45 protein-coding genes, 1 tRNA gene and 1 pseudogene (1 of these 47 running past the window's edge) are annotated in these 54,605 nt (G+C 68.7%); 14 read left to right on the forward strand and 33 right to left on the reverse strand.

All coding sequences use genetic code 11. The annotated features are described in order from the left end of the window. The 5 genes from DX912_RS18645 to pilG all read right to left on the reverse strand — a co-directional run. Nucleotides 1-6,339, reverse strand: partial view of an Hpt domain-containing protein gene (locus tag DX912_RS18645; protein ID WP_233433606.1) — the 5' portion only. 126 nt of this gene lie to the left of the window's left edge; the window shows 6,339 of its 6,465 coding nt (coding positions 1-6,339); its start codon is at nucleotides 6,337-6,339; its stop codon lies off the left edge, out of view. A gap of 99 nt (nucleotides 6,340-6,438) precedes the next feature. Beyond that, a complete protein-coding gene (locus tag DX912_RS14940) occupies nucleotides 6,439-8,460 on the reverse strand; it encodes a methyl-accepting chemotaxis protein (protein ID WP_115843692.1) in 2,022 nt (673 codons plus the stop codon). Beyond that, entirely contained in the window at nucleotides 8,457-9,056 is a 600-nt protein-coding gene (locus DX912_RS14945) for a chemotaxis protein CheW (protein ID WP_181902855.1), read from the reverse strand. The genes DX912_RS14940 and DX912_RS14945 overlap by 4 nt, the downstream gene beginning before the upstream one ends. A 15-nt stretch (nucleotides 9,057-9,071) precedes the next feature. Continuing rightward, on the reverse strand, nucleotides 9,072-9,437 hold the full coding sequence (locus DX912_RS14950; RefSeq protein ID WP_115843696.1) for a response regulator: 366 nt from the start codon (nucleotides 9,435-9,437) through the stop codon (nucleotides 9,072-9,074). A gap of 18 nt (nucleotides 9,438-9,455) precedes the next feature. Then, the gene (gene pilG, locus DX912_RS14955; RefSeq protein ID WP_115843698.1) at nucleotides 9,456-9,854 is read right to left on the reverse strand and encodes a twitching motility response regulator PilG; all 399 of its coding nucleotides are present in this window, start codon (nucleotides 9,852-9,854) and stop codon (nucleotides 9,456-9,458) included. 380 nt (nucleotides 9,855-10,234) lie between these two features. Here pilG and gshB point away from each other — a divergent pair, with 380 nt between their 5' ends. Together gshB and DX912_RS14965 are read left to right on the forward strand one after the other, a co-directional pair. Further along, nucleotides 10,235-11,185, forward strand: coding sequence for a glutathione synthase (gene gshB / locus DX912_RS14960; protein WP_115843700.1), 951 nt, complete (start codon nucleotides 10,235-10,237; stop codon nucleotides 11,183-11,185). A 55-nt stretch (nucleotides 11,186-11,240) separates the two neighbouring features. Next, a complete protein-coding gene (locus DX912_RS14965; protein ID WP_115843702.1) occupies nucleotides 11,241-12,116 on the forward strand; it encodes an energy transducer TonB in 876 nt (291 codons plus the stop codon). A gap of 207 nt (nucleotides 12,117-12,323) precedes the next feature. Here the strand turns inward: DX912_RS14965 and tsaB are convergent, their stop codons facing one another. The 4 genes from tsaB to mrcB form a co-directional block, all read right to left on the reverse strand. Next, the gene (tsaB, locus tag DX912_RS14970) at nucleotides 12,324-13,037 is read right to left on the reverse strand and encodes a tRNA (adenosine(37)-N6)-threonylcarbamoyltransferase complex dimerization subunit type 1 TsaB (RefSeq protein ID WP_115843704.1); all 714 of its coding nucleotides are present in this window, start codon (nucleotides 13,035-13,037) and stop codon (nucleotides 12,324-12,326) included. An 83-nt stretch (nucleotides 13,038-13,120) separates the two neighbouring features. Next, on the reverse strand, nucleotides 13,121-15,166 hold the full coding sequence (yoaA, locus tag DX912_RS14975) for a DNA repair helicase YoaA (protein WP_233433611.1): 2,046 nt from the start codon (nucleotides 15,164-15,166) through the stop codon (nucleotides 13,121-13,123). 256 nt (nucleotides 15,167-15,422) lie between these two features. Beyond that, nucleotides 15,423-15,959 carry a tetratricopeptide repeat protein gene (locus DX912_RS14980; protein ID WP_115843706.1) on the reverse strand — a complete coding sequence of 179 codons (537 nt, stop codon included), beginning with the start codon at nucleotides 15,957-15,959 and terminating at the stop codon, nucleotides 15,423-15,425. Then, nucleotides 15,959-18,340, reverse strand: coding sequence for a penicillin-binding protein 1B (gene mrcB, locus DX912_RS14985; protein WP_115843708.1), 2,382 nt, complete (start codon nucleotides 18,338-18,340; stop codon nucleotides 15,959-15,961). The genes DX912_RS14980 and mrcB overlap by 1 nt, the downstream gene beginning before the upstream one ends. Nucleotides 18,341-18,469: 129 nt before the next feature. Here mrcB and DX912_RS14990 point away from each other — a divergent pair, with 129 nt between their 5' ends. Further along, on the forward strand, nucleotides 18,470-20,572 hold the full coding sequence (locus tag DX912_RS14990) for a glycosyltransferase (protein WP_115843710.1): 2,103 nt from the start codon (nucleotides 18,470-18,472) through the stop codon (nucleotides 20,570-20,572). 6 nt (nucleotides 20,573-20,578) lie between these two features. Here the strand turns inward: DX912_RS14990 and DX912_RS14995 are convergent, their stop codons facing one another. After that, on the reverse strand, nucleotides 20,579-22,237 hold the full coding sequence (locus tag DX912_RS14995) for a tetratricopeptide repeat protein (RefSeq protein WP_233433607.1): 1,659 nt from the start codon (nucleotides 22,235-22,237) through the stop codon (nucleotides 20,579-20,581). Between the two features lie 54 nt (nucleotides 22,238-22,291). After that, entirely contained in the window at nucleotides 22,292-24,463 is a 2,172-nt protein-coding gene (locus tag DX912_RS15000; protein WP_115843712.1) for a RelA/SpoT family protein, read from the reverse strand. An 81-nt stretch (nucleotides 24,464-24,544) separates the two neighbouring features. Between DX912_RS15000 and DX912_RS15005 the strand changes: the two genes are divergently transcribed. Continuing rightward, complete coding sequence (locus DX912_RS15005; RefSeq protein ID WP_115843714.1) at nucleotides 24,545-25,033, forward strand: hypothetical protein; 489 nt, start codon at nucleotides 24,545-24,547, stop codon at nucleotides 25,031-25,033. Between the two features lie 62 nt (nucleotides 25,034-25,095). After that, the gene (locus tag DX912_RS15010) at nucleotides 25,096-25,572 is read left to right on the forward strand and encodes a hypothetical protein (RefSeq protein ID WP_115843716.1); all 477 of its coding nucleotides are present in this window, start codon (nucleotides 25,096-25,098) and stop codon (nucleotides 25,570-25,572) included. A 6-nt stretch (nucleotides 25,573-25,578) separates the two neighbouring features. On the opposite strand, the gene hrpA is transcribed toward DX912_RS15010, so the two are convergent. Continuing rightward, nucleotides 25,579-29,517, reverse strand: coding sequence for an ATP-dependent RNA helicase HrpA (gene hrpA, locus DX912_RS15015; protein ID WP_220340815.1), 3,939 nt, complete (start codon nucleotides 29,515-29,517; stop codon nucleotides 25,579-25,581). 95 nt (nucleotides 29,518-29,612) lie between these two features. Here hrpA and DX912_RS15020 point away from each other — a divergent pair, with 95 nt between their 5' ends. The 8 genes and pseudogenes from DX912_RS15020 (at nucleotide 29,613) to DX912_RS15055 (ending at nucleotide 35,290) form a co-directional block, all read left to right on the forward strand. After that, on the forward strand, nucleotides 29,613-30,173 hold the full coding sequence (locus DX912_RS15020) for a Dps family protein (protein ID WP_115843721.1): 561 nt from the start codon (nucleotides 29,613-29,615) through the stop codon (nucleotides 30,171-30,173). Nucleotides 30,174-30,328: 155 nt separating this feature from the next. Next, the gene (recQ, locus tag DX912_RS15025; protein ID WP_115843723.1) at nucleotides 30,329-32,143 is read left to right on the forward strand and encodes a DNA helicase RecQ; all 1,815 of its coding nucleotides are present in this window, start codon (nucleotides 30,329-30,331) and stop codon (nucleotides 32,141-32,143) included. 105 nt (nucleotides 32,144-32,248) lie between these two features. Next, on the forward strand, nucleotides 32,249-32,653 hold the full coding sequence (locus DX912_RS15030; RefSeq protein ID WP_147298656.1) for a GFA family protein: 405 nt from the start codon (nucleotides 32,249-32,251) through the stop codon (nucleotides 32,651-32,653). A 41-nt stretch (nucleotides 32,654-32,694) separates the two neighbouring features. After that, nucleotides 32,695-33,131 (forward strand): annotated as a pseudogene (locus DX912_RS18830) (GFA family protein). A 450-nt stretch (nucleotides 33,132-33,581) separates the two neighbouring features. After that, a complete protein-coding gene (locus DX912_RS18215; RefSeq protein ID WP_157029456.1) occupies nucleotides 33,582-33,980 on the forward strand; it encodes a hypothetical protein in 399 nt (132 codons plus the stop codon). A gap of 168 nt (nucleotides 33,981-34,148) precedes the next feature. Continuing rightward, nucleotides 34,149-34,544, forward strand: a complete 396-nt coding sequence (locus tag DX912_RS15045) for a hypothetical protein (protein ID WP_115843731.1) — start codon at nucleotides 34,149-34,151, stop codon at nucleotides 34,542-34,544. Nucleotides 34,545-34,586: 42 nt separating this feature from the next. Further along, a complete protein-coding gene (locus DX912_RS15050) occupies nucleotides 34,587-34,895 on the forward strand; it encodes an HU family DNA-binding protein (RefSeq protein ID WP_267896525.1) in 309 nt (102 codons plus the stop codon). 188 nt (nucleotides 34,896-35,083) lie between these two features. After that, nucleotides 35,084-35,290 carry a hypothetical protein gene (locus tag DX912_RS15055; protein WP_115843735.1) on the forward strand — a complete coding sequence of 69 codons (207 nt, stop codon included), beginning with the start codon at nucleotides 35,084-35,086 and terminating at the stop codon, nucleotides 35,288-35,290. A gap of 297 nt (nucleotides 35,291-35,587) precedes the next feature. On the opposite strand, the gene DX912_RS15060 is transcribed toward DX912_RS15055, so the two are convergent. The 20 genes from DX912_RS15060 to DX912_RS15155 form a co-directional block, all read right to left on the reverse strand. Further along, nucleotides 35,588-35,663 (reverse strand) — tRNA-Lys (locus DX912_RS15060). A 120-nt stretch (nucleotides 35,664-35,783) separates the two neighbouring features. Further along, entirely contained in the window at nucleotides 35,784-36,482 is a 699-nt protein-coding gene (gene queC / locus DX912_RS15065; protein ID WP_115843737.1) for a 7-cyano-7-deazaguanine synthase QueC, read from the reverse strand. Between the two features lie 25 nt (nucleotides 36,483-36,507). Continuing rightward, entirely contained in the window at nucleotides 36,508-37,185 is a 678-nt protein-coding gene (gene queE, locus DX912_RS15070) for a 7-carboxy-7-deazaguanine synthase QueE (RefSeq protein WP_115843739.1), read from the reverse strand. A gap of 17 nt (nucleotides 37,186-37,202) precedes the next feature. Further along, nucleotides 37,203-38,006 carry a tol-pal system protein YbgF gene (gene ybgF, locus DX912_RS15075; RefSeq protein WP_181902856.1) on the reverse strand — a complete coding sequence of 268 codons (804 nt, stop codon included), beginning with the start codon at nucleotides 38,004-38,006 and terminating at the stop codon, nucleotides 37,203-37,205. A gap of 9 nt (nucleotides 38,007-38,015) precedes the next feature. Next, on the reverse strand, nucleotides 38,016-38,525 hold the full coding sequence (pal, locus tag DX912_RS15080; RefSeq protein ID WP_115843741.1) for a peptidoglycan-associated lipoprotein Pal: 510 nt from the start codon (nucleotides 38,523-38,525) through the stop codon (nucleotides 38,016-38,018). Nucleotides 38,526-38,597: 72 nt separating this feature from the next. Continuing rightward, complete coding sequence (gene tolB / locus DX912_RS15085) at nucleotides 38,598-39,914, reverse strand: Tol-Pal system beta propeller repeat protein TolB (RefSeq protein ID WP_115843743.1); 1,317 nt, start codon at nucleotides 39,912-39,914, stop codon at nucleotides 38,598-38,600. A 163-nt stretch (nucleotides 39,915-40,077) separates the two neighbouring features. Further along, nucleotides 40,078-41,049, reverse strand: a complete 972-nt coding sequence (gene tolA / locus DX912_RS15090; protein WP_115843745.1) for a cell envelope integrity protein TolA — start codon at nucleotides 41,047-41,049, stop codon at nucleotides 40,078-40,080. After that, the gene (tolR, locus tag DX912_RS15095) at nucleotides 41,049-41,513 is read right to left on the reverse strand and encodes a protein TolR (RefSeq protein ID WP_115843747.1); all 465 of its coding nucleotides are present in this window, start codon (nucleotides 41,511-41,513) and stop codon (nucleotides 41,049-41,051) included. Before tolR ends, tolA begins: the two co-directional genes overlap by 1 nt. Before the next feature lie 90 nt (nucleotides 41,514-41,603). After that, complete coding sequence (gene tolQ / locus DX912_RS15100) at nucleotides 41,604-42,389, reverse strand: protein TolQ (RefSeq protein WP_115843749.1); 786 nt, start codon at nucleotides 42,387-42,389, stop codon at nucleotides 41,604-41,606. A 91-nt stretch (nucleotides 42,390-42,480) separates the two neighbouring features. Then, on the reverse strand, nucleotides 42,481-42,912 hold the full coding sequence (gene ybgC / locus DX912_RS15105) for a tol-pal system-associated acyl-CoA thioesterase (protein ID WP_233433608.1): 432 nt from the start codon (nucleotides 42,910-42,912) through the stop codon (nucleotides 42,481-42,483). 1 nt (nucleotide 42,913) lies between these two features. Then, nucleotides 42,914-43,942, reverse strand: a complete 1,029-nt coding sequence (gene ruvB / locus DX912_RS15110; RefSeq protein ID WP_115843753.1) for a Holliday junction branch migration DNA helicase RuvB — start codon at nucleotides 43,940-43,942, stop codon at nucleotides 42,914-42,916. A 90-nt stretch (nucleotides 43,943-44,032) separates the two neighbouring features. Then, nucleotides 44,033-45,961, reverse strand: coding sequence for a potassium transporter Kup (locus tag DX912_RS15115; RefSeq protein WP_115843755.1), 1,929 nt, complete (start codon nucleotides 45,959-45,961; stop codon nucleotides 44,033-44,035). A gap of 52 nt (nucleotides 45,962-46,013) precedes the next feature. Next, the gene (ruvA, locus tag DX912_RS15120) at nucleotides 46,014-46,604 is read right to left on the reverse strand and encodes a Holliday junction branch migration protein RuvA (RefSeq protein WP_115843757.1); all 591 of its coding nucleotides are present in this window, start codon (nucleotides 46,602-46,604) and stop codon (nucleotides 46,014-46,016) included. Continuing rightward, nucleotides 46,601-47,128 carry a crossover junction endodeoxyribonuclease RuvC gene (gene ruvC, locus DX912_RS15125; protein WP_115843759.1) on the reverse strand — a complete coding sequence of 176 codons (528 nt, stop codon included), beginning with the start codon at nucleotides 47,126-47,128 and terminating at the stop codon, nucleotides 46,601-46,603. The genes ruvA and ruvC overlap by 4 nt, the downstream gene beginning before the upstream one ends. A 30-nt stretch (nucleotides 47,129-47,158) precedes the next feature. Then, nucleotides 47,159-47,887, reverse strand: a complete 729-nt coding sequence (locus DX912_RS15130) for a YebC/PmpR family DNA-binding transcriptional regulator (protein ID WP_115843791.1) — start codon at nucleotides 47,885-47,887, stop codon at nucleotides 47,159-47,161. 37 nt (nucleotides 47,888-47,924) lie between these two features. Then, nucleotides 47,925-48,575: an esterase/lipase family protein gene (locus DX912_RS15135; protein WP_115843761.1), complete on the reverse strand. Its 651-nt coding sequence runs from the start codon at nucleotides 48,573-48,575 to the stop codon at nucleotides 47,925-47,927. 53 nt (nucleotides 48,576-48,628) lie between these two features. Further along, a complete protein-coding gene (locus DX912_RS15140) occupies nucleotides 48,629-49,138 on the reverse strand; it encodes a GNAT family N-acetyltransferase (RefSeq protein ID WP_115843763.1) in 510 nt (169 codons plus the stop codon). A gap of 2 nt (nucleotides 49,139-49,140) precedes the next feature. Continuing rightward, nucleotides 49,141-49,416, reverse strand: coding sequence for a DNA primase (locus DX912_RS15145; RefSeq protein ID WP_115843765.1), 276 nt, complete (start codon nucleotides 49,414-49,416; stop codon nucleotides 49,141-49,143). Between the two features lie 3 nt (nucleotides 49,417-49,419). Then, nucleotides 49,420-51,219, reverse strand: coding sequence for an aspartate--tRNA ligase (aspS, locus tag DX912_RS15150; protein WP_115843767.1), 1,800 nt, complete (start codon nucleotides 51,217-51,219; stop codon nucleotides 49,420-49,422). 106 nt (nucleotides 51,220-51,325) lie between these two features. Further along, nucleotides 51,326-51,631: an FmdB family zinc ribbon protein gene (locus DX912_RS15155; protein ID WP_115843769.1), complete on the reverse strand. Its 306-nt coding sequence runs from the start codon at nucleotides 51,629-51,631 to the stop codon at nucleotides 51,326-51,328. A 212-nt stretch (nucleotides 51,632-51,843) separates the two neighbouring features. On the opposite strand from DX912_RS15155, the gene DX912_RS15160 reads away from it, so the two are divergent. Continuing rightward, nucleotides 51,844-52,740 carry a PhzF family phenazine biosynthesis isomerase gene (locus DX912_RS15160; RefSeq protein ID WP_115843771.1) on the forward strand — a complete coding sequence of 299 codons (897 nt, stop codon included), beginning with the start codon at nucleotides 51,844-51,846 and terminating at the stop codon, nucleotides 52,738-52,740. Nucleotides 52,741-52,953: 213 nt separating this feature from the next. On the opposite strand, the gene DX912_RS15165 is transcribed toward DX912_RS15160, so the two are convergent. After that, nucleotides 52,954-54,605: ABC-F family ATP-binding cassette domain-containing protein (locus DX912_RS15165; RefSeq protein ID WP_115843774.1), on the reverse strand; the 1,652-nt coding region annotated here is incomplete at its 5' end.

The raw sequence follows: 54,605 nt of genomic DNA on the forward strand, positions 1-54,605 counted from the left end.
CTTGTCGCCGGTACGCGAAGTGATCATCACGATCGGCACGCCGCGCAGGCGCGCGTCGCCCTTCATCGCGGTGGCGAGCTCGTAGCCGTCCATGCGCGGCATTTCGATGTCCAGCAGCATCAGGTCAGGCACGCGCTCGACCATGCGCTCCAGCGCGTCGATGCCGTCCTTCGCGGTGAGGACCTCGAGGTTGTGGCGTTCAAGCACGCGGCCGGTGACCTTGCGCATGGTGACCGAGTCGTCGACCACCATGACCAGCGGAACGCGACGCGTTTCGACCGTTGCGACCGGCGCGACGACATGGTCGCGCGGCAGCAGCGCCTGGCGGCGCACCAGCGGTGCGACGTCGAGGATCACGACCACGCGGCCGTCGCCCATGATGGTCGCGCCGAAGATGCCCGGCACCGACGCCACCTGCGGTCCGACCGGCTTCACCACGATTTCGCGGTTGCCGACGACCTGGTCGACGCACACCGCGGCGCGCAGGTCGCCCGAACGGATCAGCAGCAGCGGCATCTGCAGCGCGCCTTCGGCCTTGGCGGTGCCATGGCCGACCAGCGTGCCGAGGTCGTGCACCGCGTAGTCCTCGCCGCCGTAGCGGTAGGTCGCGTCGACCATGTCCAGGCGATCGCGGGCGATGCGGCCCACGCCGCGGACCGAGGCGATCGGCACGGCGAAGGTGGTCTCGCCGATGCGCACGAACACGGCCTGGGTGACCGCCAGCGTCTGCGGCAGGCGCAGCGTGAAGGTGACGCCCTTGCCGGGGACGGACGCGATGTCCAGCGTGCCGCCGAGCTGGCGGACTTCGCTGGCGACGACGTCCATGCCCACGCCACGGCCGGCCAGGCGGCTGACCGATTCGGCGGTGGAGAAGCCCGGTTCCAGGATCAGCGCGTCGATCGCGGCGTCGGACAGCGTGGCGCCTTCCGGCACCAGGCCACGCTCGTGGCCGCGGCGCAGGATCGCCTCGCGATTGAGGCCGGCGCCGTCGTCGCCGACTTCCAGCACGACTTCGGAACCTTCGCGGCGCACCGCGATGCGGATCGTGCCCTCGTCCGGCTTGCCGGCCTTCTTGCGCGTGTCCGGCGTTTCCAGGCCATGCGCGACGGCGTTGCGGAGCATGTGCTCCAGCGGAGCGGTCATGCGCTCGAGCACGTTGCGGTCGAGTTCGCCCTGGGTGCCGTCGAGCTTGAGCGCGACATGCTTGCCCAGTTCGCCCGACGCCTGGCGCACGACGCGGCGCAGGCGCGGCAGCAGGCCGTCGAACGGCACCATGCGCGTGCGCATGAGGCCTTCCTGCAGGTCCGAGCTCACGCGCGACTGCTGCAGCAGCAGCGTTTCGTACTGGCGCGTCAGGTCGTCGAGCGTGGTCTGCAGGCTGACCTGGTCGGCCGCCGATTCGGCGAGCGCGCGGGACAGCTGCTGCAGCGTCGAGAAGCGGTCGAGTTCAAGCGGATCGAATGCCTGCTCGCCGTCGTCGCCCTCGCGCTGGTAGCGCGCGACGATCTGCGCTTCGGTTTCGATTTCCAGACGACGCAGCTGGTCGCGCATACGCGTGTTCGTCGCCGCCATTTCGGCGATGGCGCCACGGAATGCACCGAGCTGCTGCTCCAGGCGGGCGCGGTAGATCGCGACCTCACCGGCGTAGTTGACGAGGCGGTCCAGCAGGTCGGCGCGGATACGCACCTGTTCCTGCGGGGCGCGCACGCCGATGTCGTCGTCGTCGGTCAGCGGCTGGTCGCTGATCGGCGCCGACAGCGGCTTGAGGTCGACGTGATGCGGCTCGTCGTGCGCGGCCTCGACGACCGGCGCGGCGGGCTTCGCCGTCGCGACGACCGGAGCGGCGGCCTGCGCGGCAGCGGCCAGGTCGCCCAGCGTCGTCTCGCCGCGCGAACGCGCGTCGAACTCGGCGATGAGCGCTTCGGGCATCGCAATCGCGCGGCGGTCGCCGACGCGGGTGACCATCGCATGCAGGCGGTCGAATCCGCGCTCGAGCAGCGGCACGCCGTCGCGGCCGAGTTCGCAGCGGTTTTCCACCACGCCTTCGAGCAGCGATTCCATGGCGTGGCCGAGTTCGCCCACGGCCATGATGCCGGCCATGCGCGCGCCACCCTTGATGGTGTGCAGGTCGCGCTGCAGGCCGACCAGCGATTCGCGCTCGGTCGGCGCCTCGCGCAGCTGCGCGAGCAGGCCGTCGGAGTGGTCCAGCAGGTCGCTGGCTTCCTCTACGAAGATGTCGACCAGTTCCGGGTCGAGCTCGCTCAGGTCCAGCGCTTCGTCCGGATCGTCGGCACCGGCCAGCGCCTGCGCGATGAGCGCGGCCACGGCCGGCTCCTGCGCCTCGATGGACGGAATGGAGGCGAAGTCGTGCGCCGGCGCGTCGGAAGGCAGCTCGGCCAGCGCGTCCTGCGTGAGTTCCTGCGCCTCGGGCAGCTCGTCGCGCATGTCGCCGATGGCGGGCGCGTCGACGAAGGCGTGGCCGACGGCTGCCGCTTCCAGCGAAGCGGCTTCGATCGCCGCATGCTGTTCGCTGGCGACGCGATCGGCTTCGGCGTATTCGGCCTCCAGGCGCGCGTACTCGGCTTCCTCGTCGGCGATGCGCGCCGCTTCCAGGCGCTCGGCTTCGAGGCGCTCGGTGGCGATGCGTTCGGCTTCCAGCAGCTGCGCTTCGATGCGCTGCTGTTCGGCCAGCGCGACGGCGGCCTGGCGCTCGGCCATGGCGGCCTCGACGGCAGCCTGATGCGCGGCTTCGGCGGCGAGGCGCTCGGCGCGCTCTTCGGCTGCACGCTCTTCGGCGAGACGCTCGGCTTCGGCCTGCTCGGCGGCAAGACGTTCGGCCTCGATGCGCTCGGACTCGACGCGTTCCGCTTCGGCCCGTGCGGCCTCTTCGGCAGCGGCGTGTTCGGCGGCGAGACGCTCGGCCTCGATGCGCGCGGCTTCTTCCGCCGCGGCACGCTCGGCGTCCGCACGTGCGGCTTCGGCCAGCTCCGCGGCGATGCGCTCGGCTTCGGCGGCCTCGGCGGCGAGCAGTTCGGCTTCGCGACGCTCCGCTTCGGCGCGCGCATCTTCCTCGCGCTTGAGCAGCGCCAGGCGCTCGGCTTCGCGCTGCTGTTCTTCCAGCGCGAAACGCTCCGCTTCCAGGCGTTCGACTTCGATGCGCTCGGCGTTGGCGCGCTCGATCGCCTCGCGCTCGGCCTCGATGCGGCGGGCTTCGGCCAGCTCGGTCTCGATGCGCTCGGCGTGGGCCGGATCGGAGAGGTAGTCCGGGCCGACGTCGGCGGCCAGGTCGGTGAACTCGCTCAGGTCGATCGCGGTGAACGCATGCTCGGCCTCGACCGCTTCCTGCGGCATCGGCTGGCGCGCGTCAGGCAGGCTGTCGCGCAGGGCGCGCATGCGATCGGCAAGGCCGGCGAACACCGGGATCCGCGGGGACGGCGTCTTCAGCGTCGCCAGCGTGCGGCGGATCGCGTCGGCGACCTCGCCCATCGCGGCCACGCCTTCGGCGCTGGCGGGCTGGCCGGAGGCCAGCAGGCGCTTTACGTACACCTCGGTCGGACCGGTGATCTCGGTGATCACCGGCACTTCGGTCATCGCGAAGGCACCGTTGAGCGTGTGGAACGCGCGCTGCAGGCCATCGTCGGCCGGCTGCGGCTGCGATGCGGCCAGCCACTGCTCGATCGTCGCGAGGTGGCCGCTGACTTCGGCGTCCAGGATTTCCAGCAGCACCGAGTCGACCGATGCCGGCACGCCCGGTTCCGGCTCCAGCACCGGTGCGATGTCTTCGGCCGCGAGCTCCGGCGCGGGCACGTCGTCGAAGCTGATTTCCTCGACTTCGATCGCGCCGTCCAGGCCGTCGAAGCTGACCGCTTCGAGCGTGATCTCTTCGGCCAGCGGCTCGAAGACCGGCTCCACGACAGGCTCGATCGGCTCGACCACCGGTTCCACGACCGCTTCGGCCTTGGGCGGCGCGGGCGTGTACGGCGTTTCGTCGCCTTCGGCCAGGCGATCGGCGTGGGCTTCCATCGCCGGCAGGTCGGCGGTGATGGCGCCTTCGTTGCGCAGCGCGGCGTGCAACTGCGGCAGCGTGGCGTAGGCATGGCCGACCAGGCCGATGACCGCCGGGCTCGCCGGCCGCGTGCCGTCGAGCACGCGGTTGAGCAGGTTCTCGATCTTCCAGCTGAATTCGCCGAGCGTCTTGGCACCGACGAGGCGGCCGGAGCCCTTCAGCGTGTGGAACACGCGGCGGATCGGGCGCAGGCGCTCGCTGTCTTCCGGCAACGCGTGCCATTCGGGCAGCAGGTCGCCGAGATGACGGATCTCCTCGTCGAGTTCCTCGAGGAAGACCTCGCGGATCTCGTCGTCGATGTCGTCGCTGTGTTCGAAGCCGCCGGCGGCGATCTGCTGCGGCGTGCTCGCGACCGGCGCGGGAGCCGGCACCGGAGTCGGCGCGGTCGGCGCCGCGGCGGCCACCTGCGCGACCGGCACTTCGGCGGCCAGCGTCGGCGAGGGCGCCAGCGCGTTGGCGTCGAACGCCGGCGCGGTCGGCGTGCCGAGCGTGATCTCGTCGGTCAGTTCGAAGTCCGGAACGCGCGCCAGCTCCTCGCGGCTGATCGGCGAGCTCGGCGCCATCGTGGCGGCGATGTCGAATTCCGGCAGCGGCCAGTAGCGCAGCGTTTCCAGGCTCTGGCGCGTGATGTCGAGGATGTGGTTGCGGTTCGGGCGCTGCTCGCGCAGCGCTTCGAGGTAGTACTCGAGGCTGGCGAGCGCGTCGGCGAGCGTGTCCAGCTGCTGGCCGTTGGGCACGCGCTTGCGGCCGATCAGCTCGACCTCGGTATAGCGCTTCACGCCGCTGAGGTAGTCGGCCGGCTGCGGCAGCTCGAGCATGCGCAGCGCGCCGGCGACTTCGTCCAGCACGCGCGGGACTTCGGCCAGTTCGGCGTGATCCCAGTTGGTTTCGACGAACGCAACGAAGGCCTGGCGCGCATCGCCGAAGTTGGCGATGGCTTCGCGCACGAGCACGTCGAGCACCTTGCGCGCCTCGCCGGCGAGCAGGTCGTCTTCGGCGCCGGCGTCGGGCAGGCCCAGGCGCGAGACCTGGTCGTCCAGCGAGGCATCGACGTAAAGCAGTGCACCGGCGACGTCGAGCAGCGCGCCTTCATCGGCCGGACGCCTGCCCGAGACGATGTCGTGCATCGCATCTCGCTGCTGCAGCACGACGGTGCGGGCGACGCCCAGTCCCATCATGCCGAGCGTGTCGCTGACGCGGCCGAGCGCTTCCACCTGCGGCTTGAGTTCGGCGACGTCGGTCTGGCCGGTGCGCAGGTGCAGGTCGAGCGCGTCCTTGACGCGCAGCAGGTCTTCCTTGATCGCTGCCGCAACGGTGTCCAGCAGCGCGCGGTTGCGGCCGGACAGCGAACCGCGGGCGTGTTCGAGTTCGGACTCGCTGGGCAGGTGCGCGGCGAGTTCGAAGGTGTGGCGCAGATCGTCCAGCGCCGGGTGGCGGCCGTCGCTGTGGGCGACGTGGTACAGCAGCTGGCGGGTCGGTTCGGCGGCGGGTTCGGAGCGGTGCGCGCCGAAGCCGTCGTCGGCGAGCATCAGGCGCGCTTCGCGCTCCACGCCGCCGAAGGCCTGGCGCAGCGCGCGCGTGGCCGGCAGCGCGCCGTCGCGCAGGGCGCCGGCGACGCTGGAAGCGACCCACAGCATGCGGCGCACGGGTTCGAGCACGACTTCGCCGAGCAGGCCGTCGATCGCGGTCGAAAGCTTCTCGGGCTGCGACGGGTTGCCGTCTTCCGGCCAGTTCGCCAGCGCATCGCGCAGGGCGGCCAGGTGCGGCGAGGTCGCACCGCGAACGGGTGCGGCCGCCGGCAGCGCGCTCGGCAGGTTCGCCGGCAGCGGACGGTCGAGGTCCGGCGCGAACAGGACGCTTTCGTTGAGGCCCGCCTCGCCGCGCGTGGCGCGCAGTTCGTTGAGCAGCGGCAGCAGCACGATCGGAATGTCGCGATGGCCGCCCTGCAGGCGCTCCAGGTAGTCGGGCAGCAGGACCACGCCGCGCATCAGCGCCGCGCAGGCGTCGTCGCGGTCGGCGACCTTGCCCTGCTGCAGCGCGAGCGCCAGGCGCTCCATTTCCTCGGCCACCATCGCCGGGGCGTACAGCTCGACCATGCGCAGCGTGCCGTGCACCTGGTGCAGCTGTTCGGCGCACTGGCGCATGCGGCTGGCGTCGGCCGGGTTCTCGGCGTACGCCTCGATTTCCTGCTGGGCCTGGCGCAGGGTTTCGTCCAGCTCGGGCTTGATCCAGCCGAGCGTGGTGGTGTCGATGGCTTCGCGCATCACGGTCATCGCTCACCTCGCATGGATGCAAGGTGGCGCGACCTGCGGCCGAGGCGCCATCCGGGGCTGAAGCTGTTCATCGTGACCGACCTTGTTCCGATCCGCCCGTCAGGCCGGCAGCTTGAAGTCGGCGACCGAGCGGCGCAGGTCGGCGGCCAGTTGCGCCAGGTTTCCAATCGACGCGGCGGTCTGGTTCGCACCCTGCGACGTCTGCGCGGTAATCGACTGGATGGTGTTCATCGTGGCGGTAATGTTCGATGCCGCGCTGGACTGCTGCTGCGCCGCGCTCGAGATGCCCTGAATGAGGTTGGACAGGTCGCTCGACACCTTTTCGATCTCGCCCAGTGCCGTACCCGCGTCTTCGGCCAGTCGCGCACCGGCGACCACTTCGGACGTCGTCTGTTCCATCGAGGACACCGCTTCGTTGGTGTCGGACTGAATCGTCTGGACCAGCGTTTCGATTCGCTTGGTCGCGTTCGATGCGCGTTCTGCGAGTCGCTGCACTTCGTCGGCCACGACCGCGAAGCCGCGGCCCGCTTCACCCGCCGAGGCCGCCTGGATCGCGGCGTTCAGCGCGAGGATGTTCGTCTGTTCCGAGATGTCGTTGATCAGTTCCACGATCGAGCCGATTTCCTGCGACGACTCACCCAGTCGCTTGATTCGCTTCGAGGTTTCCTGGATCTGGTCGCGAATGCTGTCCATGCCCGCGATCGTCTGGCGCACCACGCCCGCACCCTTGGTCGCGATCTGCACCGAGCGCTGCGCCACGTCCGCCGATTCGGCCGAGTTGCGCGACACCTGGTTGATCGACGCCGCGATTTCGCTGATACGGCTGGAGGCGGAGTTGATTTCCTGCGCCTGGTGTTCGGCGGCCTCGGCCAGGTGCATGGCGGTGGCCTGCGTTTCCTGCGCGCTGGCGGCGACCTGCACCGAGGTGTCGGTAATCGTCTGCACGAGGCTGCGCAGCTGTTCGACGGCGAAGTTGATCGAGTCCGCGATCGCGCCGGTCATGTCCTCGGTCACGGTCGCCTTTACGGTCAGGTCGCCTTCTGCGAGCGAACCCATTTCGTCCAGCAGGCGCATGATCGCCTCCTGGTTGCGGTCGTTGAGTTCCTTCGTGGTCAGGTAGCGCTTCTTCTGCTGGCTGTTCAGCGAGACGACCAGGAACACGATCGCGAACAGCGCGATGAGGCCGGAAACGATCGACACCAGGATGTGGCCGATCGGGTTGGTGCTGCGCACCGAGCCGAACGAGGTGAAGGCGCGGAACAGCGCCTGGCTGTCGGTCAGCAGCTTGTTGGAGCCGCCGGTGATCGACTCGGCCGCGGCCTGCGCGGCGAACAGGTTCTGCGAGGAGGACAGGATCGCGTCCAGGTCCTTCTTCATTTCCAGCCACAACGTCTCGGCCTGGCCGAGGGCGGCGATGGCGTTGGCGTTGCCCAGCGGGGTCACGCCGAACGCGGCGTCGCCCTTGCGCAGGCCGGTCAGCACGTTGCCGAACACCGCCGCGTCGCGACCCAGCGCTTCACCGGCGAGGGCGGCGCCGCTGCCGCCGGCGCGGATCTGCGTGATGCGCTCGGCCATCTTGCCCGACAGCACGACCTGGCGAAGGGCGATGTAGACCTGCGAGGACGGCGAGCCGGAGGCCGACATCGCGCGGACGAGTTCGTCCAGTCTCGCCTGCAGCTGCGGCACGCGGCTGGAGAAGCTGTCGGCGTTGCCGGCCAGCGCCAGCACGGCCTTTTCGGACGCGACCACCTGGTCGGCGCTCTTGCCCAGCGGCGCCCAGGTGCTGGTGACGGTCTGGATCGGGCCGGACACACCGGCGGTACCGCCGAAGTTGGCGTTGAGCTGCTCGACGTCCTGCACGATCGCCGAACGCGTTTCCTTGAACGCGGCGAACGCGGCGGCGTCGCCGCTCACCGCTTCCTGGCCCTGCACGGCGAGCTTCTGCGAGTTCACCTGCAAGTCGGAAGCCGAGGAGCTCGCACCACCCAGGCGCGCGGCCTTCCATGTTGCGTAGCCGGTGTTCAAACCGAAGATGAGCACCGAGACGCCCAGCACGATCAGCCAGGTGTTGACGCCAAGATTGCGGCCCTTGCCGGCAGCGCTATCCATAACAGTGCTCATGGTTGAACCTCAACGTTGCTGATGCGGTGCGGCATGTCGGACGCCGCCTGGCGGAATTCGGGAGTGCGGGCAAGCCTGTCCAGGCTGAAGATGCCCCACGTGTGTGCGTCGAGGCGGTAACCGCGCTCGACGAAGTTCGCGTAACGGCCCTGCGTCAGCGCGACGACGGCTTCGTCGTCGGCCTGCTCGGGCGAAAGTTCGATGCGGTGCTGCTCGTGGAAGCTGCGCTGGCCGTAGAGCTCGTCGATCAGCACCGCCACGTCGCCGCCGGGCTGGCGGACGAGCAGGATGCGCTGGCTCTCGTGCAGGACGGTGCGCTCGCCTTCGAGGAACTGCTTGAGGTCGACGATGGGGAGCAGGTTGCCGCGCACGTTGGCCAGACCCAGCAGCCAGGGCTGCGCGCCCGGCACCTGGGTGACCTGCGGAAGCGGCAGGATTTCCAGCACTTCGCCGAACCCCGACGCGAGGCGGCGGGCGCCGATGCGATAGCCCACGCCGCGCCAGAGGCCGGGGGCGTCGAGCTGTTCGGGCAGGCCGACCACGTGCGCCAGGCTGCGGCGCTCGTAGTCCACCAGCACGTCGAAGGGCGACTGCAGCATCGCGGTCCCGCCTCAGGCGCCCAGCAGGGCGTTGATGCGGGCGATCAGTTCGTCCTCGCGCGGCGGCTTGACGATGTAGTCGCGCGCGCCCTGGCGCATGCCCCAGGCCTTGTCGGTGTCCATGCCCTTGGTGCTGACGATCAGCACCGGGATGGTGCTGGTGTCGGCGTCGCGCGACAGCGCGCGGGTCGCCTGGAAGCCGTTCATGCCCGGAAGCACGACGTCCATCATCACCAGGTCCGGCTTCTCGCGCTTGCAGGTCTCGATGCCGTCCTCGGCATTGCCCGAGGCCAGGACCTGATGTCCGTTGCGCTCCAGGAGCTGGGTCAGGACCGCCGTGTCGGTCGGCGAGTCCTCGATCAGAAGAATACGTGCCATTTGTGCCCTACCCCCCGGTCAGGCGTTTACGTGCGTGCGGATCGCGTCGAGCAGTTCTTCGCGTGTGAATGGTTTGGTGAGGTACTGCTCGGAGCCGACGATGCGACCGCGTGCCTTGTCGAACAGGCCGTCCTTGGACGACAGCATGATGACCGGAGTGCCTTTGAACAGGTGGTTGTTCTTGATCAACGCGCAGGTTTGGTAACCATCCAGCCGCGGCATCATGATGTCCACGAAGATGATCTGCGGCTGTTGATCGGCGATCTTCGCCAGCGCCTCGAAGCCGTCGGTGGCGGTCACCACCTCGCAGCCCTCGCGCTTGAGCAACGTCTCGGCGGTTCGGCGGATCGTCTTCGAGTCATCGATGACCATGACCTTCAGACCGCCGAGGCTGCCGTTGCGGACCTCGTCTAGCATTTTCGAATTCCCCCATGCGAATGCCGCCGTGTGCGTGCACTTCGCCAGTCGCCTTTATTCCAAGCCGCGCGGAAGCTGTCAAGCAGCGTTTTCTGCGGGCAAGCTGAATGCGCCGCGGAGCCGGCCGGGCCGGTCCGCATCCGGATCGTGCTGGTGGGACCGCCGGGAGCGGTCACGCGACGATGTGGGCACGCGCATTGCATATACCGGAAAGAAGTGACGTTTCCGAGCACCCGGGCTTCAAGCCGGGACACGGGTCTCAGTAGTCGGGCGTGCGGTCGGCGCCGCCGGACGAACCGCTTTTTCCCCCGGGAAGGCCAGCGCACCGCCGTGCTCCCGCCCCCTGCTACCATCGCCCGACCCTCGCCCCCGCCAACGCCATGCCGCTCGACATCGTCGTCGTGATGGACCCCATCGGGTCGATCAAGATCGCCAAGGACTCCACCTTCGCCATGCTCCTGGAAGCCCAGCGTCGCGGGCACCGGCTGCATTACGTCCGCCCCGGCGGGCTGTCCGTCCGCGACGGCAAGGCGCAGGCGATCGTCGCCCCGCTGCAGGTGCGCGACGACAAGAACGGCTGGTACGAGCTGGGCGACTTCGCACCGCTGCACTTCGGCCGCGGCCAGGTCGTGCTCATGCGCAAGGACCCGCCGGTCGACAGCGAATACATCCACGACACGCAGATCCTCGGCCTCGCCCAGGATGCCGGCGCGCTGATCGTCAACGACCCGCAGGGCCTGCGCGACTACAACGAGAAGCTCGCCGCGCTGCTGTTCCCGCAGTGCTGCCCGCCGACGCTGGTGAGCCGCGATCCCGCGGCGCTGAAGGCTTTCGTCAACGAACACACCGACGCGGTGCTCAAGCCGCTGGACGGCATGGGCGGGCGTTCGATCTTCCGCGCGCATGCCGGCGAGCCGAACCTCAACGTGATCCTGGAAACGCTGACGCAGGGCGGCCACAGCCTCGCGATGGCGCAGCGCTATCTGCCGGAGATCACCGATGGCGACAAGCGCATCCTGCTGGTCGATGGCGAGCCGGTGGATTACTGCCTGGCGCGCATTCCGCAGGGCGACGAATTCCGCGGCAATCTCGCCGCCGGCGGGCGCGGCGAAGGCCGTCCGCTGAGCGAGCGCGACCGCTGGATCGCCGCGCAGGTCGGCCCGGAAATGAAGCGTCGCGGCATGCTGTTCGTCGGCCTGGACGCGATCGGCGACTACCTCACCGAGGTCAACGTCACCAGCCCGACGTGCATCCGCGAGCTCGACGCGCAGTTCGGCATCAACATCGCCGGACTGCTGTTCGATGCGATCGAACGCAGGGTGGGCGCGTGAAATCCCGACGCGGATCCGATCCGGCCATCGCACAGAACGCGTACGCTTCGAAGGCATGAACGCCGCAGTTGCCACTCCCTACGAATCCACCGGAAACGGGCGCGTCAGCGCGACGTTCGTGCTGTCGCTGCTGGTGCACGGCATCGTGCTGCTGGGCGTGGGCTGGACGCTGGAGACGGCGGCACCGGTGATGCCCACGCTAGACGTGATCCTCACGCAGACGACCAGCGCACTCACGCCCAAGCAGGCCGATTTCCTCGCGCAGGCGAACAATCAGGGCGGCGGCGAGCACGACAAGAGCACGCGTCCGCGCGAAGCGCAGTCGGGTCCGTTGCCTCAGGCGGCCACGGGCATCGCGCCCCGCACGTTGCGCGCGCAGTCGCCCGCGCCGCAGCCGGCACCGCAGGCGCGCGTGGTCGCCAGCACGCGCGGCGAATCCGCCACGCCGACGCCGCGCAGCACGCCGTCGCCGAGCGAACGTCCGCTGCCGCGCGGTGAGGAAAAGATCGAGCGCGACATGCAGATGGCGCGCCTAGCGGCGGAAATCCACATGCGTTCGGAGCGCTACGCGAAGCGGCCGTCGCGCAAGTTCGTGTCGGCCAGCACGCAGGAGTACGCGTGGGCCGGCTACCTGCGCGACTGGGTCGATCGCGTCGAACGCGTGGGCAACCTCAACTATCCCGACGAAGCGCGTCGTCGCCGGCTTGCCGGGCAGGTGGTGATCAGCGTGGCGGTCCGTCGCGATGGTTCGGTCGAACGCGCCGACATCGTGCGCACCAGCGGCATTCCGCTGCTGGATGCTTCGGCGCTGCGCATCGCCAAGCTCGCCGAACCCTACCCGCCGCTGCCGCGCACCGACGAAAACCCGGACATCCTGCACGTCACGCGCACGTGGAACTTCCTTCCGGGCGGCACGCTGGTCGACGAGTGAGGCGCGCCGCGTTCCGCTGCGGAACGTTCACGTCAGGCATGCACCCTTGAGGCTGTCATCCCGGCGCAGGCCGGGATCCAGGCCATCACGTCTTCGCGTCAGCCAATCGCCCTTCGGTCAGGCAACCAGCCTGGATCCCGGCCTTCGCCGGGATGACGGGCTTCGAAGCGCGCTTGAGCCCTGGTTTCCCACGCATTCCAGCACGGGTCAGCGCTTCGAATCCCGCAATGCCTGTTGCTCGCGCAGCGTCAGCGCAACGTTGTTTCGGAGATAGGCAGGTTCGATGCGTTCGGCGGCGACGGCTTCACCGCGCGCGAACGCCTTCGCTGCAAGACGCGCGACGTCCGCGGCATGCGGCAGCTGCGACCCGTCGATCGACGCGAAGCGCGCGGCGAGCCGCTGCGACAACGCGTTCTCCGCCGCGCCGAATCCGGTGCCAACGCCGAGCCACTCCCCCTCCTCGCCCGGCACCACGACATCGCCGGGCGCGCTGACGCGTTCCTCGCTCAACGCACGTGCGTCGCCTCCCTGCACTTCAAAGGCCGCCGAATACACCTCGCCCATGCGCGCGTCGATCGCAGCGAGTACACGCGATGCGCTCGCGCTCGCAGTGTCTGCACGCATCGCCAGCGCAGCGAGCGTCGACACCGGAACGACAGGCCGATCGAGCGCGAGCGCAATCCCTTGCGCCAACGCGATGCCCAACCGCACACCCGTGAAGGCGCCCGGACCACGGCCGACGGCGATCGCATCAAGCTGCGATCGCTTCACGCCTGCCTCGGCGAGCAGTTCCTCGGCCCAGGGCAACGAAAGTTCCGCGTGCCGGCGAGGCGCCAGTTCGAACCGCTCACGCACGTCGCCGTCGATGGACAGCGCGACGGATAGGGCTTCGGTGGAGGTTTCGAAGGCGAGGAGCTTCATGGGGTTCGGATGGGATTCGCGATTGGAGGAGCGTACCGCTTTTGGCCCGGATGCCCGCGAAAGCCGAGGCCGGGACTACGGCGTCATGTGCCCGTGGGCTGCGTGCCGTCTTCGAAAAACGCCGCCACATCCTCCACGCGGCGTGTCTTCGGCAGCGGCGGCAGCGAGTTGAGGAAGACGCTGCCGTAGGTCTTGCTGGTCAAACGCGGATCGCACAAAACCAGCACGCCGCGATCGGTCTCGTTGCGGATCAGGCGACCTGCGCCCTGCTTCAGCGCGATCACCGCCTGCGGCAGCTGCTCGTCGCGGAACGGATTGCCGCCGTTGCGGCGGATCGCGTCCAGGCGCGCCTCGAACACCGGGTCGTCCGGCGCGGCGAAAGGCAGCTTGTCGATCACCACCACGCTGAGCGCATCGCCGGCGACGTCCACGCCTTCGCGGAAACTCGCCGCGCCCAGCAGCACGCCGTTGCCCGACGCGCGGAAGCGTTCGAGCAGCACCGCGCGCGGCGCTTCGCCCTGCACGAACAGCGGCCACGGGCCGTCCTTCAGCAGCTCGGCCGCCTCGCGCAGCGCGCGATGCGAGGCGAACAGCACGAACGCGCGGCCGTTCGATGCTTCGAGCACCGGCCGGACCTTGTCGATCATGCTTTCGTTGTAATGCCGCACGATCGGCTCGGGCAGTCCGCGCGGCAGGTAGCACAGCGCCTGCGTTTCCCAATCGAACGGACTGGGCACCAGCAGCGTGTGCGGCGGGTCCTCGCCCTTGAGATACAGGCCAAGCTTGATCGCGAAGTGTTCGAAGCGCCCGCCAACGGCGAGCGTGGCGGAGGTGAAGATCCACGCCGCCTGCGAACGCGCACGGTGTTGCGCCAGCGGGCCGGCGACATCCAGCGGCGTGCGGCTCAGGCGGAAGCCGCGCGCGGTGAGTTCGTACCAGAGCACGCTTTCGTCGGCGTGCTTGCGCGACGGCTTGGCATCGCTGTCAGCCGACTCCGTCGTTTCGACCGAATCAGCGTTTTCCTCGTCCTCGTCGACCGGGAGATCCTCGCCATCGCGCCAACGCTTCAGGCGACCTTCGAATTCCACCGCGCGTGCCGCGCATGCATCGAATCCCGGCGATGCGGACGCATACGGCACAACGGCCGCGTGGAACGCGCGCAACGCGGCATCGAGCGCATCGAACGCGGCTTCGACATTGGCGTCCTCGGCCGCACGACGTCGCGTGCCGCGCACCGGCAATTCGTCCATCGCCGCGCGCAGTGCACGCACCCCCTGCTCCAGCGCGCGCGCCCGTTCCTGCACCGCGGCCAGTGCGGACGGCACCTGCTTGCATTCGGTCAGCGCATCGCGCGCGAGTTCCACCAGCGGCCGTGCGCTGAGCGCTTCGCCGAAGAACTGCGCGGCGAGCTCGGGCAGCTGGTGCGCCTCGTCGACGACGAACGTCTGCGCGCCCGGCAGGATCTCGCCGAAGCCTTCCTGCTTCAGCGCGAGATCGGCGAGCAGGAGGTGGTGGTTGACGACGACCAGATCGGCGGCCTGCGCACGCTGGCGCGCCTGCACGACGAAGCAGTCGTTGAAGAACGGACACTCGCTGCCGAGGCAGTTTTCCGCGGTGCTGGTGACCATCGGCAGCAGCGGCGAGTCTTCCGGCAGCGCGTCGAGTTCGGCCATGTCGCCCATGCGCGTACGGCCGGACCACGCGACGATGCGCTGGAACTGCGCTGCCATGTCGCGCGACGTGAAGCGCGGCTCGCCCTGCGCCTGTCGCATGCGGTAGTGGCACAGGTAATTCGCGCGACCTTTGAGCAGCGCCGTCTTCAGGCCGACGCCGAGCGCGTCGCGCACGCGCGGCAGGTCGCGATGGTAGAGCTGGTCCTGCAGCGCGCGCGTGCCGGTAGAGACGATGGTCTTCTTGCCCGACAACAGTGCCGGCACGAGGTACGCGAACGTCTTGCCGGTGCCGGTGCCCGCTTCGGCGAGCAGCGTGCCGCGTCGATCCATGGCGTCGGCGACGGCCGCGGCCAGGTCCAGCTGCGCCGGGCGCGAGGAAAACGACGGAATGTTCTTCGCCAGTTCGCCGCCTTCCGACAGCGCCTCGCGGCTCGCCTGCGCCAGCCGGCTCGGCACGCGCGCGTCGACGGAGCGCGCCTCGACGGAGCCTGCGTCGGAAGACACGTCGTCGAGGCGGGGTTCGGTTGGCGATGGCGCCGGGGCTTGCATGATCTCGACGGGTTCCTGTGGTGGCGCGCGCGAGGTCCGCGCATCCGGCCATCCCACGTGGCCGCCCCACTCACGACACCTGCCGATCACGGGAATCCGCGGCGACGCCGCGGCACGGACCTATTCTAGCCGGCGGCGGGTGGACTCGCCGGGAGGGCGAGGCTCAGTAGCGCGCCGGCGCCGCGACGGTGCAGGCGTCGCGCTCGCGACGCGCGTCGGCGACGGTTTCGCCGGGGACTTCCACCGGAACCGGACGCACCTGCCGCACCTGCGCGATGGTCTCCCAGTGGCGACGGCACAGCGGGCCGACCTTCGAACCGCGCTCGATGCCGAGTTTCGCGTAGCGCTCGGCGCCGGCGAGATCCTTCACCAGCAGCGCGGCTTCGGCGCGTTCCTGCAGCAGCGCCGGATCGTCCGGGTTGAGTTGCAGCGCCTGGTCGAGCGCCTCGATGGCCTGCGCGTACTGGCCGGCCTTTTCCAGGCGTTCCGCGTCCTCGCGCAAGTCGTCGACCTGCGGGTCGCGGATCGGCTGCACGTCGAGCTCGGTACTGGCCGCGCCGCCGGCGGCGCGGACCGCGGTGACGGCCGCGACGCCATCGATGCTCGGCGCCGGCGGGGCCGGCGGCGTGCTCGTGCAGGCAGCGAGGACAGCCAGCGCCAGCGTGGTGAAAGCGATGCGGGGGAGGTACGAATACGTCATTACGGGGTCTCTTGCGGCGGCGCCTGCTCGCGCGGGGCCTCCTCTTCCTTCTTTCCGATGCCGAACCAGTCGCGCCAGCCGCCGCTTTCCTCTTCCACCGGCTCGGGCTGCGGACACGGCGCGTACGCCGGCGCGAAACCGGACACATACGCGAAACGACGCGCGCCGGGGCAATCGGGGTCGGTCGTGTTGGAGCCGATCGTCCACTGCCAGTCGATGCCCTTGTTGCCCACTTCCAGCGGCGCGGTGGGCAGGCGCGAGAAGATTGCCGACCACACGCGCATCGCGCCGGTGGCGCCGTACAGGCCGGTTTCCTTGTTCTGGTCGTTGCCGACCCAGATCACCGCGAGGTGGTCGCCGGTCCATCCGGCGAACCAGCTGTCGCGGCCGTCGTTCGACGTACCGGTCTTGCCGGCCGGCGACAGACGACCCAGGCCGTCGCGCACGAGCTGCGTGCCGGTGCCGTTCGACACGGCCTGCTGCAGCGCGATGGTGATCAGCCGCGCCGCGATGGCGTCGCCTTCCTGCGCGGGCGCGGGTTCCTTGTCGTAGCGATTGAGCGCCTTGCCGTTCGCGTCGAGGACGCCGCGCACGGCATGCAGCGGCTGGATTTCGCCACCCGACGCGAGGAACTGGTACAGCTGCGCCATCGCGTACGGGCTCTGGTCGACCGCGCCGAGGATCAGCGCCGGATTCGGCGTGGCCTCGATGCCGGCGAGCGTGCGGATCAGGCCGGCGATGCGCTCCGGATCGACCTGCATGCCGACGCGGACCGTCGCCTGGTTGTAGGACATCGCCAGCGCATCGATGAGGCGCACCGTGCCGTGGCTGCGGCCGTCGGAGTTGCCCGGATTCCAGTTCTTGTTCTTGCCCAGCGCGACGGTGACGGGCGAATCGTCGACCCAGCTGGCCAGCGAATACTTGCCCGGCTGCGCGAGCGCCAGCAGGTACACGAACGGCTTGAGCAGCGAACCGACGGGACGCTGCGCTTCGACCGCGCGATTGAAGCCGTGCTCGGCGACGCTGCGACTGCCGACGACCGCGACGACGTTGCCGTTGTGCACGTCGGTCACCACCAGCCCGGCCTGCAGCGGCGGACGGCGCTTGTTGTCCAGGCCCTTGAGCGTGCGCGCGACCGCGCCTTCGGCCATCGCTTGCGCCGAGGGCGACATGCCGCTCATCACGCTCAGGCCAGCGCCGGCGAGCGCGTCAGCAGGATAGTCGCGCGCGAGCTGGCGTCGGATCAGGTCGATGTACGCGGGGAAGCGATTCGCCGCGATGCTGCCCGGATCGGTGGTGACACCCAGCGGCGCCTTCAGCGCACGCTGGTATTCGGCGTCGCTGATCAGTTTCGTTTCGTGCATCTCGCCGAGCACGAAATTGCGGCGTTCTAGCGCGCGTTCGGGATTGCGGCGCGGGTCGTAGTACGACGGGCCGCGCACGATGCCGATCAGCAGCGCGATCTGTTCGGTGCTGAGGTCCGACAGGTCGCGTCCGAACCAGAATTCCGAACCGGCCGCGACGCCGTGAATCGCCTGCGCGCCGCGCTGGCCGAGGTAGACCTGGTTGAAGTACGCCTCGAGGATCGTGCCCTTGTCGTAGCGCGCTTCGATCAGCAGGGCGTACAGGATCTCCTTGCCTTTTCGACTGATCGTGCGCTCGCGGCCGATGCCGAGCAGGCCGCTGCGCGCAAGCTGCTGCGTCAGCGTGCTGGCGCCCTGCGTGCTGCCTGTCGCGGTCTTGAAGGCGGCGCGGACCATGCCGCTGACGTCGATGCCGTGGTGGCTGTTGAAGTCGCGGTCTTCCACGGCCTGCAGGCCGGTGACCAGCAGTTCCGGCACTTCGCGCAGGCGCACGAGGCGGCGCTCCTCGTTCTTCTGGCCGTAGAGCGTGGCGATGCGCGCCGGGTCCAGGCGGACGGACTTCAGCGCGCGTCTGGCCGAGGCGTCGCGCACCGAGGCGACCTTGCTGCCGGACAGCGCGACTTCGATGCGCCGCGCGGGCACCTGGCCGTCGACATCCTGGAAACCGCGGCTGGAGATCGTCCAGCGCCCGCCGTTGCGCGCGTAGGTGCCTGGACGCGTCCCATCTCCCTCGTGATAGGCGGCCGCATCCAGTTCGGTCTTCAGCGTGGCCGCGTCGAGCGTGCGCCCCGGGGCCAGTTCCAGCGGACGTGCGTAGACGCGCGTCGGGATCTGCCATTTCAGCTGGCCGAAGCGCTCGCCGACTTCATGGTTCAGGTAGAGGGTGTAGGGAATCAGGAAGCCCAATCCGAGGCCGACCGCCGCCAGCACCCAGATGACCAGACGCCGACGCCATTGCGGGGTCTCGGGCTGGTCGATGTCGTCGTTGTCGTCTTCGTCGTACTGGATTCGGGCCACGGCATGGGACAATGGCGGGGCTGCGCCCTCGTGCCCGCGAGTCTAGCGCAGCCCGCCCGCCGGCCCGCGAAGACGGGAAGCAGGGCGCAGTTCGCGTTAGGGAGTTCCTTCAGCAATGACGATGATCCGATGGGCCTGAGCTGGACCGAGGTGCGGTTCTTCTACGACCGGGGAACCGGCCTCCTTCGCCGGGGGCTCGCAAGCCTGCGCACCCGCGGGATCCGTGCCTCGTGGGAGCGCGTCGTCAGGCAGTTCCATACCGTGCCCATGGAGCAGCGTCCGTCGCTGTACCTGCCGCAGTCCGAGCCGTTCGCCCCGTTCGACGTGCCGCATTCCGATCAGCCGGTCGCGAGCATCGTCATCCCCGTCTACAACCAGTTCGCGCACACGCTGGCCTGCCTGCGCGCGATTGCGGCGCATCCGCCCTCGGCGGGCATCGAGATCATCGTGTCCGACGATGGCTCCTCGGACGAAACCGAATCCGCGCTCGCGCAGGTCGATGGCGTGCGCTACTACCGTCGTGCGCAGAACGGCGGCTTCATCGCCGCCTGCAACGATGGCGCGGCTCAGGCGCGCGGCGAGTTTCTCGTCTTCCTCAACAACGACACCATCCCGCAACCGGGCTGGCTCGATGCACTGCTGGCGACGTTCGATGACGAGCCCGGCGTTGGCCTCGTCGGCGCGCAGCTGGTCTATCCGGACGGCCGGCTCCAGGAAGCCGGCGGCATCGTGTTTTCCGATGGTTCGGCGCACAACTACGGCCGCTTCGAAAGCCCGAACGATCCGCGCTACGGATACGTTCGCGATGCCGACTACTGCTCCGGCGCCGCCCTCGCGATCCGGCGCCCGCTGTTCGAGCGCGTGGGCGGTTTCGATCGCCGATACGCGCCGGCGTACTTCGAGGACACCGACCTGGGTTTCGCGGTTCGCGCCGCCGGCGAACGTGTCGTGTACCAGCCGCAGTCGCGCGTGGTGCACATGGAAGGCGTCACCGCGGGCGTGGACGTAAGCAAGGGCGTGAAGGCGTACCAGGTGCGCAATCGCCACGTGTTCGCGGAAAAGTGGCAGCAAATGCTGGAACAGCAGCCATCGCCGCAGACGACGCCGCACCTTGCGGCCAGCGCGCGTGCGCAGCGACGCGTCCTGATCGTCGACAGCGCGACGCCGCTGCCCGATCGCGATTCGGCCTCGCTGCGACTGGTGAACCTGATGCGGCTGCTGCGACAGGAGCGGGCGCACGTTGCGTTCTATCCCGCCGACGGCAACCACGCAGGCAGCGCGACGCAACGCCTGCAGCAACTCGGCGTCGAGACCTGGTACGCGCCGTTCGCGGCGACGCCGGCGCAGTGGATGGCCCGTCATGACGCCTCGTTCGACACCATCGTGGTCTGCCGCCACTACGTCCTGCGCGAATGGCTGCCGCTGGTGCGGCGTTTCGCGCCGCAGGCAAATCTGGTGTTCGATACCGTCGACCTGCACTACCTGCGCGAACGTCGCGGCGCCGAACTGGCCAACGACGCCGCGCTGAAGCGCGCGTCCGAGCGCACGAAGGCGCTGGAGCTGGAGATGATCGCGCGCAGCGACGCCACGCTGGTGGTGAGCGATGTCGAGCGCACCCTGCTCGCGAAGGACGCACCCGGCGCGCACGTCGACATCGTGTCGAACCTGCACCACGTGCACGGTCGCGGCCTGCCGTTCGACGAGCGCCACGATCTGGTGTTCGTCGGCGGTTTCCGCCATCCGCCGAACGTCGATGCCGTGCAATGGTTCGTCTGGGAGGTGTTTCCGCTGATTCGCGCGCGACTGCCGGACGTGCAGTTCCACTGCATCGGCAGCGATGCACCGCCGGAGATCGCCGCGCTCGCCGCACAGCCCGGCGTGATCGTGCATGGCCATGTTCCCGACATCGACCCGTACATGGACGGCGCGCGCATCGCGATCGCGCCGTTGCGCTACGGCGCGGGCGTGAAGGGCAAGGTCAACCTGAGCATGGCGCACGGCCAGCCGGTCGTCGCGACGGCAACTGCAGTCGAAGGCATGCACCTGCGCGACGGCGAGGACGTGCTGGTCGGCGAGACGCCGCAATCCTTCGCTGATGCCGTCGTGCGCCTTTATACCGACGAGTCGCTCTGGGAACGCCTGTCGCACAACGGCATCGTCAACGTCGAGCGGCATTTCTCGCTGGACGCGGCGCGCGAGGTCGTACGGCGCGTGTTGCTCGAACGCAGGTAGCGCGTTTCAGTTCGCCGCCGACGCGGCGCGCAGGCGGTCGGCGAATTCGCCCAGTCCGATCGCCTGCGGATCGAGTTCCCGCGCGGCGATGAGCGCGGCCTGCGCCGCGCCGAGTTCGCCCGCGCCGAGGCGCTCGTCGCCCACCGCGATCCAGCGCTGCGCCAGTCGCCTGCGTGCATCGCGAAGCACGGCGCTCTCGCCTTCCAGCGCGGCGCGCGCATCCAGGCATTCGCGCGCACGACGCAGGCGATTGCCGCGCAATTCGTCTTCGAAACACTGACGTGCGGCGGGAAGCAGCCGCGCCATCGCGCCGCGCACGCGCGGATCCTGCGGTGCGAGCGCCTGTGCCGCGCGCAGTTTGTCGTAGGCGCTTTCGCCCGGCGGCGTGAGCAGGTCCCCGCGCGCTTCGGCCTGCGAGGCATCGGCGAGCAACTGGTCGATGCGGCGCGTACGCTGCGCGGTCGGCTCGCGCTGACCGTAACGCTGCTGCGTCTGCCGCGCCTGCAGGAGGCGCTGCTGGGCCTGCGCGATGCCCGGCGCGTCCATCGCGATCGCACGCGCGTCGCGCAACGCGGCTTCGGCGTCGTCGAAGCGGAAGTCGGACGCGTAGCGCTCGCTGCGCTCCGCGTAGGTGTTGGCCACGTGCATGAGGCCGCGCTCGGCCGCCGCATCGTCGGGCATCGCCGCCAGCGCGGCGAGATAGCCGTGCAACGCGTCGTCCAGGCGCCCGCGCCGGAGGGCCTGGTCGGCGCGGTTGCGCTGCTCTTCGCCCGCGCGTGCCAGTTGCGCGAGCGCGTCGGGCAAATCGACGTGGCCGGGATCGGCCGCCTGCACGCGGCGAATGCGCGACGACGCCTCCGCCAGTTCGCCGCGCGAAAGCGACGTTCGCGCCAGCTGGAGCAGGTCGGCCAACGTGTCCTCGCGTCCTTCCAGCGCTTCCACGCGCGAGGGCTGCAGCGCGAGCACGCGCTGGTACAGCGGCAGCGCCGCGTGTTCGTTTCCGTCGAGCTGCCCGGCCAGGCGCGCGGCGGCGGCCTGCGCGAGCAGCGTATCGACGCCGGCTTCCGCGGCCTCGCGTGCACGCAGGCGTTTTTCGAGGGCGTCGACCTTCGCGCGCGGCACCGCCATGTCGCGCGCAAGCGCGATGAACGAATGCGCCTGCCTGTACTGCCGCGCCGCCATCGCCTTGTCAGCGCGCACAAGCGCGGCTTCGCCGACTTTCGCCAGGCCCTCGCGCGCTTCGGCGCGATCGGGATCACGCGCCAGTGCGGCGGCGTACAGCTCGCGGGCGCCGCGACCGTCCGCTGACGTCAGGCGCCCTTCCGCCAATGCGCGTGCGGCGTCGGCCTGGAGCTGCTGCACGCGCGTTTCGGGCCAGAGCATGTCCGACAGCGGCTGGCGCAGCACGAACAGGCCCGCGCCCAACGCCGCGAGCGCGAGCATCGCGACGACCCAGGACCATGGGCGCGACGGCTTCGGCGGTTCGGTGATCGGACGACGACGACCGGGACCCGCGCGGAAATCGTCGACTTCCCAGCCGCCCATTTCCTCGCGCGGTTCGGCGCCCATCGTCGGCTCGATGCGCCCACGCGCCGGCGCCGCATCGTCGCCGAGCGGGCCGTGCCAGGGGTCCGAGTTGGGGTCACGGGGCGTATTGGAACTCACGGCGCAAGGATAACGCCCGTGCGGTCGTCGGCCCGTCGCGTCCTGTGCGCGCGTTCAGCGGCGCTGTGCGTGCTCCACGCCCGGAAGCGCAGACAGCTTGCCCAGCAGCGTGGACAGCTGCCCGTAGTCACCTACGCGAAGGCGCAGCCGCAGGCGGACGCGCGCACCGTTGCGCTCGCTGTCGCTGCGGATGCTGACCACGTGCGCGTTGCCCTGCGCGATGAGGTTGGTCACTTCCTTCAGCAGCCACTTCCGGTCCAACGCGAGCACTTCGACGTCGACCTCGTATCCGCTGCCGGCGCGGCCCCACTCCACCGGCAACACGCGCTGCGGCTGGGCGGCAGCCAGGCGCTCGAAGGCGGTGCAATCGGGGCGATGCACGCTCACACCGCGGCCGCGGGTGAGATAGCCGACGATCGGCTCGCCCGGCAGCGGCTGGCAGCAACGCGCCAGCTGAACCAGCAGGTTGCCCACGCCTTCGACCGTGAAATCGGTGCTCCGTCGCGGCGTGTGCCGCGGCGGCGGCGTGGTGATGTGCGTGGTCGTCGGGGGCGCGGTGGCGGCGGCCTGTGCGGCTTCGCGGGCGCGTTCGTGCTCCAGCAGCGCGCGACCGACCTGGTGCGGACCGATATCGCCCAGCGCGACCTGCACGTACACCTCGCCGTCGGTGGCGAGGTTGAACTTCTCCCGCGCAGGCGCGAGGTCCGCGCCCAGCAGACCAAGGCGCCGCAGTTCCTTGTCGAGCAGTTCCTTGCCGGCGGTTTCGTTGCGCGCGCGGTCCAGCTTGTGGAACCACGCGCGCACCTTGTCGCGCGAACGTCCGCTCGCGAGGAACCCGTTCGCGGCGACGAGCCAGTCGCGGCGCGGCTCGCCCGTCTTGGCGGTGAGGATCTCGACGCGATCGCCGGTGCGCAGCTTGTGGTCCAGCGGCACGATGCGCCCGTCCACCTTCGCGCCGCGGCAGCGATGCCCGACTTCGGTGTGCACGTGATACGCGAAATCCAGTGGCGTGGCGCCGGTGGGCAGGTCGATCACCTCGCCCTTCGGCGTGAGCACGTAGATGCGGTCCTCGACCAGTTCGGTGTCGAATTCGCCCGAGAGCGACGCTTCATCGCGTCCCGCTTCGCCGCCGCTTTCCAGCAGGCGGCGCATCCACGCGATCTTGCGATCGAACGCCGCATCGGCGCTGTGGCTGCCGACTTCCTTGTACTTCCAGTGCGCCGCGACACCGAGTTCGGCCTGCCGGTGCATTTCGTGCGTGCGGATCTGCACTTCCAGCGTCTTGCCTTCCGGGCCGATCACCGCCGTGTGCAGCGAACGGTAGTCGTTGCGCTTGGGACGCGCGATGTAGTCGTCGAACTCGCTCGGGATCGGCGTCCACGTCGCGTGCACGACGCCGAGCGCGGCGTAGCAGTCTGCGAGGCTGTCCACCAGCACGCGCACGGCGCGCAGGTCGTACAGCTCGCCGATCGGCGCGTTCTTGCGCTGCATCTTCTTCCAGATGCTGTAGATGTGCTTCGGGCGCCCGGCGATGTCCGCCGCCAGACCCTGCGCGGCCATCGCTTCGCGCAGCGTGCGCTTGACCTGCTCAATGTAGCGCTCGCGATCGGCACGCTTCTCGTCGAGCAGCCGCGCGATCTGCTGGTAGGTCGCCGGCTCCAGGTAGCGGAATGCCAGGTCTTCCAGCTCCCACTTCAACTGCCAGATGCCAAGTCGATTGGCGAGCGGCGCATGGATGTCGCGCGTGAGCATCGCCAGTTCGCGGCGTTCGTCTCCCGGCAGGCGTTCGGCGTGGCGCATGCGTGCCAGCTGGCGCGCCAGCAGGATGGGCACCACGCGCAGGTCGCGCACAATCGCCAGCAGCAGCCGGCGCAGGCCTTCGTTGCCGGCCTGGCCGTGGCGCTGGGCGTGCAGCTCCCACACCTGCCCGGCGGCGCGCTGGCCTTCCAGCAGCGGCGCGATGCCGGGGAAATCGCGCTCGATGCGCGGACGCAGTGCCTGTTCCCAGGCCGGATAGGCGTGAAGGATTGCCGCCGCCGCGGAGTCGCCATCGGCGCCGAGCAGCGCCAGCGCGTCGAGCATGCTCTCGACGACATCCGGCGGATCGCCGCCGTCCGTGCCCGCCGTCGCCGCAGCCTGCTGCATCGCGCGGTGCAGCGGCGCGGGAATGCCCGCGCTGGCGGGATGCGCCAGCGCCGGATGAGGCGTGGGAGACGGTGTTGCCATGGCGCAGGGAACGGGCGGACGTGGGGTTCGATGTCGCAGGGACGGTCTACACTAGCCCGCAACCGACTGGAGGAACAGCGCATGACCCGCATCGCCCCCGCCCGCCTTCTCGCGCTCGCCGCGCTGCTGCCGCTGGCCACCTCGGCCCTGGCGCAGCAGAAGATCGAACAGCAGATGTCCTACGAGCAGTTCAAGGCATCCGGACTCGACAAGCTGTCCGCGGGCGAGCTGGCGAACCTCAATGCGTGGCTGGAAGGCAAGCTGGAAGTCGAGACCGCCAAGGCCGTCGAGGGTGCACGACAGGAATCGGGCGACGACCGCCGCGGCCTCACGGAACGCGAGTCGCGCGATCCGGTCGCCGCCGCCATCACCGGTGGGTTCACCGGCTTCGGCAAGGGCCGCCAGTACACGCTCGACAACGGGCAGGTGTGGCAGCAGATCGACGAGGCCTCGCTGAGCGCGAAGCTCGACAACCCGAAGGTCCGCATCACCCCCAGCCTGCTCGGCGGCGCGTGGTACCTCGCGGTCGACGGCTACAACACGCGCGCGAAGGTGCAGCGCGTCAAGTAAGCCGCAACGTCATCGCGCGCCGGACTGGCGCCCTACCTGCCCACCCGCCATGAGATGAACCGATGCGTCGTTGCCTGCTCCTCGCGATCGCGGTGTTGCTTGCCCTGCCGGCATCGGCCGGCGAACGCACGTGGGTTCCCATCGAAAAGCGCCTGAGCGCCGAGCAGCTGCGCGCGACGGGCCTCGACTCGCTTTCGGCCGAGCAGCTGGCGCTGCTGAACACGCTGCTCCGCGAGGACCGCGCGGCGGATCTTCGCGCCGCCGACGTGCAGCGCACGCAGGATGAGGCCGGCATGCGTCCCAAGCGGACGCCCGCGCAGACGGTCGTCGCCGTCGTGCCCGGATCCTCGCGCGCATGGACGCAGGGCCAGACGTTGCTGCTCGACAACGGCCAGCGCTGGCGCGTGGTCGATTCGGGCGTGAATTTCCCGCGTCCGATCACCGATGCGAAGGTGACCATCGCGCCCGGCATGCTCGGTGCGTGGTACCTGCGCATGGACGACGGCACGCCGCCGATCAAGGTGCAGCGCGTGGACTGACGCGCCTCAGCGGCGCAGCTGCGCGAGCCGCTGCGCCAGTTTCTTCGGCGATACGCCGCCACGCGTGCCCAGCTCCTGCGCGAACAGCGACACGCGCAGTTCTTCCAGATCCCAGCGCAGCGCCTGCCAGTCGGGCGCATCGGCCTCGCCGCTTCGCACGGCTTCGGCGAGCGCATCGGCGAACAGATTGAGTTCGAGCATGCGCGCCTGGTCGCGAACCGGATCGCGCAGCGCGCGTTCCCCGCGCAAGGCCAGCGCCTTCAGGTACCGCGGATACTCGCGCAACGCGTCGGCCGGCACGCTGCGCAGGAAGCCCGGCGGCGTCAGCGTTGCAAGATGCGCGCGCATGTCGTCGAGGTTGCCGCTTGCCCAGCCCATCAGCGGCGATTCGAGCTTGGCGCGCGCTTCGGCAACGGCCGCGAGGATCGTCTCGGCCTGCCGGAGCCGTTCCATCGCATCGCCGAAGACCTGCTTGCCGATGGCGTCGCGGCGCGCGGCGAAGGCCGCGGCATCGCGGACATCGCCGACTGCAGCGTCGTCCGTCATCGATGCGAATGCACCATCGACCAGGTCCGCGCGCAGGCGATCTCCTTCCTTCAAGCCGTCCACGCGCGGGGCGGCGGCTTCGATCGAGGCGTAGAGCAACCCCATCTTCGGCGTCACCGGCAGTTGTTTGCGCGCCTGCTTGAGCTTGTCGGCCAACGCGATCGCCAGCAGGCGGCGCACGCCGCGCGGGTGTTCGCGCAGCGCGACGTCGCGTTCGGCGTGCACGCGCAGCGATGCGCTGTCGCCATCGTCGTGCAATGCAGGGTACGCAGGCACGCCGCCCGCACCGGGCACCGACGCGGGGATCGGTGCGTCGGGAAACGTCGTCAGTCCACGCTGCGCCAGTCCGTCGGCCGCCTTCGCCGCGAACGCCGCTGCCGCGCGCTCGCCGAAGCGCGCGCGCAGGTCGTCCAGGGCGCGCGATTCGGCCAGCACGGTCTTGCCATCGCGATCGAACAGCCGCAGGTTCATGCGCAGGTGCGGTTCCAGCGCGGATTCGTCGAAGTCGGTCGCGGCCACCGCCACGCCGCCGAGCCGGTGCAGGAAACGCGCAAGCTCGCCGGTGATTGTGTCCGCGGACGGCTGCTGGTGCGCTTCATGGAACGCGCGCGCGAAGTCCGGCGCCGGCACAAAGTTGCGGCGAAGCGTCTTGGGCAGCGTCTTGATCAGGGCCGCCGCCTTGTCCTGCACGAAGCCCGGCGCAAGCCACGTCAGGCGCACCGCATCCAGCGCGTTGAGCAGGTGCAGCGGAACGGCGAGCGTCATGCCGTCGTCGGTCGCGCCCGGCTCGAAGCGGTACTTCACTTCCAGACGCACGTTGCCCAGCGCGAGATACGGCGGGAAGCGCACCGCGTCGCTTTCGTCGCCGATCATCAGGTCGGCGAGCGACCATTCCAGCGCGGCCTTCTCGGGCTGCGGCAGCTTGGCGTACCACGCGTCCAGCGCCTGCGCGTTGTGCACGTGCGCAGGCAGGCGGTCGAGGTACCACTGCGCCATCCATTCCTCGTCGACGACCAGGCCGCTGCGACGCTGTTTGGCTTCCTCGTCGCGCGCCTTCGCGAGCGTGGCGAGGTTGCGCGGCAGGAACTGGCTGCGCGTGTTGATCTCGCCCGTCACCAGCGCATCGCGCGCGAAGATCGCCCGGCTTTCCTCGGGAAACAGCGCGCCATAGTGCACGGGGCGCTTGGGCGCGAGCACCAGCCCGAACAGGCTGATCTGCTCGCTTCCGATCACGCGGCCCTGCGAACGCGACCAGCGCGGATCGTGCTGGCGGCGCGACAGGAGATGCGACAGTTCGGCGATCGCCCAGTCCGGTTCGATCGCGGCGTTGGTCAGCGCCCAGACGCGTTCGGTGTCGAGCAGCGTCGCCGACAGCACCCACGGCGGTGGTTTCTTCGCCAGCGGCGAGCCGGGGAACAGCTGGAATTTGCGGCCGCGCGGTCCGTCGAAGCCCTTGTCGCTGCGCGTGCCGATCTGTGTCGGCAAGCCGGCGAGCAGCGCCTTGTGCAGCGTGGCGTACGCGGACTGATCCAGCGCGCCATGCTCGTTGAGCGCCGCGCGCGATTCCTTCCACTGGAGTTCTTCGGCCATCAGCTTGAGCTGGCGATGCAGCTCGCGCCACTCGCGCATGCGCAGGAAGCCGAGGAAGTTCTTCTCGCACCAGCCGCGCAGCTTGGACTGCGTCAGCTCCTCGTGTGCGGTGTTGTAGGCGTTCCACAACTTGATGATGCCGACGAACTCCGACTTCGGATCGGCGAACTGAGCGTGCGCGTTGTCGGCCGCGGCGCGCTGGTCGGCGGGGCGTTCGCGGGGATCCTGGATGCCGAGGAACGACGCGATGACCAGCATCTCGCGCAGGACGCCATGTTCGTTCGCGGCCACGAGCATGCGCGCGAGCTTCACGTCCACCGGCAGGCGCGACATGAGCTTGCCGATCGGCGTCAGGCGCCGCTGTTCGTCCACCGCGCCGAGCTCGGCGAGTTGCTGCCAGCCGTCGGCGATCGCGCGCGGATCGGGCGGTTCGAGGAACGGGAATTCCTCGATGCGTCCCAGCCCGAGCGACAGCATGCGCAGGATCACGCCGGCCAGCGCGGCGCGGCGGATTTCCGGATCGGTGTAACGCGGGCGCGATTCGAAATCGGCTTCGGAATACAGGCGATAGCACGTGCCTTCGCTGATGCGCCCGCAACGGCCCTTGCGCTGGTCGGCGCTGGCCTGGCTCACCGGCTCGATGTGCAGGCGATCGAGCTTGCCGCGCGGGCTGTAACGCTTCACGCGCGCCAGGCCCGGATCGACGACATAGCGGATGCGCGGCACCGTCAGCGACGTTTCGGCGACGTTCGTCGCGAGCACGATGCGGCGCTTCGGGCCGGGATTGAACACGCGGTCCTGGTCGCGCACCGACAGGCGCGCGTACAGCGGAAGCACTTCGGTTTCCCGGTATTTGCGACGTTCCAGCGACAGGTGCGCGTCGCGGATCTCGCGCTCGCCGGGCAGGAAGATCAGCACGTCGCCACGCGGATCCTCGCGCGTGATCTCGTCGCACGCGGCCACGATGCCGTCGTTGGTGGTGCGATCGCCATCGTCTTCGCCCTCGCCTTCCAAGGGGCGATAGCGCACCGACACCGGGTAGCTGCGACCTTCCACGTTCACCACCGGTGCATCGCCGAAATGCGCGGCGAAGCGTTCGGTGTCGATCGTCGCCGAGGTGACGATGACCTTCAGGTCCTTTCGCTTCTGCAACAGCTGCTTGAGGTAGCCGAGCAGGAAGTCGATGTTGAGGCTGCGTTCGTGCGCCTCGTCGATGAGGATGGTGTCGTACTGCGACAGCCAGCGGTCGGACTGGATCTCGGCCAGCAGGATGCCGTCGGTCATGAACTTCACCGCGGTCTGCTCGCCGACGTTCTCGGTGAAGCGCACCTGGTAGCCGACCGCGCCGCCGAGCTGCGTATGCAATTCCTCCGCCACGCGGCGCGCCACGGCGCGCGCGGCGATGCGACGCGGCTGCGTGCAGCCGATCATGCCGGCGGCGCCCCGGCCGGCGGCCAGGCACAGTTTCGGCAGTTGCGTGGTCTTGCCCGAACCGGTTTCGCCGGCGATGACCACGACCGGATGGGCGCGGATCAGTTCGACGATCTCGTCGGCCTTGGCGGCGATGGGCAGGCTGGGGTCGACGGGCGCCGCGGGCAGCGCGGCGGTGCGGGCTTCGCGCTGGGCCACGGACGCCGCCAGCGCCGTCGCGAAGGCATCGCGTGCGCGTTCGTCGCCGGGTTTTCCGCTCCATCGCGACCACAATCCATGCAGCCGGCCACGGTCGCGACTCAGCGCACCATCGATGGCGCGCCGGGCCTGGCGTAACGCATTGCTGACACTGGCGTGACTAGACTCCGCCGGATCCATAGACTTCATCGTGCTGCCTGAAAAGTAACCACCCCCACATCGCGGACGGCATGGCCCATTGTCGCCGCAATGCCATGATCGAAGGGAGAACCGCAATGGCCAAAGCCAAGAACGACAAGCCCGCCAAGCCCCAGAAGTCCGACAAGTCGCAGACCCAGCTGACGCCGACCGCCAGCAGCCAGGCCATCGACATCGGCATCAGCGGCGGCGACCGCCAGAAGATCGCCGAGGGACTGTCGCGCTTCCTGTCCGACAGCTTCACGCTGTACCTGAAGACCCACAACTTCCACTGGAACATCACCGGGCCGATGTTCAACAGCCTGCACGTGATGTTCGAAACCCAGTACACCGAGCAGTGGACCGCGCTGGACGAAACCGCCGAACGCATCCGTGCGCTGGGTTTCAACGCACCGGGTTCGTACGCCGAATTCATCCGCCTGAGCTCGATTCCCGAGGAACCCGGCCTGACCGAAGCGCCGGACTGGAAGGAAATGGTCCGCCAGCTGGTGGCCGGCAACGAGGCCGTGGCCCGCACCGCGCGCAAGGTCCTCAAGACCGCCGACGATGCCGGCGACGATCCGACCGTCGACCTGATGACCCAGCGACTGCAGACCCACGAGAAGTACGCGTGGATGCTGCGCTCCCTGCTGGAGTGATGGCGGCGCAGGCCCGCTGATTCAAGGTTCGCCGAACCCCTCTCCCGCGCAGGGGGAGGGGTTTCTGCTTTCTGGCGCTGCTGCGGACGGATCCGACCCGGTTTTCCGCCGTTTTCCGAAGGCCTGCCATCGCCGGGCTTCGTTAAACTAGGCCGATGTCAGACCCCGCACTCGATCTGCTCCGCCGCGTGTTCGGCCATCCCGGCTTCCGCGGCGAACAACGGCAGATCGTCGACCACGTCGCCGGCGGTGGCGACGCCCTCGTCCTCATGCCCACCGGCGGCGGCAAGTCGCTGTGCTACCAGCTGCCCGCGCTGTTGCGCGACGGTTGCGCGCTGGTGGTGTCGCCGCTGATCGCGCTGATGCAGGACCAGGTCGAGGCGCTGCGCCAGCTCGGCGTGCGTGCGGCCTTCCTGAACTCCACGCTCGATGCGAACGCTGCGGCCGACGTCGAACGCCAGCTGCTGGCGGGCGAACTGGACCTGCTCTACGTCGCGCCCGAGCGGCTGCTGACCAACCGGTTCCTCTCGCTGCTCGATCGCGCGCGCATCGCGCTGTTCGCCATCGACGAGGCGCACTGTGTCTCGCAGTGGGGCCACGATTTCCGACCGGAGTACCGCCAGCTGACGGTGCTGCACGAGCGCTGGCCGGACGTTCCGCGCATCGCGCTGACCGCGACCGCCGACGCGCCGACGCGGCGCGAGATCGCAGAGCGGCTCGCACTGGAAGATGCGCGTCAGTTCGTCAGCTCGTTCGACCGCCCGAACCTGCGTTACCGCATCGTCCACAAGGACGGCGGCGGCGTGCGGCAGCTGCTGGACTTCCTCGACGCCCATCGCGGCGAGAGCGGCATCGTCTACGCCTTCTCGCGCAAGCGCGTTGAAACCGTCGCCGAGCAGCTGCAGGCCGCCGGCATCAACGCCCTGCCCTACCACGCCGGCATGGACGCGTCGCTGCGCGCGCAGAACCAGCGGCGTTTCCTGCAGCAGGACGGCATCGTGATGGTGGCGACGATCGCGTTCGGCATGGGCATCGACAAACCGGACGTGCGATTCGTCGCGCATGTCGACCTGCCCAAGTCGATCGAAGGCTACTACCAGGAAACCGGCCGCGCCGGCCGCGATGGCGAAGCGGCCGAGGTCTGGCTCAGCTACGGCCTGGGCGACGTGGTGAACCTGCGGCAGCTGATCCAGCAGGGCGAGGCCGGCGAGGAACGCAAGCGCCTGGAACTGCGCAAGCTCGACGCGCTGCTCGGCTATTGCGAGTCCACGCAATGCCGGAGGCAATCGCTGCTGGGCTGGTTCGGCGAAGCGCATGGCGGCGCGTGCGGCAACTGCGACAACTGCCTGGATCCGCCGCGCAGCTGGGACGGCACGCAAGCCGCGCGCAAGGCGCTGTCGTGCGTGTACCGCACCGGCCAGCGCTTCGGCGCCGGCCACATCATCGACGTACTCCGTGGCGTGGCGACCGACAAGGTCAAGCAGTGGAACCACGAAACCCTGAGCACGTGGGCGATCGGCAGCGACCTGGACGAGCGTCAGTGGCGCGGCGTGTTCCGCCAGCTCGTCGCCGGCGGCCTGCTGGAAGCCGACATCGAGCACCACGGCGCGTTGCGCCTCACCGCGCTCAGCGGGCCGGTGCTGAAGGGCGAAATCGAACTGCGCTTCCGCCACGAACCCGAGAAGCCGGCGCGCGGACGCCGTACCCGCGGCGGCGCCGCTACGGCCGTCGCCATCGACCTGGATCCCGAATCGCAGCTGCGTTTCGATGCACTGCGGGAATGGCGCAGCAACATGGCGCGCGAGCAGAACGTGCCGGCGTACGTGATCTTCCACGACAGCACGCTGCGCGCGATCGCCCAGGCCGCCCCGGACGACCTGGACGAGCTCTCGCGCGTGCCGGGCATCGGCGCGAGCAAGCTCGATCGCTACGGCGAGGCGGTGCTGCAGCAGCTGTTCGACGCGGCCTGACGCGCTGGGCGTCGCCCGCAGGCTCTACGGCCGGCTTCCTCGCGCTCCCCACACATCGCCCCGGATAGCCTGACTTTCCGCCACGTCAGGGTCGTGGAGGCCAACATGGGCATGACCATCGAAGGCGGCTGCCTGTGCGGGGCCGTCCGCTACAGCGCCACGGCGCCGCCGGTGTCGCGCAGCATCTGCCACTGTCGGAGTTGCCGGCGAGCCAGCGGCGCCCCGTCGGTCGCGTGGTCGACCTTCCACGTCAACAGCCTCGTCTTCAGACACGGCATGCCGGTGCGATACCGCTCCTCGCCCGACGTGACGCGCACCTTCTGCGGCGTCTGCGGTACGCAACTGAGCTACCGGCACGACGACGACGTGGACAGCATCGACATCACCACGGCCACGCTCGACGCGCCCGAGCAATTCCCGCCGACGAAGGAAATCTGGATCGAACACAAACTGCCGTGGGAGCGCGCCAACGAGGCGATGCGGCATTACCCGCGGACCAGCACGGGCTGACCGCACGCGTCATCGCCGCGGGCGTGATCGGGAGCAATGGAATGTCGGATGAAACGATCTTCGAAGGCGGCTGCCTGTGCGGTGCGATCCGCTACCGCGCGACGGCCGAACCGCTGCGCGGCGTGATCTGCCATTGCGGGATGTGCCGGCGCCATTCAGGCGCACCGGCGCTGGCGTTCGTGCATTTCCCGGCGACTGCCTTCACGTGGTCGGGGATGGAGCCGACGTGTTCCGCTCTTCGGCGAACGCCGAGCGCGGCTTCTGCGCCCGGTGCGGAAGCACGCTCGGGATGCGCGAAGCGGTGCTCGCCGATCGCGTCCAGGTGTGCATCGGCAGCCTCGATGAGCCGGATGGAGTACGTATCGACGACCATGTCTGGACGCGCTCGCGCATCGCGTGGTTCGACACCCGCGACACGTTGCCGCGCTTTTCGCGCAGCAGTACGGCGGTGGCGAGTCAGGCGACCGGGGATGACTGAATCGATTCGCCGTTGGGTCAAGGCGAAAAGATCTTTGGCGTTTGCTCGCCGAATTTGAGACTTATCTGAAGACGCCTCGGTACGGTTGAACGAAAGCTTCGACTGTTTGCCGCTCGTGCCATTGCTCTTTGCCGCACGGGTGATGCGGCAATTTTCTGATTCCGGTGTAAAGCCGGCGGTCGTTCGAACCGCATTCGGTCGTGTCGCATGCGGATCCGCGCATGCCGCACTTTCTTCCGGGATTCAGCGCTTTGCACGCGAGAAACGCAGGCCTGTGTGCGCCACACATTCTCGACGCAAAGAAAACTTCGCATTGATGGTTTGCACGGCGGCGAAAAACGCTTAGGCCCTGATCGAAACGACATGGGGTCAAGAAATGAGAAGCCGCAGCTGTTCCTGCCCATGGCGTGCGCTACGTGGCTCACGTCGCGCTCGGCAGGTGCTTTGATCATGCCGACGACCATCAATCGCGGAGCCGGCTGGGTCGTGTATGAGGATGACGCGTCGTTCGGGTCACCATGCCGGTTGCTGTCGCTGCTGCCGGCCCATCGCAGTGTCGCGTCAATCGCGCGCTATGCCGAGCAGGTGTATGTCGATCGCTATGCATCGCTGGACGAGCGCTTCGCCTACAAGCGCCGGCCGCAGGATTCCCGGTTCGCCGCCAAGACCGATCCGCGCCACGGCGGCATCTACGTCGGCCAGTCGCCGCGGTTCGTCGGCGTCTACGCGCAGCGGATCATTTCGCACGCCGGCGTACTGGAGTTCTGGTACCGCATCGCCACCGATCGCGGAACGCCCGGCCCCATCTTCGAGTGCCGCATGTTGCGTCTCCCCGTGCCGGGTGTCTGATGCGATGACACCGGAGGCAATGGCATGAGGCACGCGCTTCGTCGGCAAACGAGCCCTTCCGCGCCCGCGCATTCGCCCGTGGATGAAGAATCGCCCTTACGAAGCGACACCGTGCCCGCCCCGTCGGACGGACGCGCGACCTGCCGGGACGTACGGGGAGTCGACGCAATGGACCAGAGCGCGGGCTGGGTGATCTACGAGGACTACGGCAATCGGGAGGAGCCAAGACGGCTGCTCTCCCTGTTGCCGGCCCACAACAGCTACGCCTCGGTGGCGCGGATCATGGAACGGATGTACGCCGAGCGCTTCGCATCGATGGAAGAACCGGTTCCGTCAGGGCGACGTCCACGGCGGCCGCGTTTCATGGCGCAGAAGGACGCCGTCGACGGTGCGATCTACGTCGGCCACCTGCCCGTCTACATCGGTGCCTACGCCCACCGCCTGCGCGTGACCGAGTCCACGCTGGAGTTCTGGTACCGGATCGCCACCCAGGCCCAATCGGCCCGACCGGTCTTCGAGGACCGCCACCAGGTGCTCGCCATTGGCTGGAAATTCCCGCCCTGAGCCGGTCCGGCGGGCCTCGGACATGAGACATCGGCGGCTAGCCTGTATGCTACGCGGCCCTTCCAATCAGGAATCCGCATGAACAAGGCACAGCTGGTCGAGTCCATCGCCGAGCGTTCGCAGCTCACCAAGTCCCAGGCCGAGGCGGCGCTCAATGCGCTGGTCGAGTCCGTCACCGCCACGCTGAAGAACGGCGAAGCCGTGACCCTGGTGGGCTTTGGCACCTTCGAGGCGCGCAACCGCGCCGGCCGCACCGGCCGCAACCCGAAGACCGGCGAGGACATCGTGATCCCGGCCACCATCGTGCCGGCGTTCAAGCCGGGCAAGGCCCTCAAGGACGCGCTGAAGTAAGCGCCCTTCGCGATGCATGCGGCGGCTGCCGCCGCATGCATCGTCCATTCATGGTTCGCCGATGTGGTCGCTCCATCGCGCATGAACCCATGTAGAACCGCTGCGCCGGCGTCTTAACGCCTGGGACGCGCCGGGTCCATCGTTTGCACTCCGATGCATGCGCATCGATTCCGCAACACGAGGCCCCCATGAACCGCATCGATGACCATGCCGCGCTTCGCGCCGCATTCGCCATGGGCGCACGCATCCAGGCCTGGCACCTGGACGAGAGCGCCCGCAATTCCGCGCAGGGACGCTGGGACACGCTGCCGACCGATCGCGAACCGGCTTTCTCCTGCCCGGCCCACCTTTATCGCGTGCATCCGGACGACATCCATCTGCTTGAGGCGGAGTGAGCGTCGGCGACTTCGCTTCGTTGCCGGTGGATGACGCACGTGGCGAACTCGCGCGTTGTTGGCCAGGAGTCTCGCGGTTGGATCGCTTGTCATGTTTTGCACGATATTGGTGATCCGGCGCGTCGAGATTGCTCCGACCTGCGCATTCGGCACCATCGGCAACCATCCGGCTTGGTCGCGATATTCGCGCGCGCATGCGGTTGGCCGGTACTACGGCGATTGCTAACAAGCGAAGCCGAGTGACAGGTCCAGGTCGCCGCAGAACTACGAACTGGCGGTGCGTCGCGCCTGTCGAATTGGTGGGCCGTGATGGATTCGAACCATCGACCAGCGGATTAAAAGTCCGATGCTCTACCGACTGAGCTAACGGCCCACTTGAAGATCAGCGTCCGCGGTGCGGAACGCGTTCCCGGCGTTGCGCCGGGGCGTGCATTCTAGCGCAGGGCGCCGTGACGGTGCAGGTGACGCGTGCCCGTCGCGTGCGAGGTCTCGTTCAGACGTAACGCGTGGGATCGGCGACACCGGCCGCGGCGAAACCTTCGGCACGCAGGCGGCACGCGTCGCAATGCCCGCAGGCGCGGCCCTCGTCGTCGGCCTGGTAGCACGACACGGTCTGCGCGAAATCCACGCCCAGGCGCACGCCTTCGCGCACGATGTCGGCCTTGCTCATGAACTGCAGCGGTGCGTGCACGCGAATGCCCGCGCCTTCCACGCCCGCCTTGGTCGCAAGATTGGCGAGCTTCTCGAACGCCTCGACGAATTCCGGCCGGCAATCGGGATAGCCGGAGTAATCCACGGCATTGACGCCGCAGAAGAGGTCGTTGGCGCCCAGCACTTCGGCCCAGCCCAGCGCGACCGACAGCATGATCGTGTTGCGCGCCGGCACGTAGGTCACCGGAATCGCGTCCTTCGGTGCGTCCTGTCCGACGGCGTGACCATCCGCGTCGGTCGGCACGGTAATGGTTTCGTCGGTCAGCGCGGAACCTCCGATGCTGCGCAGGTCGACGTTGACCGTCTTGTGCGCGACGGCACCGAGCGAGTCGGCGACGCGCTGCGCGGCATCGAGTTCGGACGTGTGGCGCTGCCCATAGCGGACGCTGAGCGCGTGCACGTCGAAGCCCTGCGCGCGGGCGATGGCGACGACGACGGCGGAGTCCATCCCGCCCGAAACCAGGACGACGGCTTTCTTCATAGCGTTTCCTCGAAAACGAACCGGCTCAGCGGCCGGGCTCGTCGTTCCATAGAATCTTGTGCAGTTGCAGCTGGAATCGCACCGGCAGGCGCTCGGCGACGATCCAGTCGGCCAGGTCGCTCGGCTTGATCTGGGCGAAACTCGGCGAGAACAGAACGTCGCAGACGTCCGTCAGGCGATGCTCCGCGACGACGTCCTTTGCCCAGTCGAAGTCCTCGCGCGAGCAGATCACGAACTTCACCTGGTCATGCGGCGTCAGCAGCGGCAGGTTCGACCAGAGGTTGCGGTGCACCTCCATCGAACCCGGCGTCTTGATGTCGAGCACGCGCGACACGCGCGGGTCGACGTCGGCGATGTCGATCGCGCCAGAGGTTTCCAGCGAGACGTCGTAGCCCTCGTCGCAAAGGCGCTTGAGCAGGCTGATGCAGCGCTTCTGCGACAGCGGCTCGCCGCCGGTCACGCAGACGTGCCGCGCGCCGTGGCGGGCGACCTCGGCCAGGATGTCGTCGATCTGCCACCACTCGCCTCCATGGAAGGCATAGGCGGTGTCGCAGTATTGGCAGCGCAGCGGACAGCCGGTCAGGCGGACGAAGACGGTCGGCCAGCCGATCGCGCGTGCTTCGCCCTGCAGGGACAGGAAGATTTCGGTGATGCGCAGCCGGTCGGACGATGCGACGGCCGCATCGGGGGGGACGGCGTTCATCCCGCCATTTTAGCGGATCAGCGCAGCCGGCCGAGCTGGATCGCGTTGAGGCGGTCGCTGGCGGTGCGGGCGGCGTCGGTGCCGGGGTATTTGGTCGACACGTCGGCGAGCGTGCGCTCGGCGGCCTCGACCTGCTTCTGGTTGAACTGCGACAGGCCGATCTTGAGCATCGCGCCCGGGGCCTTGTCGTGGGTCGGGTAACGGTCCAGCAGCGACTGGAACTGCAGCTGGGCCATCTGGTAGTTCTGGGTGACGTAGTAGCTTTCGCCCAGCCAATAGAGCGCGTTGGGCGTGTAGGCGCCTTCCGGGTGGGTTTCGATGAAGGCCTGAAACAGCCGGGCCGACTCGACGTAGTCGCCGCCCTTGAGCGCGTTGAACGCGGCGTCATAGGCAACGCGCTCATCGCCGCTCTTGGCGATCGCGCCCTTGTCGCCGTAGACCGCCGGCGGGCGGTCCTTGGCCGATGCCGATGGCGCGGCGGGCTTGCTGCCCGCCGGCGCCGGCGTCGCACCGGGAGCGGGCGGAACGACCGCGCCGCTCTCCAGGCGATTGATACGACCGTCCAGGTCCAGGTACTGGGCCTTGGAGCTCTGCATCAGCTGCTGGTTCTGCTGTTGCAGTTCCTCGACCTGGGAACGCAGGGCCTGGATCTCGTTGCGCAACTGGGTGACCTGATTGAGCAGGTCGACGTTGCCCTGGTTGTTGGCCGCCTGCTGTTCGAGAACAGTCACGCGATCGGCCAGGCTGGCGCGCTGCGCAACGGCAGGCGCAGCGGCCACGAGGGCCGCTGCGAATGCCATGGCGAGTACGGTCTTGCGGATCATCAACGCTTACTTGGCGGTGTAGACGATCTCGACGCGACGATTCTTGGCCCAGCAATCCTCGTTCGAGTCGGTGCAGACCGGACGCTCTTCGCCGTAGCTGGTCACGGTGATCTGGCTGCCCGAGCCACCGTTGGCCTGGATGGCAGACGACACGGCGTTGCCGCGGCGCTCGCCCAGACCCAGGTTGTACTCGCGGCTGCCGCGCTCGTCGGCGTGGCCTTCCAGCGTCATGCGCGAGGACGGACGGTCACGCAGGTACTTGGCGTGGCAGCCGACGATGGCCTGGAACTCCGGACGCAGGGTGTCCTGGTCGAAATCGAAGTACACGACGCGCTGGCGCAGGCAGGCGTCCGTGTCGAGGTCGGCCGGGCCGTACACGCCCGAGGTGGCGGGCTGCTCGGTCTGGGCCGGCGGCGGGGTGGTTTCGGCAACCGGGGTTTCCTTGACCTTCTTGGAGCAGGCCACGGCCGCGGTGCAGAGCACGGCGGCGAGCAGGACGCGAGTGGTGTTATTCATGGTTATTCCTCGTCAAAACGGGCGTGGGTCAGATCGGGGCAAATTGCTAAGTAAATACACCGCTTTCGTATATCAACGCGGCAAACGGAACGGCCCCCAGGCCGGCTCACGCACGTCCCCATCCGCCAGCACCAGGCGCTGACGCACCCGGCCGTCGGACGATACGGCGTAGAGCACGCCCCGGCGGCCCTCGCGCGCAGCATAAAGGATCATCGCGCCATTGGGGGCAAAGCTCGGCGACTCGTCCAGCGAGCCGGGCGAAAGTGTGCTCCAACGCGCAGCGCCGAGGCTGCTGTCCATCAGCGCGATGCGGTAGTTGTTGCCGTTGCCCTGTGCGGTGGCGATCTTCTTGCCGTCGAACGACACGCTGGCGCTGGCGTTGTAGCTGCCCTGGAAGGTCACGCGCGTGGCGCTGCCGCCGCTGGACGGGACCGAATAGATCTGCGGACGGCCGCCGCGGTCGGAGGTGAAGTAGATCGTGCCGCCGTCGGCGCTCCACGTCGGTTCGGTGTCGATGGCGAAGTGGTTGGTCAACTGGGTCAGGTTCTTGCTGCCCAGGTCCATCACGTAGATCTCCGGATTACCCGTGCGCGACAGCGTCAGCGCGAGGCGACGGCCGTCCGGCGAGAACGACGGCGCACCGTTGATGCCGCGGTACTTGGCGACCAGTTCGCGCGCGCCGGTCGAGATGTTCTGGATGTAGATGGACGAGTTGCCGCCTTCGAAGCTGACATAGGCGAGGCGGTTGCCATCCGGGCTCCACGACGGCGACAGCAGCGGTTCGGGCGAGCGCACGACGGTCTGCGGATTGAAGCCATCCGAGTCCGCGACCATCAGCGCGTACTGCGCGGCGCGACCGGTGCCGGTGGCCGTGACGTAGGCGATGCGGGTGAAGAACGCGCCGCGCACGCCGGTGATCTTCTCGTACACGGCATCGGCGATCTGGTGCGCGACATCGCGCATCGCATTGGCGCGTGCGGTCAGCGCGAAACCGAGCAGGCGCTGCTGCTTGGCCACGTCGAACAGTTCGTACTCGACGCGGAAACTGCCGGCACCGGCATCGAGCACGCGGCCGACGACGATGTAGTCCTGGTTGAGCGCGCGCCAGGTGGGATAGTTGATCTCCCCGCCGCGCGTGGGCTTCTCGGTGATGTCGGCCGCCGGCAGCGGACGGAACTGGCCCGAGCGCGCCAGGTCGGCGGCCACCACTTCGGAGACGTCCGTCTGCGGTGCGGTCGCGCTGCCCTGGTAGGGCATCGGCACGACGGCGATCGGCATGGCCGCGGCGTTGCCGCCGACGATGTCGATCTCGAGCCCTTGCTGGGCCATGGCGGACAGGGGCAGCAACAGGGCGAGCAGGGAAGCCAGCCAGGCGAGGGATCGTTTCATCGGCACTCCAGTCTTCAATCCGTTCCGGTCGGCGGACCGCGCGAGGCAATCCGTTCAGCTTTGTAATTGTTAACGCCGGCAGGTGAACGCCGCCTCAAAGCTGAACCCCGCGAGGGCGCAACCGACCACCCCGCCCTGCCGCCGCGAGGCCGCCCGAGCGGCCTCAGCGATCCTGCGCGGTGAAGTTCAGCGTCAGGTTGCGCGAGAACACCGATTCGAAGCCGGCGTACGGCAGCGGCTGGGCCTTGAGGACGGCGGCCTCGATCGAGCGCCGGCCCTGCTCATCGTAGGCGCAGGGCGATGACACTTCCGCGCTCATCACCTGCCCGCCCGGGAGCTGGCGGATCAGCAGCGTGCAACGCGCGCCGACCGGCACGGTTTCCGGGCGGGTCCATTTGGCGAGGATCGCTTCCTGCAGCGCCGCGGCGTAGCGCGCCTTCAATCCGGTATCGACGCCGTTGTTGCCCGGCGGCGGGCTGGCGGCATCGCTGCCGCTGCTCGGCGAGGTTTCGGACGACTGGCGCGCGCGTACATCGGCGATCTGACGCAGGCGCTGCTCGGCGAGGTTGGCCTCGCGTGCGGCCTGCTCGCGCTTCTTGCGGATCTCGGCGAGCTTCTGCTGGCGTTCCTGTTCCTGCTGTGCGGCAAGGCGACGCTGCTGCTCGACTTCCTGCTGGCGCTTCTGCTCGGTCAGGTCCACTTGCTCCTGCTTGCGCTTGAGCTCCTGCGCCTTCTTTTCTTCGGCAGGCGTCGGCGTGGGCGTTTCGACGACCGCTTCCTGGTTCTCGGTGTCGGGTACCGGAATGAAATCCTGCGGCGCCTGCTGCGGCGGCGCGACGGCGTCCTGCGGCACCGGCTCGGGCAGCGGCTGCGGCAACGGCGCGACGTCCTCGGGCTCCGGCGGCGGCGGAACTTCTTCTTCCACCGGCTTGGGACGATCACGCAGCGTGCGCTGCATCGCCGGCGACAGCGCATTGGCGTCGATCAGTTCGGCCGCGACCGGCGAGCCGGCCACGGACACCGGTGCACTGGAACGCGTCCAGAACAGGCCGATGAACATCAGCCCGAACAGCAGCACGTGCAGCAGCAGCGCCGCGACGATCGCCTGCGTGGTGTCGGCGCGCGTTTCCCGCATCAGCGACGGCCCTGGTTGGCCTGGCCTTGCGTGGCCTGATCGGGCTGGCTCATCAGGCCAACCTTCTTGACGTTGGCACCTTGCAGCAGCACCAGCGCGTCCATCACCTTCTGGTAGTTGGCCTTGGCATCGCCGGCGACGAAGACCGCCACGTCCGGGTTCTGCGACACGATGCCGCGGACCTTCGCGGTGAGGGTTTCGGCGGTTACGGCTTCATTGCTGCCGGCCTTGACGGTCAGGAAGTAGTTGCCCGACGCGTCGACGCTGACGATCACCGGGTCCTTCTTTTCCTGGATCGACTTGGCGTTGGATTGCGGCAGGTCGATGTCCACGCCCAGGTTCAGCAAGGGCGCGGTGACCATGAAGATGATGAGCAGCACGAGCATGACGTCGATGTACGGCACGACGTTGATCTCGGCCTTGAGCTTGCGCTTGCGATGGCGGCGCGCGTTGATTCCGGCCATGGCTTCCTCAGGTGGCCCGGCGCGTCAGCGACCAGGGCGGCAGTTGAAGAGTCCGCACGACGGCGTGCGGGCTTTTGCGAGCGACTCGCATCAAACCTCGTCGACCTGGCGCTGCAGGATCGAGGAGAACTCTTCGGAGAACGCGTCGTAGCGAACAGCGATGCGCTCGACCTTGGTCGCGAAGCGGTTGTAGGCCCACACCGCCGGGATTGCGGCGAACAGGCCCATCGCGGTGGCGACCAGCGCTTCGGAGATGCCCGGCGCGACGGTGGCGATCGTCGCCTCCTTCATGTTCGCCAGACCCTGGAACGAAATCATGATGCCCCACACCGTGCCGAACAGGCCGACGTACGGGCTGATCGAACCAACGTTGGCGAGGAACTCGAGGTTGTGTTCGAGGCCGTCGATCTCGCGCGAACCCGTGGCCCGCATGGCGCGCTGCGCGCCTTCCAGCTGCATGCGGCTGTCGGCCCCGCGGCGCTGGCGCAGGCGGCTGAACTCGCGGAAGCCGGCTTCGAAGATCGCTTCCAGACCGGAGATGTCGCGATTGCGCTCGGTCGAACCGGCGTAAAGCTTCGACAGTTCGGCGCCGGACCAGAAGCGCTCCTCGAACTGGTCGGCCTCGCGCGCGGCGCGGTCGAGCACGCGCTTCTTGCGGAAGATGATCACCCACGAGGCGATCGAACCGAACAGCAGCAGCAACATCACCAGCTGCACCGGGATACTGGCGTGCAGCACCAGGGTGAGCAGGTTGAGGCTGTTGTCGCCGGCGGCACCGGCGGTCACGGCCTGCGCGGCATTGGCCGCGGTGTTGGCGGCGTCTTCCGGAAGGGCCTCGACCGTCGTGGCCTGCAGCGCGGTCAGCAGTGGCGTCATGCTTGGTTCTCCGTGCCCGTCGTGCGGGACTGATTGCAACGAATGTCTTTAACGGACGACTGTCGTTTCGGGGTGAATGCCCGGACGCCGCTCAACGCGGCCGTTCGAGCGACTTGAGCTCGTCCAGCAGCGGCGAGGGGATCCCGCGCGGGCGGAAACCGGCGGCATCGAGCGCCGCCACGCGCACCTGCGCGGTCAGCAGCACCTCGTCGCCGCGGCGGATCGTCTGCGCGAACACCGCGCTCGCGCGCCGGCATTCGGTGAGCTCGACTTCCACTTCCAGCGCATCGTCCAGTCGCGCCGGCTTGAGGAAATCGATCTGCATCGCACGCACCGCAAACACCAGGTCGTGTTCGCGCCGCAGCAGTTCCTGGCCGTAGCCGTGGGCGCGCATCCACTCGGTGCGGGCGCGCTCCATGAAGGCCAGGTACTGCGCGTGATAGACCACCCCACCCGCGTCGGTATCTTCCCAATAGACGCGTGTCGGCCAACTGAACGTCGCCCCAATCGTGGCTTCCGACACGTCAGGCCTCCTCGAAGAGTCCGCCCGTGCCGGGCTTGGGCTTGAGGCCGATGTGCCGATAGGCCTTCGGCGTCGCCATGCGGCCGCGGGCGGTACGGATCAGGAAACCCTGCTGGATCAGGTACGGCTCGATGACGTCCTCGATCGTCCCGCGCTCCTCGCTCAACGCCGCGGCCAGCGATTCCACGCCGACCGGTCCGCCGTCGAAGGAATCGACGATGGTGTGCAGCAGGCGGCGGTCGATGTCGTCGAAGCCTTCCGGATCGACCTTGAGCATCGCCATGGCCGCGTCGGCCACTCCGCGCGTGATCGCCCCGCCCGCGCGCACCTGCGCGTAATCGCGGACGCGGCGCAGCAGGCGGTTGGCGATGCGCGGCGTGCCGCGCGAACGGCGGGCGATTTCCGCCGCGCCTTCGGGCTCGCACGAAATGCCGAGGATGTGCGCCGAGCGCCGCACGATGCGCGTGAGTTCCTCGGCGTTGTAGAACTCCAGCCGCTGCACGATGCCGAAGCGGTCGCGCAGTGGCGCGGTCAGCAGGCCCGCGCGCGTGGTCGCGCCGATCAGGGTGAACGGCGGCAGGTCGAGCTTGATCGAACGGGCGGCCGGGCCTTCGCCGATCATGATGTCGATCTGGTAGTCCTCCATCGCCGGATAGAGCACTTCCTCGATCGCGGGCGAGAGGCGGTGGATCTCGTCCACGAACAGCACGTCGTGCGGCTGCAGGTTGGTCAGCAGCGCCGCCAGATCGCCCGCCTTTTCGATCACCGGTCCCGACGTCTGGCGCAGGTTGACGCCGAGTTCGTTGGCGATGACATGGCTCAGCGTGGTCTTGCCCAAGCCCGGCGGCCCGAAGATCAGCACGTGGTCCAGCGCCTCGCCGCGCGCCTTGGCCGCCTCGATGTAGATCTTCATCTGTTCGCGCACCGGCTGCTGGCCGAGGTACTCGTCCAGGCGCTTGGGGCGGATCGAGGCCTCGATGGCCTCGTCCTCGCGCGTGGCGCCGGCGGCGATGATGCGGGAATCGTTCATCCGGTTATGTTCGCACGCGTGGCGCATGCGGCACAGGGACATGCCTCACAACGGCAGGCCTCACGAGGTCGCTGGCACGCTCCCTGCCGGTCAGATCTCGACCTGCGCGCCCAGCTCCACCAGCCGGTTGCCCGGAATCCGGAAGAAACCCGTCGCCGGCGCCGCGTTGCGATGCATGAAGGCGAACAGGCGGTCGCGCCAGATCGGCATGCCGCGGTGGCGGCTGGCGACCACGGTTTCGCGGCTGGCGAAATACGTCGTGTCCATCGGATCGAAATAGGTGCCGCCGGCGTCGCAGGAGCGCATCAGCGCGAGCGGCACGTCGGGCACTTCCATGAAGCCGAACCTGATCAGCACCCGGTAGAAGTCCTCGCCGGCGATCGACTCGATCTTCAGGCGCTTTTCCTTCGGCGCGTACGGAATGTTCAGCGTTTCCACAGTCAGGAACACGTTGCGCTCGTGCAGCACCTTGTTGTGCTTGAGGTTGTGCAGCAGCGCGTGCGGCACCACGCCCTTGTCGGCGGTCATGAAGATCGCCGTGCCCGGCACGCGCACGGGCGGCGCGAGCATCAGGCCGGGAAGGAAGGTGTCCAGCCCGATGCCTTCCTTGCGGACTTCGTCGTGCAGGAGTTCGCGACCGCGGCGCCAGGTGCGCAGCAGCGTGAACACGACCACGCCCAGCAGCAGCGGGAACCACGCGCCGTCGAAGAACTTCGCGCCGTTGGCGAAGACGAAGCCCACGTCGACGACGAAGAACACCAGGCACAACGGCAGCACCCAGGTGCGCCAGCGCGGCCACAGCGCGCGCGCGACCAGCGCCAGCAACAGCGTGTCGATCAGCATGGTCGCCGACACCGAGATGCCGTACGCCGTCGCCAGCGCGGTGGAGCTGCGGAACGCCAGCACCACCGCCAGCACCGCGATCATCAGCAGCCAGTTGATGCCCGGCACGTAGATCTGGCCGATGGTTTCGCGCGAGGTGTGCTTGATCTGCATGCGCGGCAGGAAGCCCAGCTGCATGGCCTGCCTGGCCACCGAATATGCACCGGTGATCACGGCCTGCGAGGCGATCACCGCCGCCATCGTCGCCAGGATGATCATCGGATACAGCGCCCACGGCGGCACGGCTTCGAAGAACGGGTTCTTCACCGCTTCGGGGTGCGCGAGCACGAATGCGCCCTGCCCCAGGTAGTTCAGCGTCAGGCACGGCAACACCATGAAATACCAGCCGTGCCGGATAGGACGCGCGCCGAAGTGGCCCATGTCGGCGTACAGCGCCTCGCCGCCGGTGACGGCCAGCACCACCACGCCCAGGATCATCACCGACAGGCTGCCGTGCTCCATGAAGAAGCGCATGCCCCACATCGGATTGAGCGCGGCCACCACGGCCGGCGCCTTGGCGATGTTGTAGATGCCGATCGCCGCCAGCGACAGGAACCACACCAGCATCACCGGGCCGAACACGCGGCCGACCTTTTCGGTGCCGAAGCGCTGCGCCAGGAACACCAGCACCAGGATCACCACCGACAGCGGCACGATGAAGCGGTGCAGCCCGGGCGCGGCGATTTCCAAGCCTTCCACGGCGCCCAGCACGGTGATCGCCGGCGTGATCACGCTGTCGCCGAAGAACAACGACGCGCCGAAGATGCCGAGGATGCCGACCACATACGCCGATCGCGAACCTTTCGGCAGCGTGCGCTGGGCCAGCGCCATCAGCGCCATGATGCCGCCCTCGCCCTGGTTGTCGGCGCGCATGATGATGGTGACGTACTTGGCCGTCACCACGATCATCAGCGCCCAGAACACCAGCGACAGCATGCCCAGCACCGTCGCCTCGTTCACCACCATGCCCAGGCGCTCGGCGAAGTGCGGTGAGAAGGCTTCCTTCAGCGTGTACAGCGGGCTGGTGCCGATGTCGCCGAAGACGACACCGATCGCGCCAACGATGAGGCCGGCCAGCCCCTTGCCCTGGCCGTGATCGTGGCCATGGCTGCGCGAATCGGATGCGGGAAGGGACATGGGATGGGATCGACAGGGGCGACGCCGGAACGCCGCAGATCTGGTGTGGGTGTCAGCGAAGCGCGGACTTTAGCGCTTTGCGGATGATGGCGGCAGCGTCGTCGCCGGCCTCGGTGGCCTCGCGCGCCATGCGCACGGCCTCGGCGGGCTTGTAGCCCAGCTGCTGCAGGGCGATCACCGCCTCGCTCTGCGCGTCGCCGGCAGCGCCCGGCACGTTCAGCGTCGCGCCGACGCCGGCAAGATCGGCCGCGCGATCGCGCAGTTCCACGACCATGCGTTCGGCGGTCTTCTTGCCGATGCCCGGGATGCGCGTCAGCGCGGTGATGTCGCCGGCCTGCACCAGGCGGGCGAACTCGTCGACCGACACGCCCGACAGCACCGCCAGCGCGATCTTCGCGCCGATGCCGGAAACCTTCTGCACGTCGCGGAACAGCCGGCGCTCGCCTTCGCGCAGGAAGCCGTACAGCGCCACGCTGTCTTCCTTCTGCGCGTAATGCGTGAACAGCGAGACTTCGCGGCCGAGGTCCGGCAGGTCGTAGAACGTGCTCATCGGTGCCTCGAGCTCGTAACCGACGCCGTTGACGTCCACGACGAGCCAGGGAGGCTGCTTCATCACGAGCGTGCCCTTCAACCTTCCGATCATGCCCCGCGTCTCCGCAAAAGATGGGTCGCAACGCCCGTGCGCGCCGCGGTGGCGCTCATGTGGGCGTGGGTGAGCGCGATCGCCAGCGCGTCGGCGGCGTCGGCCTGCAGTTTCATGCCGGGCAGGTTCAGCAGCAGGCGCACCATGTGCTGGACCTGCTCCTTGTCGGCGGCGCCGCGGCCGACCAGCGACTGCTTGATCACGCGCGGCGCGTATTCGTGGACCGGAAGCCGCCGGCGAACGACCGTCGCCAGCGCGGCGCCGCGCGCGTGGCCGAGTTTCAATGCCGAAGTCGCCGACTTCGCCATGAAGACGGTCTCGATCGCGATCTGCTGTGGCTGCCACTCATCCAGCAGCGCTTCGAGCCCGTCGCACAGCAGGCCCAGGCGCGACGGGAAATCCTCCGCTTCCAACAGCACCAGCGCCTGCGCGTGCACGTAGGTGCAGCGGCCGTCGGGCGCGACGTCGATGACGCCGACGCCCGTGCGCTGCGAGCCGGGATCGATGCCCAGGATGCGGGTCATCACGTGGTTTGCCTGCGTCCGACCCTCAGGTCAGGCGTAGGCGCCCTCGTCGAGATCGGCGTTGGAATAGACGTTCTGCACGTCGTCCATGTCTTCCAGCCAGCGCAGCAGCTTCACGACCTGCTGTGCGGTTTCGCCGGCCACGGCGATGTCATTGTCGGCGCGCATCGTCACTTCGGCGAAATCCGCCGTCAGGCCGGCGGCTTCCATGGCCGACTTGACGCCGGCGAAGGCGTCCGGCGCGGTCACCACGTCGATCGCGCCGTCGTCGTAGACGACCACGTCGTCCGCGCCCGCGTCGATGGCCAGCTCGGTGATCTTCTCTTCGTTCGCGCCCGCGGCGAAGGACAGCACGCCGAGCTTCTTGAACATGAAGGACACCGAGCCGTCGGTGCCGAGGTTGCCGCCGAACTTGCCGAACGCATGGCGCACGTCGGCCACGGTGCGGACCTTGTTATCGGTCAGGCAGTCCACGATCACGGCCACCCCGCCCGGGGCGTAGCCCTCGTAGCGGATTTCCTCGTAGACCACGCCTTCCAGCTCGCCGGTGGCCTTCTTGATGGCGCGCTCGATCACGTCCTTGGACATGTTGACCGACAGGCCCTTGTCGATCGCCGCGCGAAGGCGCGGATTGCCCGCCGGATCGCCGCCGCCGCTGCGCGCGGCCACGCCGATCTCGCGGATCACTTTGGTGAAGATCTTGCCGCGCTGCGCGTCGACCGCGTTCTTGCGCGCCTCGATGGAGGGACCTCTGCCCATGGAACCGTCCAGCTTCAATCGTTCGAAGCGGGGAATTTTACTCGATACCGCCGTCGCTGCCGCGCGCCGGGAAGCGGCCGTCGCGGAAGAAACCGACCGCCAGCTGCAGCGCATCGGGCGAGAACAGCAGGCCGGTATGGCTGGTGGGGATCACCACGTGGTCGGCGAGCCCCTCCAGGCGGGTTTCCTCGACGGCGACGGTGCCGTCGTTGTCGCCGTCGAAACGGCCGAAGTAGCGGCCCAGGCCCAGCGGCGTGCGGCCGGCGACCATCCCGACTGCGGCCTGCCCACGCCACGGCTGGCAGCCGCTGCGCAGCAGGCGGGCGCTGCGCCCGAGGTACGGCTTGCTCCACGCCTGCCCCGCCAGCGTCTGCGCCGCCGCGCTGCCGCGCAGGGGCGAGCCGAGGCACACGACGCGCCGTACCGGCAGATCCGGCTCGGATTCCAGCGCGGTGAGCGTCACCAACCCGCCGAGGCTATGCGCCAGCACGTGCGCCGGCCGCTTGCGAAGGCGCTGGGCCAGCATCGGCAGCGCCGCCTCCGGCCCGCCGGCGATGGTCGGGTAGCCGAACAGTTCGGTCGCGAAACCCGCCTCCTGCAGCCGCCGCGCCAGCCAGTGCATGGACAGCCGCGGCATCCAGAGGCCGTGGATCAGCAGGACCCGGCGGGGTTCGGCGTGGTCGGTCATGAGAGTCGGGGTGTGGGCGCCGGGGCCGGAATCAACGGCCCGTCCCGCCAGCGTCAGGCCCCGCGCCGCAGGATGAACTCATGGTCGCGCGTATTGCCGACCACGAAGTCGTAATCGCCCACGTGCTCGAAGCCGTGGCGCGCATAGAACCGCTGCGCTCCGTGGTTCTCGCTCCAGACACCGATCCACAGCGTGCGTGGGCCATCGCGCAGCAGCCACGCGAGCGCCGCATCGAACAGGCGCGAACCGCGCCCGCCGCCCTGGTGCTCCTGCAGCACGTACAGGCGTTTCAGCTCGCCGTCGCCAGGCGCGACGTCCGCATGCGGCAGCGAACACGCGCCCGCGGTGGCGTAGCCGATCGCGACGCCGCCGCGTTCCAGCAGCCACGTTGCGTACGCGGAATCTGAAAGCAACGAGGCCCACGCCGCGGGGGCGTAGGCCTCGTCGAGGAAATGCGACAGATCCTGCGGCGGATACAGATGGCCGAAGGTCTGGGTGAAGCACGTCGACGAAAGCGCCGACAGCGCCTGCGCATCCGAAACCGTCGCGCGACGCAGCTCCATCCTTACTGGTCGTCCTCTTCCTCGTCCTCGTCGGACTCTTCGTCTTCCTCGTCCTCTTCGGCGTCTTCGTCCTCTTCCTCGTACTCGTCGCCGAAATCCTCACCGTCCCAGCGGAACTGGTCGTCCGGCACGAACGCCAGCGACACCACGCCGGCGACGCGCGTGCGCACCAGCCAGCCGCCGAACACCTGCGCGCGCTCGGTCACCAGGCCCGCGCCAGCGGCCGAACCGGCTTCGCCGAGGGCTTCCCACTCCAGGTCAAACGGAACTTCGCTCATCGTTTACTTCCCTTCCTGCTTTTCACGGATCTGGATGTGCACTTCCGCCAGCTGCTTGTCCGGCACCGGCGACGGAGCGCCGGTCATCAGGCATTGCGCAGTGGTGGTCTTGGGGAACGCGATCACGTCGCGGATCGACTCGGTGCCCGCCATCAGCGCGGCGATGCGGTCGATGCCGAACGCGATGCCGCCGTGCGGCGGCGCGCCGAACTTCAACGCGTCGAGCAGGAAGCCGAACTTGCCTTCGGCTTCTTCCGCGCCGATGCCCAGCAGGTCGAACACCGCGCTCTGCATCTGCGAGTTGTGGATGCGGATCGAACCACCGCCGATCTCGTTGCCGTTGAGCACCATGTCGTAGCCGCGCGACACCGCGGTCTTCGCATTGGCGCGCAGGTCGTCGATCGAATCCACGGCCGGTGCGGTGAACGGGTGATGCAGGGCGACGTAGCGGTTCTCCTCGTCGTCCCACTCGAACATCGGGAAATCGGTGACCCACAGCGGCGCCCAGCCTTCCGCCACGAGGCCGAGGTCTTTCGCGACCTTCAGACGCAGCGCGCCCATGAAGTCCGACGCCGACTTGTACGTCGCCGCGCCGAAGAAGATCGCATCGCCGGTGGTCGCGCCGGTGGCCTGCACGATCGCGGCGAGCGTCGCGTCGTCGAGGAACTTCGCGATCGGCGAGTTGATGCCTTCGCGGCCCTTCGACGCGTCTTCGACCTTCATCCACGCCAGGCCCTTCGCGCCGAACTTGCCGGCGTAGGCGGCGTAGTCGTCGATCTGCTTGCGGCTGAGCGTCGAGGCGCCCGGCACGCGCAGCGCGACGACGCGGCCGTCCTCATGGTTCGCCCAGTCGGTGAAGACCTTGAACTCGCACGACTTCACCAGCTGCGCGATGTCGGTGAATTCCAGCGCGATGCGCAGGTCCGGCTTGTCCGAACCGTAGCGGCGCATCGCCTCGGCGTAGGTCATGCGCGGGAATTGTGCCGCGAGCTCGACGCCCATCACGTCGCGGAACACGACGCGGATCATTTCCTCCACCGTGTCCTGCACGTCGCGCTCGGACACCCACGCGAACTCCATGTCGAGCTGCGTGAATTCGAGCTGGCGATCGGCGCGCAGCGCCTCGTCGCGGAAGCAGCGCGCGATCTGGTAGTAGCGGTCGAAGCCGGCCATCATCAGGATCTGCTTGAACAGCTGCGGCGACTGCGGCAGCGCGTAGAACTCGCCCGGATGCATGCGCGCCGGCACGAGGAAGTCGCGCGCGCCTTCCGGCGTCGCCTTGGTCAGGATCGGCGTCTCGATGTCCTGGAAACCGCGTTCGTCGAGGTAGCGGCGCAGCGCCTGCACCAGCTTGATGCGCGTGCGCATCATCTTCTGCATCTCGGGGCGGCGCATGTCGAGGTAGCGGTACTTCAGGCGGATGTCCTCGCCCGGGTTCTCGTGCGCGTGGAACGGCAGCGGCTCGGCCTTGTTGAGGACTTCGATCTTGGTCGCGACGACTTCGACCTGGCCGGTGCGGATCTTCGCGTTCACCGATTCGCGCTTGCGCACGACGCCGGTCACGCGCAGGCAGTCCTCGTAACCGACGTCGGCGGCGGTGGCGATCACGGCCGCATTGGCCTCGCCTGCGCCCAGCGCCGCATCCGTCGTCGGCTCGGCCACGATCTGCACGATGCCCTCGTGGTCGCGCAGGTCGATGAAGCAAAGGCCGCCGAGGTTGCGGGCGACGTCGGCCCAGCCGCACAGAGTGACGGTCTGGCCGATCAGGGCCTCATCGACGAGGCCGCAGAAATGGGTACGCATGGGGGCTCCAGGTTTCGCGATCCGGCCGCGTGGCCGGAGAACTGCGCATTTTAGCGGCAGCCGCGGGCACCGGAGCGAGCTTCGCGCCGGTGCTCGCCCCCGAGCCTCAGGTGGAGGGCTTGGAGGCCGGCGTGTCCGCCTTCTTCTCCGCCGGTTTGCTCTCGGCGGGCTTGGACTCGGACTTCGGCGCCGAACCGCCGTCGCCGGCCAGGTTGCGCTTCTTGTCGCCGTCCTTCTTGAAGTCGGTCTCGTACCAGCCGCCCCCGGCAAGGCGGAACTGCGGGGCGGTCAGCTGCCGGCGCACCTGCGGTGCTCCGCAGGACGGGCAGTCGACCGGGTCGGCGTCGGACATCTTCTGCAGGCGGTCGAAGGAGTGGCCGCAGGCGGCGCATTCGAAGGCATAGATCGGCATGGCACGACGGGCGTTGCAAAGTCAGGCGGGCATTCTGGCGGCGAATGCGGGGTTTTCAAGCTCCCGGGCGTTTCCCGGGGCCGCGAGCCCGCCCGCGGGCGGCCCCGCGAGCCTGATCGGCGACCGCGACAATCCCGCAACCCAGCGTCCCACGCCGCCTGCGCGCCGGGCAGGCACCCTAGACTGCGCCCTCCCCCAGGCAGGAACACGGAATGGCCCCGCTGCGCATCTACCGGATCGACGCCTTCACCACCGCACGCGGCGAAGGCAACCCCGCCGGCGTGGTCGCCGACGCCCGCGGCCTCGGCGACGCGCAGATGCAGGCGATCGCCGCCGAACTGGGCCACTCCGAGACCGCCTTCGTCCTGCCTGCGCAAGGCGACGACCATGACCTCCACGTGCGTTTCTTCTCGCCAACCACCGAAGTGCCGGTGTGCGGGCACGCCACGGTCGGCGCGCACTTCGCGCTCGCACTGGAAGGCGGCACGCGCGGCGTGCGCCGGCAGCTCACCGGCGCCGGCGTCCAGCAGGTGGAAACGCGCGAGGACGCCGACGGCATCGCGGTCCGCATCCACCAGAACCCGCCGGCCTTCGACGAGCCCTTGTCGGATGCGCTGGTGCGCGAACTCGCCGACGCGCTGGGCCTGGCCTTCGACGAACTCGATCCACGCGGCCCGGTGCAGTTCGTGAGCACCGGCCACGGCAAGCTGATGGTGCCGATCCGCAGTCGCGAGCGGCTGCGCACGCTGCGCCCCGACATGGCGCGGCTGGCGGCGCTGGACGAGCGCACCGGCACGCGCGGCTATTTCGTTTTCACGCTCGATGTCGCGCCCGACGACGACGCGCTGACGCACGGGCGCATGTTCGCGCCGGGCATCGGCATCGAGGAAGACCCGGTGACCGGCAACGCGAACGGCCCGATGGGCGCATGGCTGGTGAAGCACGGGCTGCTGCCGGCGCGCGATGGCGAGGCGCGTTTCCGCGCCCGTCAGCGCAATGGCGCGGGGCGCGGTGGTTTCATGGACGTCGCCGTGACCGTGCGGGATGGCGAGCCGGTCGCGGTAGCGATCGAGGGGCGTGCGGTGCTGGGGGAGATGATTGAACGCTGAGCGGCAATTTGACCGTCATCCCGGCGCACGCCGGGACCCAGGCCGTCACGCCATCAACCGGCCGCGGCCGCACTCGTCGTTCCAGCGAAAGCTGGAACCATCCTGATCTTGCGCGCTGCACGATCCATCAGGCGTGATGCGCCGGATGGATGGGTTCCCGCCTTCGCGGGAATGACGGCAAAGAGTTTCAGCTGAACGCACGCGTGACAGCGATTACGCGTCGTACAACCCCAGCAACGCTTCTTCCGCCTTCGCCAGTTCGGCGGCGACCTGGTCGCGCTGCTTCGATAGCGCCGCCGCGTCGGTGCCGCCGCCGGTGTACTTGTCCGGGTCGGCGAGGTCCAGGTCCAGCGTGTGCAGCTTCGATTCCAGCTCCGCCACGCGCGCCTCGGCCTGCGCGAGCTTGTGCGCGTTGACCTTGGGGCCCTTCGATGCGGTCTTCGGCGCGGGCGCTGCGGCGACCGGCGCCTTCGGCTTTTCCGCGGCGGAATCGCGAGTGCGCAGCCACACGGCGTACGCATCGAGGTCGCCGTCGAACGGCTGCGCGACGCCATCGGCGACGCGCCAGAACGTCTCGCACACCAGGCCGATGAGATGGCGATCGTGCGACACCATCACGATGGCGCCGTCGAAACTCGCCAGCGCTTCGGCCAATGCTTCGCGCATGTCGAGGTCGAGGTGGTTGGTCGGCTCGTCGAGCAGCAGCACGTTCGGCTTGCGCCACGCGATCAGCGCCAGCGCCAGTCGCGCGCGCTCGCCGCCGGAGAATCCGTCGACCGATTCGAACGCGCGATCGCCCGGGAAATTCCACTTGCCCAGGAAATCGCGCAGCTGCTGCGTCGCTACGCCCGGCGCAATTTCGCCAAGGTGATCTATCGGGCTGGTGCCTTCCTTCAGCGATTCCACCGTGTGCTGCGCGAAGTAGCCGATGCGCAGGTCCGGATGGCCGCCGCGCTCGCCCGACAGCAGCGGGATCTCGCCCACCAGCGACTTCACCAGCGTCGACTTGCCGGCGCCGTTCGGCCCCAGCAGCGCGACGCGGTCGCCGGCTTCGAGCACGAAGCGGATGTTGTCGAGCACGACGTGGTTGCCGTAACCGCAATCGGCATCGGAGATGCGCAACAGCGCGTGCGGCAGTTTCGCCGGCGCGGGGAATTCGATGCGCAGCGCGCGCTCCACGCGCACGGCTTCGGTGTTCTGCATCTTGGCCAGGCGCTTGACGCGCGACTGCGCCTGCTTGGCCTTCGCGGCGCTGGCGCTGAAGCGGTCGATGAAGCTCTGCAGGTGCGCGCGCTCGGCCTGCACCTTTTCGTGCGTGATCTGCTGCAGGCGCAGGTGCTCGGCGCGCTGGCGCTCGAACGCGGTGTAGTCGCCCGTGTAGAGCTTGCCCTTGCCGTCGTGCAGGTGGAGCGTGTGCGTGGTGACCTCGTCGAGGAACTCGCGATCGTGCGAGATCAGCAGCAGCGTGCCCGGATACTTCAGCAGCCACTGCTCCAGCCACAGCACCGCGTCGAGATCGAGGTGGTTGGTCGGTTCGTCGAGCAGCAGCAGGTCCGACGGCGTCATCAGCGCGCGCGCGAGGTTCAGTCGGACGCGCCAGCCGCCGGAGAATTCCTTCACCGCGCGTTCGTGCGTATCGGGCGTGAAGCCGAGGCCGTGAAGCAGCTTGCCGGCGCGCGCGGTGGCGTCGTAACCGCCCAGTTCTTCCAGCTTGTGGTGCGCCTCGGCGACCGCTTCCCAGTCCTCGCGCGCCATCGCGTCGCGCTCCATGGCGATGGCCGCGTACACGGCCGCATCGCCGGAGAGCACGAAATCCAGCGCCGGATCGTCCAGTGCCGGCGTTTCCTGCGCGACGCTGGCGATGC

The sequence above is a fragment of the Lysobacter soli genome (assembly GCF_003382285.1).
Taxonomy (GTDB): Bacteria; Pseudomonadota; Gammaproteobacteria; order Xanthomonadales; family Xanthomonadaceae; genus Lysobacter_J; species Lysobacter_J soli.

Excerpts from the sequence above, each read along its gene's own strand:
- DX912_RS14940 (WP_115843692.1), bottom strand. The coding sequence starts at position 8,460 with ATGAGCACTGTTATGGATAGCGCTGCCGGCAAGGGCCGCAATCTTGGC.
- DX912_RS14950 (WP_115843696.1), bottom strand. The coding sequence starts at position 9,437 with ATGGCACGTATTCTTCTGATCGAGGACTCGCCGACCGACACGGCGGTC.
- pilG (WP_115843698.1), bottom strand. The coding sequence starts at position 9,854 with ATGCTAGACGAGGTCCGCAACGGCAGCCTCGGCGGTCTGAAGGTCATG.
- gshB (WP_115843700.1), top strand. The coding sequence starts at position 10,235 with ATGCCGCTCGACATCGTCGTCGTGATGGACCCCATCGGGTCGATCAAG.
- DX912_RS14965 (WP_115843702.1), top strand. The coding sequence starts at position 11,241 with ATGAACGCCGCAGTTGCCACTCCCTACGAATCCACCGGAAACGGGCGC.
- tsaB (WP_115843704.1), bottom strand. The coding sequence starts at position 13,037 with ATGAAGCTCCTCGCCTTCGAAACCTCCACCGAAGCCCTATCCGTCGCG.
- DX912_RS14980 (WP_115843706.1), bottom strand. The coding sequence starts at position 15,959 with ATGACGTATTCGTACCTCCCCCGCATCGCTTTCACCACGCTGGCGCTG.
- DX912_RS14990 (WP_115843710.1), top strand. The coding sequence starts at position 18,470 with ATGGGCCTGAGCTGGACCGAGGTGCGGTTCTTCTACGACCGGGGAACC.
- DX912_RS15000 (WP_115843712.1), bottom strand. The coding sequence starts at position 24,463 with ATGGCAACACCGTCTCCCACGCCTCATCCGGCGCTGGCGCATCCCGCC.
- DX912_RS15005 (WP_115843714.1), top strand. The coding sequence starts at position 24,545 with ATGACCCGCATCGCCCCCGCCCGCCTTCTCGCGCTCGCCGCGCTGCTG.
- DX912_RS15010 (WP_115843716.1), top strand. The coding sequence starts at position 25,096 with ATGCGTCGTTGCCTGCTCCTCGCGATCGCGGTGTTGCTTGCCCTGCCG.
- hrpA (WP_220340815.1), bottom strand. The coding sequence starts at position 29,517 with ATGGATCCGGCGGAGTCTAGTCACGCCAGTGTCAGCAATGCGTTACGC.
- DX912_RS15020 (WP_115843721.1), top strand. The coding sequence starts at position 29,613 with ATGGCCAAAGCCAAGAACGACAAGCCCGCCAAGCCCCAGAAGTCCGAC.
- recQ (WP_115843723.1), top strand. The coding sequence starts at position 30,329 with ATGTCAGACCCCGCACTCGATCTGCTCCGCCGCGTGTTCGGCCATCCC.
- DX912_RS15030 (WP_147298656.1), top strand. The coding sequence starts at position 32,249 with ATGGGCATGACCATCGAAGGCGGCTGCCTGTGCGGGGCCGTCCGCTAC.
- DX912_RS18215 (WP_157029456.1), top strand. The coding sequence starts at position 33,582 with ATGCCGACGACCATCAATCGCGGAGCCGGCTGGGTCGTGTATGAGGAT.
- DX912_RS15045 (WP_115843731.1), top strand. The coding sequence starts at position 34,149 with ATGGACCAGAGCGCGGGCTGGGTGATCTACGAGGACTACGGCAATCGG.
- DX912_RS15055 (WP_115843735.1), top strand. The coding sequence starts at position 35,084 with ATGAACCGCATCGATGACCATGCCGCGCTTCGCGCCGCATTCGCCATG.
- queC (WP_115843737.1), bottom strand. The coding sequence starts at position 36,482 with ATGAAGAAAGCCGTCGTCCTGGTTTCGGGCGGGATGGACTCCGCCGTC.
- queE (WP_115843739.1), bottom strand. The coding sequence starts at position 37,185 with ATGAACGCCGTCCCCCCCGATGCGGCCGTCGCATCGTCCGACCGGCTG.
- pal (WP_115843741.1), bottom strand. The coding sequence starts at position 38,525 with ATGAATAACACCACTCGCGTCCTGCTCGCCGCCGTGCTCTGCACCGCG.
- tolB (WP_115843743.1), bottom strand. The coding sequence starts at position 39,914 with ATGAAACGATCCCTCGCCTGGCTGGCTTCCCTGCTCGCCCTGTTGCTG.
- tolA (WP_115843745.1), bottom strand. The coding sequence starts at position 41,049 with ATGCGGGAAACGCGCGCCGACACCACGCAGGCGATCGTCGCGGCGCTG.
- tolR (WP_115843747.1), bottom strand. The coding sequence starts at position 41,513 with ATGGCCGGAATCAACGCGCGCCGCCATCGCAAGCGCAAGCTCAAGGCC.
- tolQ (WP_115843749.1), bottom strand. The coding sequence starts at position 42,389 with ATGACGCCACTGCTGACCGCGCTGCAGGCCACGACGGTCGAGGCCCTT.
- ruvB (WP_115843753.1), bottom strand. The coding sequence starts at position 43,942 with ATGAACGATTCCCGCATCATCGCCGCCGGCGCCACGCGCGAGGACGAG.
- DX912_RS15115 (WP_115843755.1), bottom strand. The coding sequence starts at position 45,961 with ATGTCCCTTCCCGCATCCGATTCGCGCAGCCATGGCCACGATCACGGC.
- ruvA (WP_115843757.1), bottom strand. The coding sequence starts at position 46,604 with ATGATCGGAAGGTTGAAGGGCACGCTCGTGATGAAGCAGCCTCCCTGG.
- ruvC (WP_115843759.1), bottom strand. The coding sequence starts at position 47,128 with ATGACCCGCATCCTGGGCATCGATCCCGGCTCGCAGCGCACGGGCGTC.
- DX912_RS15130 (WP_115843791.1), bottom strand. The coding sequence starts at position 47,887 with ATGGGCAGAGGTCCCTCCATCGAGGCGCGCAAGAACGCGGTCGACGCG.
- DX912_RS15135 (WP_115843761.1), bottom strand. The coding sequence starts at position 48,575 with ATGACCGACCACGCCGAACCCCGCCGGGTCCTGCTGATCCACGGCCTC.
- DX912_RS15140 (WP_115843763.1), bottom strand. The coding sequence starts at position 49,138 with ATGGAGCTGCGTCGCGCGACGGTTTCGGATGCGCAGGCGCTGTCGGCG.
- DX912_RS15145 (WP_115843765.1), bottom strand. The coding sequence starts at position 49,416 with ATGAGCGAAGTTCCGTTTGACCTGGAGTGGGAAGCCCTCGGCGAAGCC.
- aspS (WP_115843767.1), bottom strand. The coding sequence starts at position 51,219 with ATGCGTACCCATTTCTGCGGCCTCGTCGATGAGGCCCTGATCGGCCAG.
- DX912_RS15155 (WP_115843769.1), bottom strand. The coding sequence starts at position 51,631 with ATGCCGATCTATGCCTTCGAATGCGCCGCCTGCGGCCACTCCTTCGAC.
- DX912_RS15160 (WP_115843771.1), top strand. The coding sequence starts at position 51,844 with ATGGCCCCGCTGCGCATCTACCGGATCGACGCCTTCACCACCGCACGC.